Below are 46,425 nucleotides of genomic sequence, written 5' to 3' on the forward strand. Positions count from 1 at the left end.
GGCGAGGCGAGGCGAGGCGAGGCGCCCTCGACAGGATCGTGCGGCCGGGCGAGGGTAACCGCATGGACTACACCTCACTCGGCCGCACCGGCCTCTCGGTCTCCAGACTCTGCCTCGGCACGATGAACTTCGGCCCGCGCACCGAGGAGGCGCCGGCCCACGCGATCATGGACACCGCCCTGGAGCGCGGCGTCAACTTCTTCGACACCGCGAACGTCTACGGGCAGCAGGCGGGCAAGGGGCGCACCGAGGAGATCATCGGCAGCTGGTTCGCCCAGGGCGGCGGCCGCCGCGAACGGACAGTGCTGGCCACCAAGGTCTACGGGGCGATGCCGACGCCCGGGACGGACGGCAGCTGGCCCAACGACGGGCGGCTCTCCGCGCTGAACATCCGCCGCGCCTGCGACGCGAGCCTCAAGCGGCTCGGCACCGACCACATCGACCTCTACCAGATGCACCACGTCGACCGGGCCGCGCCCTGGGACGAGATCTGGCAGGCGATGGAGGTCCTGGTCCAGCAGGGCAAGATCCTCTACGTCGGCAGCAGCAACTTCGCCGGCTGGCACATCGCCACCGCCCAGGGCGCGGCCGCCCGGCGCAACAGCCTCGGCCTGGTGGCCGAGCAGTCGTACTACAACCTGATGCAGCGGACGGTCGAGCTGGAGGTGCTGCCCGCCGCGCAGCACCACGGGCTCGGCGTGATCGCGTGGTCCCCGCTCCAGGGCGGGCTGCTCGGCGGCGTGCTGCGCAAGGAGGCGACGAACGAGGGCGTCGGGCGCGGCGGCGAGCGGCTGAGGAACCTGGATCCCGACCAGGTCGCACGCCTGCAGCGGTGGGAGGAGCTGTGCGACAAGCTCGGCACCGAGCCGGGCACGGTCGCGCTCGCCTGGCTGCTGCACCCGCCCGCCGTCACCGCGCCGATCATCGGCCCGCGCACGGCGGAGCAGCTGGACACGGCGCTCGCCGCGGTCGACCTGATCCTCGACGAGGACACGCTGGCCGAGATCGACCGGATCTTCCCCGGCCACAAGCCCGCCCCCGAGGACTACGCCTGGTAGACGCGCGAGAGGGCCTCGCGACCGCGGTCCGCGGCCTACGATCGGCGCATGAGCGCTGAACAGATCCCGTACGTCGCCTTCCTGCGCGCGGTCAACGTCGGCGGACGGAAGGTGGAGATGGCCCGGCTCCGGGCCGAGCTCGACGGGCTCGGCCTTGGGCCGGTGCGGACGTACATCGCCAGCGGCAACGTCTTCTTCCGCTCGCACCGCACGGACCGGGAGAAGCTGCGCGCCGAGATCGAGCAGCGTCTGGCCGCGACCTTCGGCTTCGACGTCCCCACCGCGCTCTACACCCTGGCCGAGGTCGAGGAGGCGTACGCGGCCGCGCCGTTCGGCGCCACGAAGCCCGAGGCGCACGAGCGGTTCAGCCTGCTGTTCACCACGGGCCGCCTCGCCGAGGACGTGCTGCCGCAGGCGGGGAAGCGCGGCGACTGGGAGGTGGTGGGCGTGCACGGCACCACCGCCTACCTGCACTACCGGGTCGTCGACGGCAAGGGACCGGCGAACCCCGTGCCGCTGCTGGAGAAGGCCTTCGGCGTGCAGGGCACGGGCCGGTTCCACCACACCGTCGAGAAGATCATCGCTGCGGCCCGGAAGGATTGACCTCCTGGCTGACCGCCGCGCGCATCTTGGCGAGCAGCGCCCGCAGTTGCTCGCGCTCGGGCGCCGTCAGCGTGCCCGTGGCGACGGCCAGCGCCCGCGCGTCCTCCGCCTCCGCCTCGGTGTGGTGGCTGAAGCCCGCCTCGGTCAGGGTGAGCAGGAAGGCGCGCCGGTCCTCGGGGTGGCGCACGCGCCGCACCAGCCCGTCGCGTTCCAGTCCGTCCACGATCGCGGTCGTCGTGCGGGGGGCGACGCCGAGCATGTCGCTCAGGTCGCGCATGCGCAGCGGCACGCCCTCGCGCGCCAGGATCCGCAGCGCGCGCAGCCGCGCCACCGACGCACCGAGCGGGCGCAGCCTGCCCTCCACGTAGGCGCGCAACTCCGTGGTGGTGTCGAAGAGTTCGTCCACCAGGACGTCACTGCTGCCATGCCGTCGCTGCTTGCCCATTCGTGGCGCCCGTCCTCGTCGTCCGGCGGAAAACCGTATTGGTGAGTACTCACATAGTGAGTAAGCTCAGTATCTGTGACTGCCTTGCGCGACCAGAGGGTCGCCGTACCCGTCATGTATCTCGCTTCGGTGTTCCTCGTCATTGTCGACGGTGTCATCACGACCGTGGCCCTCCCCTCCCTGGGCCGCCACTTCCACCTCTCCCCCACCTCCCTCGACAGCGTGGTCGTGGTCTATCCCGTCTGCCTGGGCATCATGGTCCCCGCCTCCGCGTGGCTGCTGGAGCGGTTCGGGGGCCGACGGATGCTGCTGCTCGGCCTGACCCTGTTCACCCTCGCCTCCGCGCTGTGCGGCCTGTCCCGGGACCTGCCGCAGCTCGTCGCCTTCCGCGCCCTCCAGGGAACGGCCGCGGGTCTGCTCACACCCGTCAGCCAGGGTCTGCTCTTCCGCACCTTCGACCAGCGCGAACAGGTGCGCCTCGCCCGCGTCCTGATCATCCCCCAGCAGTTGGCCCCCGCCCTGGCGCCGGTGCTCGGCGGCGTGCTCGTCGACACGCTCGGCTGGCGCTGGGTCTTCCTGGTCAATCTGCCGCTCGGCGTCGCCGCCGTCGCCTTCGGAGTCGTCTTCCTCCACGAACACCGCCCGGAGGCGGCCAGGGCCCGGCGCCTCGACCTGACCGGCCTGCTGCTCAGCGGGGCCGGAGTGGGCGCACTGATGTTCGGCGTGTGCGCCGGCCCCGACCTCGGCTGGGGCACGCCGCCCGTCGTCGCCGCCTTGCTCGGCGGCGCGGCACTGCTGACCGCGGCCGTGCGCCACCAGTGGCGGGCGCGCCAACCGGCCCTGCGGGTCCGGCTGTTCGAGGACCGGATGTTCCGCCGGGCGAGCGTGCTCAACGCGCTCGGGCTGGTGCCCTTCCTCGGCGCGATGTTCCTCGTCCCCCTCGTCGTCCAGCAGTTGCAAGGGCGCAGCGCGCTCGACTCCGGCACGGCCACCTGCACCGAGGCCGTCGGCATCCTGCTGACCGTCCAGGTCGTCGGCCGCGTCTACCACCGCGTCGGCCCCGGCCCGCTGGTCGGCGCGGGCCTGCTCGGCGTGGCCGCCGTCGAACTGTGCGCCACCGGAACCGGCGCGGACACCGGGCTCTGGACCCTCCGCCTCGTCATGTTCCTGCTCGGCCTGTCCATGGGCGCGGTCTACCTGCCGCTCACGGCGGCCTCCCTCACCACCCTCGACCGGGCGGACGCGGCCCACGCGGCCACGCTCAGCACGGTCATGCGGCAGACCTCCACCGCCCTCGCGCCCGCCGTCGTCACCGCGGCCGTCGTGCTGGGCACGGCGTCGGACCGTACCGGCTCCCCGCCCGCCGGGGCCTACCGGCTGGCCTTCCTCACGCTCGGCGTGATCGCCCTGCTGTGCGCGGGCTACGGCTTCAGACTGGGACGTCCGGGCCGTCCCAGTCCAACGTCGGCGGCAGGTGGCCCTCCAGCGTCAGCAGCCAGCGCTTCACCGACATCCCGGCCTCGCCTCCCCCGAAGCCGCCCAGGCCGTCCGAGGCGACCACGCGATGACAGGGCACCAGCAGGAAGAGCGGGTTCGACCCCATGATCTGGCCGACCGCGCGGGCGGCCAGATGCTGCTCCGCCTCCTCCTCGAACGCGCCGCTGCGCGCGGCGAGCTGCCCGTACGTGATGGTGTGCCCGTAGGCCACAGTGCGCTCGAGCGTCTGCAACACCTGCCGCTGGACCCCGTCCGTCCAGCGCCAGTCGAGCGGCAGCTCGAACGCGCGCCGACGGCCCGCGAAGTACTCCCCCACGTGGGCCGCGACCCGCGCCGCCCGCTCGTCCCCCTGCGGCGCGGGCTCCCCGACGACATCGCCCCGCGTCGCGTGCAGCATGTCCCCTGGCCCGAAGGTGGCGCCTATGACGCCGTGCCCCGTCACGGCCACCCGCACAGGCCCGGTGGGCAGCGGTGTGGGCACGTCGACCCAGTGGAACTTCGTCTCCATACGCTCGACTCTAACCGTCGCCACTGACAGGCCCGGCTGCGATCGCGAACCGGTCGGATCCGGTGCGCGCCGCACGCCGTGAGCGGCCGCGGGCGCCCTGGGCGCCGTGGGCGCCCTGGGGCCCGGCCCAGCCCACGGGAACGATCGGGTGCGCCGAAACCCACGACCCAAGGTTGATCGTGGGGTCGCCCCAACCGCGTGGATACCGGCGGCCCTCGCCGGACGGGCCTTCAGCCGAGGGCTTTTCAGGCGCGGGCCGCTCCGGCGAGGTCTCTTCAGGCGCGGGCCGCCCCGGCGAAGGGACCTCAGTCGAGGGCCAGGGCCGCCGCTCCGATGAGCCCGGCGTCCGTGCCGAGCTCCGCCGCCCGCACGGTGAGGTGGCGGGTGAACGGCAGGGTCGCGTAGGACTCCAGGTGGCGGCGGAGCGGCGCCAGCAGCAACTCGCCCGCGCGCAGCACGCCGCCGCCGAGGACGGCGACGTCCAGCTCGACCAGCGTCGCCGTCGCCGCGATGCCCGCCGCGAGCGCACGGGCCGCCCGGTCGAAGGCCGCGAGCGCGATCGGGTCGCCCTCCCGCGCGGACGCGGCGACGGCCGCCGCGTCCGGAGCGGGGCCGGTCACCGCGTCACCGGTCGGACGCCAGCCCTCGCGCAGCGCCCAGGTCGCGATGGCGGTGCCGCTGGCGACCCGTTCCAGGCAGCCGCGTGACCCGCACGGGCACGGCTCGCCGTCCAGGTCCACGGTGATGTGACCGAGGTGCCCGGCGTTGCCGGTGGGTCCGGGGTAGACGCGGCCGTCCAGCACCAGACCGGCGCCGACGCCTGTGGAGACCACCAGGCAGAGCGCGTTGGCGAAGCCGCGCGCCGCGCCGCGCCAGTGCTCGGCCGCGGTCATCGCCACCGCGTCCCCGCCGAGCGCCACCGGCGCGCCGGCCACCTGCGGCAGCGCGCGGATCTCACCGACGAGCGGGAAGCCGCGCCAGGCGGAGATGTTGACCGGGCTGACCGTGCCCTTGACGATGTCCACCGGCCCCGCGCTGCCCACGCCGACGCGGTCGACCCGCGCCCAGCGCGGATCCTCGGCGAGCTCGGCGACGACCTCGGCGACGGTGAGGAACACCTCCGCGGGATCGGCGGCCCGCGCCCGGGTCGGGTGCTCCACGCGGTGGTGCAGCGTGCCGTCCGGGGCGACCAGGCCGCCTGCGATCTTGGTGCCGCCGACGTCGATCGCCGCGATCATGGCTGCGTCTCCGGATGCGCTCATGACCAGCGAGTCTGCTGCCCCGGCGGGGGCGCTGTCCAACGGGCGCGCAGCCTCGGCGCGCGCGACCCCCGCGCGGGTCGGGCGGGTCACTCGGCTCGGCGGCGGCCCACGTAGCGCAGGCCGTTGGCCCGGATCAGGCCGGCGTCGATCGCGGCGCGCTCCTCGTCCGCCGTGACGTCCGCCAGCGCCGTGTGGAAGTACGGGTCCCGCTCCAGCAGCACCGTCTCGAAGGCGGAGCGCTCCAGCGCGTCCAGCACGGCCGCGCCGCTGAGCAGGCCGTGCCCCTCCGCCCAGCCCTGGAAGTACTCCTCCCAACTGCCGCCGGACTCCTGCCAGCCCTCCCGATGACCGGCCAGCCACCACGCCGGGGTCTGCGCCGCCTCGTCCCCGTCCGCCGCCTCGGTTCCTTCGCCGCTCTCGGCTGTCTCCTCCGGGAGACGGTCGAAGCACCAGCGCGCGGTCGCCTCGTCGAACTCCTCCCGCGCCCACTCGCGCAGCACCAGCAGCCCGCCGGGCCGCACCTGGGCGGCGACGGAGGCGAGCAGCGCGTCCAGGTCGTCGACGTGGTGCAGGGACAGGCACGCGACCACGGCGTCGTAGGGCAGCTCGTCGGCGTCGGGCTTGTGGTCCTCGTAGCGGCTGCGGACGAAGCCCGGCTCCTCGGGCGCCTCGGGGTCCACGCCCACCGCCCGGTGGCCCTCGGCGCGCAGCAGCGGCACGAAGCCGCCGAGCACCCCGCAGCCGATCTCCAGCACCGAACCGGGCCCCAGCCCCGCGAGCTGCTCCCGCACGAACGGCCAGACGAGCTCGATGCGCTTCGCGTCCCCGGGCCGGGGCGCGGCGAACGACAACTCCTCGTCCTCGCCGTGCGTGTGACCGTGGGCGCCGTGCCCATGCCCGTGGCCGTGCTCGCCGTGGCCGTGCTCGCCGTGTGCCATCGCTGCTCCGTCCCTGTGGTGCGGCCGACGTGCTCAGCCTGCCACAGCGTCCCGCCGGTTCAGCGTGCCGAGCGCGCGATCCCGCGCAGGACCATGCCGCAACGGCGGGCGTAGAGGCGCTGCGCGATCGGGACCAGCCGGCCGAGCGCCCGCGTCGCCCGGCCGCCGGGGCGGCTGAACGCGACGACGTCGAGCCGGACGTCGCCGCCTCCGTCCCGGGTGAGCAGGAACGCCTCCTCCCCGCACTCCGGGTGGCCGGTGAGGGTGCCGTAGGCCCAGCCGTAGCGGTCCGGCTCGTCGACGACCCACACGATCCGGCAGGGCGCGCGCACCACACCGGCCAGCGTGACCGTCACCTCCGCGCCCGTCTCGGCGCGCGGCGCGGAGGCGGTGACGCCGACGGGGAGGCGGCGGTGCATCCGGAACGTGGCGAGCGCGTCGGCGGCCGCGCGGAACGCCGCCTCGCCGTGGCCGATCCGGACGCGGTGGCGCAGCTGGGAGTAGCCGGGCGGCAGGCCGCCGCCGAGGGGGCCGACGGTCTCGTCGAGGGTCGCGCCGACCTCGGAGTAGGTGAACCCGCCCGTCATTCCTCGCCGCCCGCGCTTCCGTCCTCCGCCGGCTCCGTCACCGCCTGCTCGGACACCGCGAGCTCCGACACCGCCGCGTCCACGCGCCGCAGCCACTGCGTCCAGAAGCGCTCCATCTCGATGCCCGCCTCCAGGACCAGGTGTTGCAGCCGCGCCTCCGCCGTCTCCCGCTTGCCCGGCGGGAACTGACGGGTCTCCATCGCGCGGTAGGCGTCGAGCTGCGCGGTGTGCAGGTCCAGGTGGCGACGCACCTCCGCGCCCACGTCCCCGAGCCCGACGACCGCGGCGGCGCGCAGGCGCAGCGCCAGCGGGTCGCGGAGCTGGCGCGGCGGGTCGCTGCGCGAGACCCACGCCGCGAGCTCGGCGCGACCCTCCGGCAGCACCTCGTACTCCTTGCGCCGCCCCTGGGCCGGCGGCCCGGGGATGGCCCGGATCAGCCCGGCCTGCTCCAGCTTGCCGAGCTCACGGTAGATCTGCTGGTGCGTCGCGGCCCAGAAGAAGCCGATGGACTTGTCGAACCGCCGCGTCAGCTCCAGCCCGGAGGACGGCTTCTCCAGCAGGGCGGTGAGGATGGCGTGGGGCAGCGACATGCCCCGATCCTAGGGGCATGTCGCCACGGGGCTCGGGCGAGCCCGGGAGCCTCAGACGTCGCGGCGGCGGACGATCCACACCGCGAGCACGACCGCGACCAGTGGCCAGACCAGGTAGTCCAGCCAGGAGCCGGTGATGGTCGCCGGGTAGAAGCCGGGCTGCTTCGGCGCCGTCCAGACCTCGGTGAGGCGGCCGAACGCCGAGACCGGGAAAAGGTGCCGGATGTCGGCGGACCACTGCTTGGTCTGCGAGAAGAACTGCGGCAGCAGCAGCACCACGAAGGCCAGGATGCCGATCGTCCCGCCCGCGTGCCGGACCAGCGCGCCGATGCCGAGGCCGACCAGCGCGCAGACCGGCGCCACCATCGCCGCCGCGACCAGCGCGCGCGGCACACCCGAGTAGTCGAGCGCGATCGTCGCGTGGCGTCCGCTGAGGATGCCCTGGGCGATCGCGTAGGAGCCGAGCGCGCACACCCAGCCGACGACCGTCCACACCCCCGCCTGCACCACGGCCTTCGCCAGCACCACCGAACCCCGCGCCGGAACCGCGACGGTGGTCGTGCGGATCAGCCCGCTGCCGTACTCCCCGGCCATGGCCAGCGCGCCGAGCGCCCCGGCCGCCAGCATGATGACGACGTAACCCTCCAACGGCCAGGAGTCGTGGACGGCGAAGAGGTGCGGGGCCGCCTTCTCCAGCGGGCCGTAGCTCGGCCAGTTGTCGTAGTCGGCCGTCGCCGCGGCGGCCGCCGCGCCCCAGGGCACGAGGATCGCGACCACCAGGGTCCACCACGTCGAACGCAGCGACCGGAACTTGATCCACTCCGCGCCGACCAGGTCCAGGAAGCGCGGGCGGACGTCGGCTGCGTCGTCGCCGGGGAGAGCCGACGCGGCCCCGACCCGCCCGGATGAGGTGACGGTGCTCATCGGCTCTGCCCTGCCAGGTACTCGACGCGGTCGGCGGTCAGTTCCATGAAGGCCTCCTCCAACGAGGCTGAGCGGGTCGCCAGTTCGTGCAACATCACGCGGTTGTCGAAGGCCAGCGCGCCGATCCGTTCGGCCGGCAGGCCGACGACCCGCAGGCCCTCGGCGCCCGCGTGGCCCTCCGGTGCGACCTCGGCCCCCGCCGCGACCAGCACAGCGGTCAGCTCGGCCGCCTGCGGCGTGCGCACCAGCACGCTGTGCCGCGTCGAGCGCGCCGCGAACTCCCGTACCGGCTCGGCGGCGACGAGTTGTCCCCGGCCGATGACGACGAGTTCGTCGGCGGTGTTCTCCATCTCCGTCATCAGATGGCTGGAGAGGAAGACCGTGCGCCCCTCCCCCGCGAGGCGGCGGAAGAGCCGCCGCACCCACAGCACGCCCTCGGGGTCCATGCCGTTGATCGGCTCGTCGAACATCAGCACCGGCGGGTCGCCGAGCAGGGCGGTGGCGATGCCGAGGCGCTGCTTCATGCCGAGCGAGAAGCCGCCGACGCGGCGTCGCGCGGCGTCCGTCAGGCCGACCTCCTCCAGCACCTCGCCGACCCGGCGGGCCGGGATGCCGTTGCTGCGGGCCAGCGCCCGCAGGTGGGCCTCGGCGCTGCGGCCCGGGTGCACGTGGTGGGCGTCGAGCAGCGCGCCGACATGGCGCAGGCCGCGCGGGTGGTCGGCGAAGCGCACCCCGTTCACCGTCGCGCCGCCGGAGGTGGGCGCGTCCAGGCCGAGGATCAGCCGCAGGGTCGTGGTCTTGCCGGCCCCGTTGGGCCCGAGGAAGCCGGTCACCTGCCCAGGACGGACGGTGAAGCTCAGTCGGTCGACGGCGTTCTTGTCCCCGTAGCGCTTGGTCAGCTCATGGACTTCGATCATGCCGTCCACGGTGCCGGGCGGACGGCGTCATCCGCATCGGACCGGCGATGGCAACGCGGGGCGGGCGGGGTAGCCCGCAGGACTAATCCCGCAGGTCGATGCCGGGCCGTGGACCCGCGGATACGCTCGACGCATGACCGCCGCGCCTCGTCCTCCGCTGCTCTCCCGCGTGCCCTCCGGCGTGTGGACGGGCCTCGCTCAGAGCATGGTGACGCTGCTGGTCATCCTCTTCGTGGTGGACCTGGCCCCCGATCCGATGAGCACCCGCGACGGCGTGGTGCACCAGGGACCGCTGACGGTGGCTCTGTGGATCTCCCTCGGCTCCCTGCTGCTGCGGCGCTTCCCGCGCACGAGCATGGGGGTGCTGCTCGCGCTGATCCTGTACACCAGCACGAGGGCGGTCTACCCCGTCGAGGTGGTCGCCCTGCAGCAGACGCTGCCCGCGCAGTTGGCCCTCTGCTACATCTGCGCCACCCAGCCCCGGAAGGTGAGCACACCGGCGGCGGTCATGGCGTACACGACGCTGGTCGGTTACGAACTCGGCCGCGTCGCGGAGGGCCTGCCCTTCGTCCGGACCTACAACGTGCTGCCGATGCTGCTGATCCTGGCGCTGGCGCAACTGATCGGCGGGTCGATCCGCACCCGGCGCATCTTCGCCGCCGCGAGCCGGGCGCAGGCCACCGAGCAGGCCATCACCGAGGAGCGGCTGCGCATCGCGCGCGAACTGCACGACATGGTGGCGCACAGCATCGGCATCATCGCCATCCAGGCGGGCGTCGGCAGCCGGGTCCTGGACAGCCAGCCGGAGGAGGCCCGCGCCGCCCTCCAGGCCATCGAGGCGACCAGCCGGGAGACCCTCTCGGGGCTGCGCCGCACGCTGGTGGCGCTGCGTCAGGCGGACCCCGCGCCCGGCAGCCTGCTGGCTCCGCTCGCCCCCGCGCCCGGTCTTGACGACGTCGACAAGCTCGCAGCGACCACGACCGAGGCCGGCATCCGCGTCGACGTCGCCTGGCACGGCGAGCGCCGCCCGCTGCCGGGCGACATAGACCTGTCGGCGTTCCGCATCGTGCAGGAGGCGGTCACCAACGTGGTCCGCCACTCCGGCGCGCGTTCCTGCCGGGTGTCGATCGACTACGGCGCGGAGCAGTTGGCGCTGGAGATCGTGGACGACGGACGTGTCGGCGGCCCGCTCGGCGGACCGCATTCCACCCACGGGTCCGGGGCCGGGTCCGGGTTCGGGATCACCGGCATGCGCGAGCGGGTCAGCCTGCTGCACGGGGAGTTCGGCGCGGGCCCGCGCCCGGAGGGCGGCTTCCGCGTCACCGCCCGCCTGCCGCTGCCGCGCGGCGGCAGGGAGGCGGAGAACAGCCCGGCCGAGGCGTCCACGTCGGCCGAGGTCGCCGAAGCGCCCGCGCCCGCCGAGGCGACGGCCGCCGCCGGATGACCGGAGCTGAGATGATCAAGATCGCCGTCGCCGTCACCGTCGCCGACCCCGGCGACGACGGCAGCGACAGCGACAGCGACAACGCCACAGCAGCAGCAAAAGACGGACGAATGAGGACGGTATGAGCGACGCCCCCGCCGAGATCCGGATCCTGCTCGCCGACGACCAGCCCCTGGTCCGCTCGGGCCTGCGGGTACTGATCAACGACAACCCCGACCTTCAGGTCGTCGCCGAGGCCGGCAGCGGCGGCGAGGCGGTCACCCTCGCCGCCAGCGTGAAGCCCGACGTCGCCGTCCTGGACATCCGCATGCCCGGCATGGACGGCATCGAGGCCGCCCGCCGCATCGTCGAGTCGCCGGACGCGCCCCGCGTCCTGATGCTCACCACCTTCGACGACGACGACTACGTCTACGGCGCGCTGCGCGCGGGCGCCTCGGGTTTCCTGGTCAAGGACATGGCCCTGGAGGAGATCCTCAGCGCGATCCGCGTCGTCGCGGCGGGCGACGCCCTCATCGCCCCGAGCGTCACCCGCCGCCTCATCGCGGAGTTCGCCAGCCGCCCGGACCACTCCCGGTCGTCCGGCACCCCGGTGCGGAAGCTGGCAGGCATCACGGACCGGGAGGTCGAGGTCCTGACCCTGGTCGGCCGCGGCCTCAGCAACAGCGAGATCGCGGAGACACTGGTCATCAGCGTGGCGACGGCGAAGTCGCACGTGGCCCGGCTGCTGACGAAGCTGGACGCGCGGGACCGGGTGCAGCTGGTGATCCTGGCGTACGAAGCGGGCCTGGTCTCCACCCGGGGATAGCCGCCGCACGCGGCCGCGCCCGCGACCTGCTAACCCTGCGGCGTGACCTCGCGCAGTCCCTTCCACACGGGCGCCCGGAAGATCCCACCCGCCGTCAACTCCTGGTACTCGACCTCCGCCGCCAGCGCGGGCGAGGCCCAGTGCACGGTGGAGTCCGGCCTGCCCAGGTCTGCCGGCGTCCCGAGGAACGGCGAGACGTCGGTCTCCAGGTGCTGGAGCAGCACCAGCAGGTCCTCCCCCTCGTGCACCCCGATGCCGGAGCCCACGGCCCCGAGATAGCGCAGGCCGTCCCGCTCCGGAAGCCCCGCCAGCACGCTGCGCAGCCGTCCCCGTTCGTCGGCCAGCCACCCGCCCAGCCGGACGTCCATGCTCTGGCGGTGCTTGTGCTTGATCCACGCGCGTGAGCGGCGGCCCGGCTCGTAGAGGGAGTCGAGCCGTTTGGCGACGATGCCCTCGATGCCGTAGGCCTCCGTCCACTCCACCGCCGAGCGGAGATCCCCGAGCCAGGCGGGCGGAGTCCGGACGGGACCGTGCTCCTGGTCGAGCGGGAGCTCGACCAGTCGGGCGCGGCGGGCGGTGTACGGGAGCCGGGTGAGGTCGTGACCGTCGAGGTTGAGCAGGTCGAAGACCATCAGCGTCACGGGGGTCTGGTGCCGCGCGGCCTGGATCTGCGACGGGCGGCGCAGGCTCATCCGCTCCTGGAGCGCGCCGAAGCTCGGCGACCCGTTCAGGCCGAGCGCCACCACCTCGCCGTCCAGGACCGCGGCACGATCGCCCAACGCCTCTGCCACCGCTTCGAGTTCGGGAAAGCGCTCAGTGGCCTCGCCGCCGGTGCGGGACCGGACGTGGACGCTGCCGTCGCCGGGGACGTAGACGAGCACGCGCATGCCGTCCCACTTCACCTCCGCCGCCCAGTGCGCCTCGTCGCGCGGCAGCGGCGCGGTCGTCGCCAGCATCGGCGCGTAGACGGGGAGCGCGATCGGGGCGCGGGCACGGGACATGACGGACCGCCGCTCAGGAGGCGCGCCGCGGCGCGGTCTTACGGGCGGCGGCTGCGGTCTTCTTCGCCGCGGCCTTCTTGGCCGTGGTCTTGGCTGCCGTGGTGTTCGCGGCCGTCGTCTTCGCGGCTGCGGTCTTCGCCGTGGATCTCGTCGACGTGGACTTCTTCGCGGCCGGTTCCCTGCCGGACTCCTTCACCGCCGTCGCCTTCGCCTTCGCTGTCACCTTCGCCGTCGCCGTCGCCTTCGTCGGCGCGGCACGTCTGGGCGCCTTCGCGTCTTCCTCTTCCGCTTCCTCCTCCTGGGGAACCTCCTCGCCGCGGCTCGCCTTCGCGGCGGCGACGCTGGAGCGGAGCGCGGCCATCAGATCGATGACCTCCGCGCCACCCTCGGCCGCCGGCGCCGGGGCCGGGGTCGCGCCGTGGGCCTTGGCGTCCAGCAACTCCTCCAGGGCGACCGCGTACTGGTCCTTCTCGGCGTCCAGGTCGAAGTCCTCCGAGAGGGTGTCCATGAGCGAGCGGGCCATCGCCAGCTCCTGCGGGCGCAAAGTCGTGTCCCCCTCGGGGGCGAGGCCCTCGCGCGACCGGATCTCGTCGGGCCAGCGCATGGTCTGCAGCACCAGCAGGTCGTCCTGGACCCGCAGCACCGCGAGCGACTCGCGGGAGCGCATGGTGACCTTGGTGACGGCCACCAGGCCGGAGTCGCGCATCGCCTCGCGGAGCAACACGTACGGCTTGGCGGGCGCCTTGTCGCCGAGGCCCACGTAGTAGGGGCTGTCCCAGCGCAGCGGATCGATCTGCTCGGCGGGCAGGAAGGCCACCACGTCGATGATCTTCTTGCTGGGCACGGGGAGGGTCGCCAGGTCGTCGTCGGTCAGCACCACGACGCCGCCGTCGGGCGCGTCCCAGCCCCGCGCGATCTCGCCGTACTCGACCTCGCGGTCCTCCGCCTCGCAGAAGCGCTTGAGCCGTACGCGTGAACCGTCCTCGCGGTGCACCTGGTGGAGCACCGGACCGGAGTGCGTCTCGGTGGCGGGATAGAGCTTGACCGGTACGGCGACCAGACCGAACGTGATGCTGCCCGTCCAGACGCTGCGGGGCATGGGCTGAACCTTTCCCGGGGTGCCGACCTTTCCTGGGGGGTATTGACACGTTATGCCCCAAAAGGTGCGCGTGCAGGTCGACGGTCGGCCCCTCCTGCTGTCCCACTTGGACAAGGTGCTGTGGCCCGCGTGGACCAAGGCCGAGATGCTCGACTACTACGCCCGGGTCGCCGAGGCGATGGTCCCGCACCTGCGCGACCGCCCGGCGTCGTTCCTGCGCGGACCGGAGGGCATGACCGGCCCCCTCTTCGTCGCCAAGAACCCGCCCCCGCAGACGCCGGACTGGGTCAGGATCGAGGTGATCGAGGCCAAGGAGGGCCCGCGCCCGCACCTCGTCCTCGACGACGCCCCGAGCCTGATCGCCGCCGCCAACCTCTACTGCCTGGAGATCCACGTCCCCCAGTGGACCCTCGCCACCGGCCGCGACGGCCACGACCGCCTCGTGGTCGACCTCGACCCCGGCGAGGGCACGACCGTCGTCGAGTGCTGCGCGGCGGCCCTCCTGGTCCGCGAGGCCCTCGCGGCCGACGGCCTGCCCTGCTGGCCCGTCACCTCCGGCAGCAAGGGCCTCCACCTCTACGCCCCGCTCCGGCCGAGCCCGGAGGACGCGGTCGTCGGCTACGCCCGCTCCGTGGCGGAACGGCTGGCCGCCGCGCATCCGCGGCTGCTGGTGGCCCGGATGTCCAAGTCCCTGCGCACCGGTCGAGTCTTCCTCGACTGGTCGCAGAACTCGACATCGAAGACGACCTCCGCCCCGTACACGCTGCGCGCGACCCGCACGCCCGTCCCGGGCGTCTCCGCACCGCTCACCTGGTCGGAGGTCGAGTCCTGCACCTCCCCCGCCGACCTCGCCTTCTCCCCTACGGACGTCGCGACCCGCGTCGCCGACCGGGGCGACCTGGCGGCGCGCCTGTGCGACCCGGCCGAGGCGCGGGCGCTCCCGGCGTAGCCGAGCTCGCGGCGACGGCGACGGCGGGAGCGACGGCTGTCGGTCGCAGTCAGGTCGCGGCGGTCGCATTCGAATCAGGAGCAACCAGCAACGGTCTTACCGTTGTTGCTCAGGGCCACCAGCGCGCACAGCGTGGTGTCGGAGACCTTCCAGGTTCCGTTCTCCAGCACGGCCGTGCCCTTCGCGTTGGGCAGGGCCACGGTGCCGCTCTGGCACAGGTTGTAGGTGACCTGGGCCATGGTCGGACTGGTGAAATCGACGGCCGTGACGGTCACGCTCGCCTTCGACGCCAACGGGTTCCCGGCGAACCCCTGCAGCACCGTCGTCAGGTGCGTGCCGTTCTGCAGCAGCGCGACCTTCTCGGTGCTCGGCGTCGAGGGGCTGAAGAACTTGGAGAAGTTCTCGGCGACGCTCTGTCCCGCCGCCGCGGTGTCACTCGGACCGGAACCGCTGACCGTGGGCGCCACCCCTGTCGCGCACGCCTGCGCGGAGGCCCCGCTGCCGCTCGCCGGCGCACTCGCCCCCGTGGTGGCGGTGGCCGTGGCGGCCGGGCTGGAGACGGCCGGGCTCGTACTCGAGCCGGAGCCGGAGCTCGAGCCCGAACTGCCGCAGGCAGCCGCGACAAGCATCAGCCCGGCCACGACCCCGGTGAGGAGCACGGGATGCCGCCGCTCAGTGGATTGGTTCGGGAGCATGGTCTCCACCACCTGATGGCTTCGTGCCGATCGACGTACATCCCCATCGTCACCCCGTCGTCGGCTTCAAGCACGCCCGAAATAAAGATTTTCTAAGGACGGCCCGTCAAGGTCACGATCTTCGAGTCCCAGTCCATGCCGTGAGGCACCAGCGCGGTCAGCACCACCTCGCTGTGATGAGTCCAGGCGTCGACGCCCGCCTGGACGTCGTCCCCGCAGACCTTGCCGACCGAGTCACCTCCGAGGTACGTGCCGAAGTGCATGTTGACGGCCTTGAGCTCGGAGCAGCCCTTCACCGACTCCACGTAGCCGCGGAGCCGGTAGCCTCCGCTCTCCCGGGTGACGGTCAGGTCGGACACCCCGTCCGCACTCCCGTCGCCGGACGTGGCGTGCAGGTAGACGCTCTGCTGCGGCAGCATGCCCCGCTGCACCCCGGGCGCCGCCACTGCACCCCCGGCCAGGGTGAGGGCGGCGACGAGGGCGTAGGCGAGATGGCGCACGACGGACTCCTGGACTCGGGCTGCTGGGGACGGCGACCAGCAGTCCTAACGCCCCCACCTGCGGGAACGGCCACCGCCCGGACGGGTGATCTTGATTCCCCGGCGCACCTCTCCACCTGCCGCCCACCGCCCGCACGGTCACCGTCCACCCGGCGGAAAGACGCAACAGGGGCGCGCGGCACTCTCGAGCCGCACGCCCCTGACCTGCTTTCCGTCCTCCGCCGAACCCGGACCCCGCCAAAGGCCCGCGCCCGGCAAGACGGTGCATCCGGCCCCTCAGCTCCCCACAGAACCCCGGGCCGGCCCCCTGCGACGATCAAGCTACCCCGCCCCCGCATCCCTCCCCGACCACCCTGACGCGCCCTTGCCGCCCGCCCCGACAACCCTGACGCCTCCTTGACGCCAACCCGCCCCCCGCCACCGCAGCGAGCCCCCGCCCGGACCAGGTACTCTTAGCCCTTGTCCCGGACCCCACCGGGACCCCCGGGCACGCCCCGAGGGCGCATAGCTCAGCGGTAGAGCGCTGCTCTTACAAAGCAGATGTCGGCGGTTCGAATCCGTCTGTGCCCACCAGCTCTGAACAGCAACGGAGCCCCACACCATGATCGGCGTGAGGCTCCGCGTGCCACTTACGTGCCAGATGGGTCCACATCCGGTGGACTGCCTTCCCTGGCTTCTTTGATCATCTGCCCGAGCTTGTCCGCGATGACGCGATCCCGGCCGGCGGTCATGTGCTGGTAGATCAACGCAGCGCGGGTGCTGCTGTGGCCCATCCGGGTCATGAGCTCCCGAGTGCTGGCGCCGGCGTTAGCTGCCAGGGTGTTTCCCGTGTGGCGCAGATCGTGGAAATGCACCTCATCGCTGATCTTCGCCTTCTTCCGAGCCCTCTCCCACACCTCGTGGAAGTTGCTGCGTCGGAGCTGGCCGCCCAGGGCGCCCGTGAACACGTGGGACGTGGGGCCAGGAGCCACGAAGTGCTCCAGGTGCACCGTCACGGCGGGCAGCAGCTCGACCGGGAAGGCGATCACCCGGACGCCGGCGCGCGTCTTGGGCGCCTTGTCGAGAAGCTGCCCGGTCGACAGCTCAGCCTGCGAGCGCCGAACCGACACCGTGAGCGCGGTTGTGTCAACGTCCGAGCGGCGGAGTGCTGCGAGCTCCCCGAAGCGGAGCGTGGTGAAGGCACCCAAGAGGACCATGAGCCTGTAGCGCGCCGGGATGGCTTCCACGACGGCGAGCACCTGTTCCACGGTCAGCACGGGACGTTCCGGTACCTCGTACTGCCCAGCGCCCTTGATCCGGCAGGGGTTCCGCTGGATCAGCTCGTCATCCAGCGCGGTGTTCATGATGGCCCGAAGTACCTGGTACGCCTTGACCACGGCTGGCTCACCAACGCCGGAGGCGAGCAGCTTCGAGCGCCAGGCCCGGACCTTCCCAGTCGTGATCTCCCCTACAGTGCTGTGTCGGAAGGTCGGTTGGATGTGGAGCCGCAGCGAGATCGCGTAGCGCTGGCGGGAGGTCTCGGCGAGCTTCCGGTCTCGGAGCCAGGCGTCGGCGTAGTCGCCGAAGTTCACCTTGCCATCGTCCGGGTCCGTCCAGCGACCGCGCGTGATGTCGGCCTCGATCAGCGTCAGTGCGATCTCGGCTTCCTTCTTGGTGGCGTAAGTCTCCTCGCCGGTCCGCATCAACCCAGTGATCGGGTCGGGGTAGCGGATCTGCCAACGTCCGGAGGGGAGCTGGCGCACGGAACCGAAGCGGCGGCGCTTGCCCTTGTGGTTGGCCATCAGGCAGCCACCCCCAGACGGCGCGAGCCCCGGGCGATGGCAGGCACGGTGTTGGCGTCGATGTACGCCTGAACCACGCTCTCCTTGATGCGCACGTTGCGGCCGACGTGGACGAACTCGATGCGACGTTCCTCGATCAGCCGGCGCGGGAAGCGCTCCTTGCTCGTGTTCCAAGTGCCGAGCATCTCGGCGACCTCACGCACGGTCAGCAGGCGGTCCACGCCTGTTCCTCCTCTCGATCCTGGAGCAGCGATAGGCGCTCCTCTCTGGCGGCGGTGCGGTTGTGCTGGATCTGTTCGGCGATGGTGGCGGCGAGCACCGATTCGCCGGGGGTGTGGCCTTGTCCGGCGAAGACCCAGTGGGCGAGGACGAGGGTTTCCCCGTCGTGCTCCAAGTCGTCCAGGTCCGGGAGGCCGGCGGCGAGGAGCCGTTCGCGCAGTTCCTCGTGGGCCTGTTGGGCGCGGTAGTCCACGCGGGCCTGACGCAGGGCGCCGAGGGTGGTGGAGTAGCGGGGCGACTTGGACGAGAAGTGGCCGCGGAAGCCGAGCATGTGGGACCAGTGCGCGAGCAGCCGTTCCGGGTAGGCGTCGTCGAGTTCCCAGCAGGTCTCGATCAGTCGGCGGGTGTGGTCGGGCAGGTCGTAGTCCGCGAGAGCGCCGAGGGAGTGCAGCCGCCGATCCACGCTGTCGGTGACCTCGGCCGCCTTGGTGGCGTACTTGGCGACGTAGGACGCAACCGCCTGCTCAGTGATCTCGGAGCCGTCGCCAAAGGCCCGGACGGGGCGCACGTCGACCTGCTCACCCCAGCGCAGGACTCGGGCGGGGTGCGGGCCGGCAGCGTCGAGCGGCACCGTGACGGCCCGTGCGGCGGAGCGGATGGCACGGTCGAGCAGGGAGACCGTGGCCCAGGCGGGTGGGGTGGTGCCGGGGGCGTCGGCGCCGTCGAGGCGGATGACGGCGTGGAAGTGCACGGCGCCGCGGCGCTGGTACTCGGCGACCTTGCCGAACGCGAGCTTCACCGTGGCGTCGAAGTCCCGGCGGGTGAGGCCGGATGCCTTGGCCAGTTCGCGGCGCAGGTAGATCGTGAAGCGGCGCCACAGCTCGGAGGCCCAGTTGTTCCAGAGAACGGCGTGCGCGTAGTCGTACCGCTCCGGGTCGAGCGGCGAGCCGAGCGCGGGGGCTCCCTTCGGGTGCTGCTTGCCGCAGCGGCAGCAGCCGGTGTCGGGGCGGTTGTGGACCGGGCCGAACGAGGGCGCGGTGAGGGTGGCGAAGACGCGGGGGCAGTCCCGCACGGTGGCGGGCACGTCCTTGGTCTGGTCGCCGACGAGGCCGGCGCGGATCAGGTGGTAGGTGTCGGCGGCGTACGTCTGGGAGCAGGTGGGGCAGCGGGTGGCGCGGCGGTTGCCGCAGGCGACCTTGAGGCGTCCGCCGGGTTCGTCGGCGGTGCTGTACTCGCTGAGGACGAGGCCGGTGGGCAGGTGGCGGATGGTCTTGGAGCCCCACAGGTTGACGGGGTTGGCGCATCCTCCGGTGCGGCGGATCTGCTCGACGAGCCGGGGCAGGTCGCCGCGGGCAGCGAGGCGGGCGAGGTCTTCGACGGGTTCGAGGTCCCGCCCAAGGACCGCGCCGGTGAGGGGGGGGTCCGTGGGTCGGGTCAGTGTGGTGGTCATCAGGCGGCGACTCCCGCAGACAGGCGCGCGGGCACGACCGTGGCCAGCACGGCGGCGGCGAGGCGTGGGGGGACGGCGTTGCCGATCTGCTCGAACTGCTTCGTCCTGGAGCCGCACCACGGGTAGTCGGTGGGGAACGTCTGGAGGACGGCGGCTTCCGCGACGGTGAGTTGCCGCATCTTCGTGCCGTCGCTGTCGAGCCAGGACACGTCCGCGGTGGCGTGCGCGAACAGCAGCGTGGGCGCAGGATCGTCCAGCCGGCGACGGGTGGCCGCGGACCGTTTGCCGACGCGCAGGGTCCAGGAGCGTGCGCGGCCGGTCAGGGCCCAGGCGGGCAGGTCGGCGGTGAACTTGTTGCCGCCCGTGGTGTGTTCGCCGCGGGTGGTGACCTCGCCGGAGGCGAGGCCGAGGGCGGTGGCCATGCTGATCCAGCCAGCGCGGCCGGGGCCGAAAAGGGTGTCCGGTTCCGGGTCGCGGGCGTGGGTCGGGGCCGGGGGTGCGACCGGCTGTGTGCGGGAGGCGAGGAGGAAGGCGCGGCGGCGGGTCTGCGGGACGCCGTAGTCGGCGGCGTTGAGCAGGCCGGTCCAGGTCGCGTATCCGGCAGCTTCGAGCAGGTGGGCGGTGTGATCGAAGAGCGGGAGCACGGCGGGGACCTGTTCCAGGGCGATCCACTCGGGGCGCAGGTCGAGGGCGTAGCGCAGCGGCTCCACGACGAGCAGGGAGCGGGGGTCCTTAAGGCCGGGGCGGATCGCGTCGCGGGTGTCGCGTCCGTGGGCGAGGTCGTGCAGGACCTGGTGGCACAGGTCGGCGTCGTCCAGGCCCTTGCGGCGACCGCCGGCGCTGAACGGCTGGCACGGCGCGGACCCGATCAGCCCGGTCACCTTTCCGGCTAGGGACGTGGTCGGGTAGCTGGCCACGTCGGTGCAGACGGTTGCGTGTCCGGCGGCGTTGCGGGTCTGGCAGGCGGCGGCGTCGAGTTCCATGCCGAAGTCCCGGTGTCCGAGGGCGCGAAGTCCCTGGGACCAGCCGCCGGGGCCGGCGAACAGGTCGAGAATCGCGTTCACGGGGTCACCGGTCCTTGTGCGTGGTCTGGTGGGCGAGGTACTCGCTGACCAGGGCCTTGACCTCGGTCGGGCCGGTGGCCTCGCCGGATGCACCGCAGTGGCACAGGTAGTCGCCGGTGGGCTCGGGGGCTCCGGGCCAGCCCGGGGCGTAGACGTGGATGCCGGGGTTGTCGGGGGTGACCCAGGTATCGGCCATCACGTCACCGGCCAGCCGGGGCGAGCATGGGGGTCTTGTCGTTGGCGGGGACGTTGCCGGTGCCGGAGCAGTGGAGGCAGATCACGGGGAGCGTCGGCAGGGAGCCGTCCAGGGCGCGGGGGCCGATCGAGATGGCGACGACGGGGAAGCCGTCGCAGGTCGGGCAGATGCGCACGGAGGAGGTGTTCGCGGGCATGATGGTGGGACTCCTGTCCTGTCGGTTGATGGCGGTTCGGGAGGCTCGGGGCGACCGTGATTCCTTGGCCGGGATCGGTCGCCCCGAGGTGGAGCTATCGGCGGGTGCGGTGGTCCTGGGTGCTGTTCAGGAGGCTCTTGAGGACGGCGGCGACGACCGCGAGGGCGAGGGCGCTGACGGCGAAGGCGAGCAGGAGCCCGATGGCGATGGCGCCGACGGTGACGATCGCGACGACGGCTCCGATGCCGCCGGCGACGTACGGGGCGACCGACGGGCGCGGGGCCTGGACGACGATCGGCGCGGGCGGGGCGTAGTACGGCTGGGCCTGCTGGTAGTTGGTGGGCAGCGGCGCTGGCGGGTGGACCGGCACGGGGGCCGGGGGCGGGGTCTGGGCGATGGTGTAGATGCGGTTGGAGCCGGGGGCGAAGGTCGGGCGGATACCCATGGCGGATCAGTCCTTTCGCAGGTCAGTGGTGCTGGTTGACGACGTCGACGCCGGTCTTGGTGGTGGAGTTGATCGCGGGGGCGAACATGGTGTGGGCGAGGTAGAAGCCGAAGAGGAGGACCACGGCGACGATCCACAGCCGCAGGCGAATGAACTTGATGAGCAGCCAGACGATCAGGCCGAGGACGACGACGAGCGGGAGCTGGACGGTCATGCCGGGACTCCTTCGAGCTGGGCGTGGATCGCGGTGGCAACGTCGGCCGGGAGGTTGAGGCGGGAGCGCAGGGTGTCCGGGTCGATGGGGGTACCGGTGCGGGTCTGGTGGGCGTCGGCGAGCTTGCGGGCGTGGTCGAGCAGCGCGGCCGGGACGCTCACCGGCGGGACGGCGGCCGGGACTGGGGGCAGGGCCGGGGCCGGTTCCGGCTCTGGCAGCACGGGCGCGGTGTCCTCGACCGGGGCGGGCGGGGTGTCGCGTTCCACGTCGAGCACCGGGGCCGGTGCGGGCGCGACCCCCGGGGCGTCGCTATCGGAGGGGCGCGGGGTGCGGTCGTGGGCGAGGAGGGTGCCGCCGAGGAACGCGGCGGCGGGCCAGCCGGCGACGAGCATGCGCAGCCAGGCGGGGGCGTTGTGCATGTCGAGGAATCCGGCGGTGGCGACGTTCGCGCCGAGCGACGCGGTGAGGGCGATGGTGAACCAGGCCCAGGCGAGGCGGGCGGATCGGTCGGTTCGGAGGCGGCGCCAGGCGGCGACCAACAGCAGGTCGACGCTGATCGGGTAGGCCCACGCCTTCCAGCCGGTCTGCCCGGCGGAGCCGGCGACGTCGTGGAGGTGGGCGAAGGACAGGGCGGCGGCGATGACGGCCTGGACGAGGACCGCGTCCACGCGGGGCAGGAGACGGCGGTTCATCGGGGGTCTCCGTTCGGAGGGTTGAGACCGGAGGCGGGCGGGGCGCTCGGCCGACCGCCCGTCTCGGTATTGGGCATGGCTCGGTAGGGACTTGGCGCGTGGGTGCACCGACCAGGGGCTTTCGGTGCCGCTACGGGGCGGCTGGCGCCGGGATGTAGACCGAGTCCTCAGGGATCGCGTCGACCGGGACCGGTCGGAAGCCGTTCAGGGCTGGGACGTTGGGCACGAGGTGCGCGGTCTGGGCGCACAGGACGGCGGTCTCGTTGAGCGAGCGGTACGGGGTTCGGATGCGCTGCCAGTGCCCGGAGGTGTCGCCCGCTATGGCGACGCCGGCCAGGTCGGGGCTGATGTTGACGGCGGCGTGGACGGCAGACTCGGCGACGTCCCCGAGGCCCATCTTGGCGGTGTCGGTGTCGTTGACGCGGTGGACGACGCGGTTGGAGAGCTGGGAGCGCAGCAAGGTGGCGCCCTTGCCGAGTTCGGAGCCGAAGCGCTGGCCGTTGACTTCGAGGTACATGCCGGCGGATCGGGCGAGCTGGGCGAAGCGGACCATGAGCGTGACGGTCTCCTGGATGCGCTTCTTGTCCCGGTCGGAGGAGCCGAGGAACAGTTCCGCGATCTCGTCCACGATCACCACGATCGGGACCGGGCGAATGCGCTCGGGCAGGCCCCAGATGTCGGCGGTGATGTCGCCGTTCGTCACGCTGCCTGGAATGCCGAGGTAGTCGCGGATCAGGTCGTAGCGCTCGACCATGACGGTCTTGACCAGGACCCGGAACAGGTCCAGTGCCGCATCCGGATCGGGTGCGAGGGCGGAAAGGCGGGGGGCGAAGGGCATCTGCTCGACGCCCATCTTGCAGTCGACCCCGCAGATGGCGACGTGCCGCGGGGCGAGGCCGTGGATCAGGTTGCGGGTGAGCATGGACTTGCCGGACCCGGTGGCCCCGAGGTTCAGCGCGTGGGGCTTGGCCTGGTAGTCGCGCTCGTAGACGGTGCCGTCCTCGGCGAGCGCCACCGGAACCCGTAGCGGACTGCCGGGCTTGGCGTTGAGCTTGCCAGGCATGACCACGTTGCGCAGCACGTCGAAGCCGGTGATCCGGATGTCCACGATGCCGGGGCGGACCTCGACCACGTGGACCGAGTGGACCTGCCATGCGTGCCGTAAGGCTTCCGCCGCATCCGCCACGGTGGCGGTGGTCATGCCCTTCGCGAGCCGGACCCGCAGCCGGACACCCCGGGTGGAGGGGCGGACCCCGCGCACCTTCGGCGGGACCGGGCGGGCGAGCTGCTGACCCTCGCGGCGAGTCAGGAAGACCTTCCACAGCGGCGGCTCGGTCGACAGACCGCACACCTCCATCGTGGAAGCCCAGTCCCGACCGATCCGGAACAGCGCGGCCGGCAGACCGACCGTGGACCAGTAGCCGCGCGGGGCGTGCTCACGGGCGTAGAGCGCACCGGCTGTGCCGGACAGGGCTATCGGTCCGCCCGCCTCGATGAGCGCCAACAGGTCGTTCACGACGCTCAGCCCTTCACCGGCGCGAGCGGGGTGACGGCCACGGCGCGGAACGCGATCCCGTGCTTCATCTTGCCGTTGATCTCGTTCTCCCAGTCGCGGGCCTTGAGGCCGGTCACGGCCACCTGGGTACCCACGGCGATGCCCTCCGTTGGCAGGCCCGGCTCAGGCACGCTCACGGTCAGCAGGTTCCCGTCACCCTCGTCCGAGACGATCAGGCCCACCGTGTACAGGGGCTTGTCGGTGGCCGCGTCGATCGCGAGCTCACCCGTCTTCAGGTTCTTGAGCTTGGGCGCCGGCGCGACGGCGACGAAAACGACGGCGGTCGAAAGGTCGATCTTGAAGGCAGGCATGAGCCAACTCCCACAGTCGGTACCCGGCTTCTGACGCCGAGTAGCAGCTTCACTACGAAGCTACTCACAGAAAAACTGTGAGTCAAGCAATTCTGCGAGTAGCAGGCCGGCTGTGGATCTGAGAGTCTGTCTGTGACTGAGAGGGAGGCTCCATGAGCAGCGGCTTTGGCCTGGTGGTCCGGTTCGAACTGCGCGACGCCGAGGCAGCAGCAGAGTTCGACGCGCTGGTTGCACAGACCGCCGAAGGCATCAAGAAGCACGAGCCCGGCACCCTGGCATATGTGGTGCACACCGTTCCCGACGAGCCGAACGTCCGGGTCTTCTACGAGCTGTACGCCGACCGGACCGCTTTCGAGGCCCATGAGGAGCAGCCGCACACCCGGTACTTCCTCACCGAGCGGGAGCAGTACCTCACTGGCCTTGACGTGACCTTCCTCGAAGCGCAGGCAGGCAAGGGGCCGATGCCAGCATGAGCGCAGAAGACCGCGCGTTCGGCGCCAGAGTTGCAGGGTTCCGCAAGGAACGCGGCATGAGCCAGGCTGAGTTGGCAGCCGCAATCGGACGCACGGCGAGCTGGCTCTCCCAAGTGGAACGCGGCATCCAGCCGGTGAACCGGCTCCCCGTGCTGCGGATGCTGGCGGATGCTCTTGGCGTATCGCAGGCTTCACTGCGCCCCGACCTGCCAGAGCTTGAAGCGATCGCCCCCGCAGACGCGGAGGAGAGCAAGCCCAACGACCTTGACCAGGCCCGGTTGCTGCTGTCGGGCCACCCGGTCCCCGAGGTGCTGCTTGCTGATGAGAGCTCTGCGAACCGTGCGGGTCTGCCAGAGTTGCGTGCCGCCGTCGATCGCATCTGGGAACTCACGCACGCGGACAAGTTCGCCGAGCTGAGCACCAACCTTGGCCCGCTGATCCCCAGGCTGGAGCGTGCCGTCCGGACCGCCCCAGCCAAGGACCGTCCCGAGCTCTGGCAGTTGCTCGGTCGGACCTACCAGGCTCTTGCCGCCGCCTTCGTCCGCCAGGACGAGCCAGATGCCGCATGGGTCGCCGCGGACCGGTCTATCCGGGCCGCCGAGCAGTCTGGCCAACCACTCCAGGTCTGCGCTGGCATCTACCGACTGGCGCAGGCATTCGTCCGACTCAAGAGGCTCGACCAGGCGGAGCACGCTGCAACGACTGCAGCCAACGCCCTTGCTCAGTACGCCGCGACGCACGAGGAGCCCGAGGCCCTTTCCGTCCTCGGAGCACTTCACCTACAGCTCGCGACCGTCCATGCCAAGGCCGGCGACCGCACACGGGCTCGGGAAGAGATCCAGCAAGCGCGCGAGGTAGCGCGACGCATGGGCGAAGACCGGAACGACTTCAACCTGGAGTTCGGGCCGACGAACGTCGAGATCCAGGCCGTCTCCAGTGCCGTGGAGCTCGGAGACGCCGGCGAGGCCATCGACCTCGGCGAGGGAATCAACGCCGCCAATCTCTCGGTAGAGCGCCAGGCCCGGTTGCTGATGGACCTCGGACGCGCCTACGCGCAGCGCAGGCAGCCTGGGGAAGCGCTGGACTTCCTCCTCAGAGCAGAGGAGTTGGCTCCCGAGATGATCAGCACCCACGTGGCAGCCCGTGACACGATCCGCGAACTCATGCTCGTTGCAGGACGATCAGCCTCCCCAGAGCTTCGAGGACTCGCGGAGCGCGCCGACGCGAAGCCATGAGCAACCCTCTCCACTCCGTTTCCGTGGCCGGCGTAGTCGTCCGAGACGACGGCCGTGTCCTGGCGGTCCAGCGCGCTGACAACGGGGCGTGGGAGCCTCCAGGCGGCGTGCTCGAACTCTCGGAGACCGTGGAAGAGGGCGCCAAGCGCGAGGTCTACGAGGAGACCGGCGTCAGGGTGACCGTCGACCGGCTCACCGGCATCTACAAGAACGTTCCGCGAGGGATCGTGGCCCTCGTGTTCCTCTGCCGCCCGGAGCACGGGCAAGCGCGCCCCTCAGACGAGACCACAGCCGTCGATTGGCTCACGCCAGCGGAGGTCTCAGTGCGGATGAGCGAGGTCTTTGCTGTGCGGGTCTTGGATGCGTTGGGCGGAGGCGAGCGCGCCGCGATTCGGGCGCATGACGGGCGTGTGATTCTCGATTGAGCAGGTGGGAGGAGGTAGGGAGAGGTGTGGTGATGACTTTCTCTACTGAATCAAGGGACCACGCCGCTTACGCGGCGCGGCCCGCCCGCCCGCTCCGGCCGGCGCTCGTCTTGAGCTCGCGCCTGGCCGGGCGGCCGGCGGGCCCGCGTGGGCGGAGGAGGTAACCGGACTGACCGTCCGGACAAGCGGGGGATCAGCCGGCACCGGGATGACCGGGGCTGTGCCGAATGTGCAGGTCGTGGAGGGCTGATGTGGGGACTGCCATTCCGCCCACCATCGACCCAGGCAAAGCCGAGCAGACTTGCCCCCTGGGGTCCAGGTCGTTCGGACAGTAGGGCGCTCCACCTGGACCCCAGGGGGCAAGCCCGCTCCACGTACGTGTGGGTCGACGGCAGACGGGATGGCAGCGGCACCGTCGTTTACTGAGGCCCGTGCCCCCTCAGCCGGGCGGTGTCGAAGATCCCGAGCCGCGAGCTGGGCAGATCTCCGGTGGCGACTCTCCGGAGGGTGGTTGACGATGAAGACGCGGGCTTCGAGCTAGCAACGCCCTGAGTGACGAAGGTCACAATCGATCCTGGGCCTGGTCGATTGGGACAGGGAGGTGTAACGATGGCCGGACAGAGGCGCTTGCTTGCGCAGCTGAAGTCCCCAAACCCGCAAAAGGCGCCATCTATGCACTCCCGCCCAACATCTCGCCAGTCCGACACTCAGATTATTCTGGGAACGTGGACCGACGAAGAAATCGAGCGGTACGAGGCGGCTCGTGGCGCGCTGGAAGCGCTGATAATCCAATGTGACGCTCGCGCAAATAATGCAGCCGGCGACGCAGAGCATGCACAGTGGAGCGCAAAGCACGCGGCCTACGTTGACCTCTTGCAGAATTTTGAAACGCTGAGCGAGCCGCAGCTCCAAGAGATCATGGATGAAGCGCAAATTTTGCGGGGCGATGGCCATGGACAAGCCGGAGAGAATAGCAGCTTCACAGCCTGAGGAAGACATCGATAGCATCTTCGATGAAAAGGTGAAGCCCAGCCTTCAGGGCCGGAAACCCACAGGCAGGAAACCCCGTGTAATTTTTCTCGCAGGGCAGCCCGCTTCCCTTAAAAGCACCACCGAGCGAGACCTAAAGCGCAGCGCGGAATACCAAGACGCTGTAATTATCGACGGCGACAAGTGGCGTGTTCATCACCCCAGCCACACGCCTTGGAATATCACCGACGACACCTCTGCTGCTTCGAAGGAGCAGCCGGTGATCGGGGCGTGGGTAGACCGGGCGGTAAGGTACGTGGCCGAATGCGGCTTCGATGCGATTGTCAGCGCAACGCTGAAGGACCCCGCGCAGGCAGCGAAGAAAATTAAGCCATTCGCCGCGCACAACTACGAGATCGTCGTTGCATTCACGGCAGTCCATGGTGCATACAGCAAGCTCTCGGTGATTCTCCGCTATATCAATGATAAGGCTCAAACCGGCTTTGGCCGCTATGTCCCAGCAACGGTCCATGATCAGGCCTATAGTGGCGTCCTGGATACCGCCCGCACACTGGATGACGGCATCGACGTTGATTTGGAGGTCCGCGTCTACCGCCGAGAGCGCGGGCTTACCAAACTCGTATACGACGACACTATTCGAGATTCCCACTGGAGAAAGGGCGGGCATCATGTCGCCGTCTGGAGGGCAATCCAAGAGCAGCAAGAGATTCATTGGAACGATAGTCTTGGTGATTTCAGATCCTGCGCAACACGCGTAATGCAAGCCCAAGGGACCCTGAGCGAGGACCTCCAGAAACATACGAAGGAGTCCTTTGCTGACCTCGCCACCAAGTATCAAAGCATTTGCCTCGGTCTCCATTGATGCGCGGCACGTAGCAAATTGCATGGATGGTCTCCAGTCTTCGCCAGGGGTCAAGAGCCCCGTGACTATCAGGTCCGGCGCCCTACATTGGGCGAGGGTCCCCCGAGGACTCGTAGGGGCAGCGCCGATCGAGGTGGACGCCTGACCTGGGGACCACACAGCCTGCACGCCTCCGAACAACACAAGCTCATCGAGACCTCGCGACACGTCCCTCGTGCCCGTTGAGCTGTGGGAACCCTTAACTCGCCGAACTGGGGGTCCAGTGATCTGAGTGGCGCTCCCCATCTGGCCCGACGGTGATGACCTGCCGCCCCGGCTGCTGTGAGTGCGTCGACTTGGACTTGAATCACGTCGGCGCACATCCGAGTGGTCAGGTTCCAGACCTACACGGAGAAGTCGTCGCCGGCCGTGACGACGACAGGACGCCCATTCATCGCCGTACCCGCCACTGCCCTGACCCGGTGCGGTGTGGCCGGTCAGCGGCTCGCCCGCCGAGGCGCCGGCGGTCAAGTCCCTGCGCATGTGTTCGCACCGCGGGCCAGTCCCCCCGCCAAGCTGCCGTAGCAAGGCCACCGCCAGCGCACGAGGCAGCACCTCAACGGCAGAAGACTCGATTAGGCAGAAATGTCCCAGGCGTAGCTTCGGCAATGCCATCATGTCTCGCATGCTTCGGTCTTCTAGCCCTTCTGCAACGAGTCCCGTTCCGAAAGACGCCCATCGGACACTGGGGCTCTGGTCGATTCGTCGTGCGCTCTCCATCTCCGTCTTGGCTTCCGTCGCCCTGCTGGCTGGTAGCTGGTTCGCAATTTCGTGGCTCCTCGGCACTCCACTTCGAATACATGCCAAGGCCACAACCGCGTCAGATGAGCTTGACATCCTAAAACTCGTCCTGGCTATCGTTGCGGGAGCTGGCGCCTTGGTCGCACTTGTGACCGCATATCGCCGACAGAGACTAGAGGAAATTGCCAGCGAGCGCGCCGAGCGCATTCAGGCACACGCCCAGCTCATCGCCCAGGAAAATATTCACGACGCGACCGAACGAAGGATCACAGAGCTCTACAGCAAAGCCGTTGAACAACTTGGGCACAGCAAAGCAGCCGTGCGACTCGGAGGCCTGTATTCGCTCGAGCGACTGGGGCAGCAGAATGAAACGCATCGGCAAGTAATCGTCGAGGTAATATGCGCATACTTGCGCATGCCCTACACGCCGCCGAAGAGTTTTCTGGATCCAGATTCACCCGACCAAGAGAATTCACTTGAGTCGGAGGCATCTCAGGAGCGAGAGGTTCGCCGAGCAGCCCAGGATATCCTGGCGAAGCACTTGCGCAAGTACACCCTTGGCTACAGGATCCGGCGGAGTAGCGACGAGCCGCCGGCATCGGAACAGTACTGGCCTGGAGTCGAATTGAACCTCCAATCAGCCGTTCTCATTGATGCAGATTTCACCGAATGCCATTTCGGCGATTCTTCCTTTGATGGCTGCAAATTCCTTGGCCAGACAAGGTTCTCCGGAGCGACGTTCAATGGAGCTACGACATTTGGTGGCGCAAAATTCAGTGGCTGGGCAGGGTTCGACGGAACAGAGTTCTATGACTACGTCGCCCTGCATGATCTAACGTTCGCAAGCGTAGCCGACTTCAGGAATTCTGCCTTTCATCGTCAATTCAGCCTAGTGCGAGCACGATTCCAGGGGAACACTTGGTTCTCCAATGCACTATTCTACGCAGACATCAGGTTCATTGACCGCAGATTCCCGCAAAGCAATTCTGAATTCTCGCATTCCATAGACCTCAGCGGGGCTCAAATGCTGGACGCATCGGAAGACTGCATGCTGCCCAGCGCTTGGCGAATGCAACCCAATGGCACTGGAGGGGAAATGGTTACTGACATGAAAACGTCCAGGTATGCGCCCGCAAAAAACGTTCGTCCGCCCTATCCAAGGGAAGGCTGTACTCCAGATCCCCAATGGGTCAGATGAGACATCGATTCGAAGGCGTTGTCAGCGGTGCCTGCCGACAACGCTGAGGGGTTAGTCGACTGGGACCACACGCGGTGCACGCGACCACACACAAGGCGGCTCACCGATCGCAGCGCTCCGAGAGCTCGTGGGCGGACGCGCCTTCGGCGGGGCGAATCAGACACCGCCGGTGCGTCTGGCGGAGACGCCAGCGATGAAGTGACCTCCAGGTGGGTCGGTCCCCTGTGCCAGGCGAGCGCCGTGATTGAGGTGTGCGCCTGGTGGCACTGGCGACCGGGGCGGACCCCATTGCCGGTCGACTGATCTACGGGCCGGCGCCTATCGAGAGGCGCACCCCAGGGACCACTTGGGGACCACATCTCCGACACGCGGCCGAACGTAACAAGCTCACCGGACTCCGTGATACTCCATCGTGCCTGCTGAGCTGCGGAAACCTTCAACTCGGCAAAGTGGGAGGCAAGTCGGGCGCAGTCACACACGGACCGAGGAACCGCCGGCACGGCGCCATGCCCAAGCCGAGCGTCAGTCATCGCTCGTAAGATCCCAGCATGAATGGGGTGGGCATAGAGACTCTGACCGCTGGGACGAGCGGCCAAGCCTGGTCGTTTCTCGTCACAGGCGAGGAACGGCAGTTCATGGGGAACGCTGGCTACGACGACGTGGTGGAGAAGTCCTACAGCTACGACTCCACCGTCGCGAATCACCGTCGAGTCGCGCAGGGCGATCTGATCGTTGTTCGCAACGGCCGGGAAGCCCTGGGGGCGGGCCACATCGAGGAGTTGGAGGTACTGCCCAACCAGTCCAAGATCCGTAGCCGCTGTCCGCACTGTGGCAGCACGAGCTTCAAGGAGCGGACGACCGAGCTGCCTCGGTACAAGTGCAGCCCCTGCAAGACCGCGTTTGACGTGGCCAATGTTGAGACCATCGAAGTCACCGGTTACCGAGCGCACTACGGCGGAAGTTGGCAGGCTCTGGAAGGCTGCCTGGACAAGGTACAGCTGGCTGAATTGAGCCTCAGCAAGTCCGACCAGCACTCGATCAAGGCCATGGACCACGAGGAGCTGATGGCTGCTCTGGCCATTCGCGGCGTCCGCCTTCCTGACGATGGGCGAGAGACACCGCGCGAGCGGCGGCACCCCAGAGAGCTACCCGGCGGCCGGCGGCGATCCATGGCCGCGGCGCGGAGGGGCCAGGACGCGTTTCGGCGCGCGCTCGTGGGTCAGTACGGAATGGTCTGTGCCGTCACAGGTCCAGCCCCGGCCGAGGTGCTTGAAGCCGCCCACCTCCGTCCATTCGCTGTGACCGAGCAGCACCGGGTCGAGGAAGGCCTCATGCTGCGGGCGGACATTCACCGGCTCCTGGACAACGGCCTGCTGACCATCAGCCCCGAACTTGTGGTCAGCGTCGCCCCCAGCCTCCGCGGATATGCCGAGTACATTGCGCTCCACGGTACGAGGCTGCTCATTCCCGAGGAGGCCGTCGTGGACCGCTCGGCGCTCCGGGAGCACTTCGAGGCGACCACAGCCACTTGGTAGCCGTCCACCGCGTGCCATTAGCGTGCCAGGACGGCGGGCGTCCAGCAGGGACCGGCGGGTAGTCACGGGGACACGGGCGGCTTCCGTGCAGGTCAGAGATTCGCAGGTCAGCCCAGATCCGACCCGGGAAGGCTTACAAAGCAGATGTCGGCGGTTCGAATCCGTCTGTGCCCACCAGCTCTGAACAGCAACGGAGCCCCACACCATGATCGGCGTGAGGCTCCGCGTGCCACCTACGTGCTACTTGGGGGCGGCTGACCGGCCTCCGTGGCTTCTTTGATCATCTGCCCCAGCTTGTCCGCGATGACGCGATCCCGGCCGGCGGTCATGTGCTGATAGATCAACAGCCCGGGTGCTGCTGTGACCCATCCGGGTCATGAGCTCCCGAGTGCTGGCGCCGGCGTTCGACGCGGGGGTGTTCCCCGTCTGGCGGAGATCGTGGAAGTGCACCTCTTCGCTGATCTTCGCCTTCTTCCGATCCCGTTCCCACACCTCGTGGAAGTTGCTCCGCCGAAACTGCCCGCCCAGGGCGCCCGTGAAAACGTGGGACACGGGGCCGGGAGCCACGAAGTGCTCCAGGCGCGCGGTCATGCTCGGCAGCAGTTCCACCGTCTCCGCCGCCGTGCGCCCGGCGGCAGGCGGCAGGTGGCCCGCCGCAACGACGAGCCACCCAAGTACGAACCCCCGCAAGGGGGCGGTCGCTGACGCGATCAACAGCCCTTCTGCTCCGGTTGGCCACAGACCGGGCAGTCGTATTCGTCGACTGAGTCCACGCCGACCTGGTGACCGCAGTAATCGCATGGCCGTACGCACTGCTCGTCAGACGTGCCGACGACTGGCTCATCGTTCATGCTGGCCAGAGCGAGGCGCTGGCCGATGTACAGCACAGAAGAACAGCAACTGTGTCGACCGCAGCCGACCGGCCCTGACCCTGACTGCATGGATGACCTGGACGGGAGACCTCAGCGACCGAACTGCCGGTAGTCCTCAGCGAGGGGGGTCAGAGTGCGCGGCCGGCACAGACAGGCTGCACTCTTGGCCATCGACGAAGCCTGGTCGTCGGTTAGGTCCCGAGCATGACTATCGGGCCGCCCCCGGACAGAACCAGGGATGCAGCTGCACTACAGAGCTGGATGCCTCGTTGCCGACCGCGCACCTGGACGGTATCGAGTACGACTGACACCCAGGAGCCGCAGGCATGCCCCTGTGCGCCCGTAGGGGCTGGGAACGCGGACAGCAGGCGATGGGCTGGCTAAAGCTCCTCTACCGACAGCGGGAACTCCCACTCGGGCAGCCACTGGACGTTCTGCTCCGGCGATAGCGCGTGGGAGATCCACGCCGGCAGGCTGAGCTCCGTCTCGTACCACTCGACCCATTGCCGGCACCACGCAGCCACGCGCCACCCTCCCGAGCGCTGCACCAGGAAAAGCTGGTCCGCATCCACGGTGTTCCCCCAGATCAGCATGCCTCCTGGGGAGGGCAGCAGGGGGTCCGGGATTCGCCTGTTGCGTATGATCTGCGGCCCGAAGTCTTGGTGCACATCCAGGAGTGCCCCGGGGTGGTGGATGGCCAAGAAGCCCTCGATCATGAGCCCGCCGTAAGCGTTCAGGAAGTCTCGGGCATCGTCCGGAACGGTGGCTGACAGGTCGGCTTCGATCTCGCTCCAGATGGAGTCCGAGTCCGGGTCGAGTGCAAGCGGATCTCCCAGGATCGAACGAAGGTCGTCGAGCGATGACATGAAGCCCTCCGAAGCATCTGCGCGTCGCCGAGCGTACAGCGCCAGAACCGCGCCAGACGGGGCGGGACGGGAGGGAGAGCCCGGGGGAGCCACCGGGACCCAGGTTGCCGGCCTGCGCTGACTCGGGCCGAGTTGGGGGGGCGTTCCTGGTGTCTCATTCGCTGAGGCTGTGCTGCCGTGGGGCTCGGGAATGAACGCCAATGAGATGGCGTGGCTCATGACGGATGAGGATCCGGACATGTGGCCTGTCGTCGCGTGCAGACGGCACGTGAGCTACGGCGAATCACACTGGGCTATGTTCGACTGCGGCATGGTCCAGTTCATCACTCGCATGATGCTCGGCCAGTTCGACGATTGCCCCCTCGGGAATGCCTCGCTGTGGAAGCGAACGGCACCGTTCGTCAGCTGGCGCGAACAGCGGCGACGCATGGTCGCGGGACTGGATCCGATGACAGGCGAGCCGGACCCTTACGCAGACATGTTCCCCATCACCGACGATTGATCGCAGGCCCGTCCAAACAGTCATGACATGCAGCCGGTTCAGTGTGAGCAGCGCACGGCAGATGTACCGCACGGAGGTACAGCAACCGTGTCGACCGCAGCCGACCGATCCCAACCCCGGAAACGTCATTGACCAGGACGGGAGACCTCAGCGACCGAACTGCCGGTACTTCGCATCGAGGGGGTCAGCGTTGCTGCTCCCCAACCGGAGCGGTCCTGCGGATATCCCGTGGACGCTCACTCAGGGGCCTGTCTAACTTCGCAGCATGGAGCAGGAGCACCCCCTAGTACGCGACGTCTTCCCGGAACTCATCAGTGAGCTGATGGCACTCTTGGAGGACGAAGGGGAACGCGAACTGTCAATCTGCGCATGGGATCTGCGCTTGTTCGGCGAGTGCGGCTGCCGTGACGACTTCTGTCAGAGCATCCGGACTTCGGACCATCCACAGGGACAGCCGTACGGAGCTGGCCACCGGTGTGTTCCCCTGTCCCCCTCCACGGGCATGCTGATCCTGGATGTCGTGGATCATCGCATCGTGTACGTGGAGGTTCTCCAGCGGCCCACCATGTGTCGGCAAGACCTCAAGTCCTGAGGTTGCCCCGGGCGCGTGCCAGAACCGTGCCAGGACGGCGGGCGCCCAGCGGGTAATCGCGGGAACCCGCACTGTGAGAGCGCAGCTCAGAGGGTCGCAGGTCAGACGGGAAGCAGATGTCGGCGGTTCAAATCCGTCTGTGCCCACCATCCCTTGAGTACGGCGGAGCGTGAGGCGCCGAGTCCCACTCGCGTGCCGGAGGGACCTGTCCGGAGCTCAGCCCTGGTCCGCGGGCGCGGCGTGGCGTTCGTGGAGTTGACGGCCGAACAGGGCGCCTGCGTAGAAGACGAATCCGACGCCGATGAGCCAGGTTTCCACGACCAGGACGATGCCGACGCCGCCGTAGGACTCGGCGTTGCTGACGATCATCGGGTCGAAGACGTAGGCCGAGAAGATCCGCAGGCCGCCCAGCCCCACGAGGGTGGCCAGGGCGCCGGGGAGGAGGGCGCGCCAGGTGATGCGGCCGCCGAGGAGGAAGCGTTGGCCCCACCAGAAGAACAGCGTGCCTGAGGCTCCGAGCAGGGCGATCCGTTCGAGGGCTTCCAGGTAGCCGTGGCGGAGCCACACGCCGCTCTCCACCTCGGCGGAGAGGTAGAGGGTGAGGACGACCAGCCAGATGGCCTGGCGCCAGATCCGGCGCCAAGTGGATGGTCGGAGCTGCCAGACGTTCTCGTAGACCGCCTGGACCTCGGCCGCGAAGGCGATGCCGAAGAGGGCGAGGAGGGCCAGGCCCAGGGCGCCCGTGGTGGTCGCCACCTGGTGTTGACCCGCGAACAGTTGCTCGAGAGGCGTGGCGCTGTGGGCGCTCAGGTCCATGCCGTCGGCGAGCCAGTCGGAGAAGCCGCGCTCCCGGAAGGGGTCGATGGCGGCGACCACGAGCAGCAGCGGGAGGAGGGTGACCAATCCCTGGGCTGCGAAGATCATGGACCGCCGCATCAGGTCCAGTTCGCTGACCGCTCGCAGGAAGCGGCCCAGCATGCCGCCGCGGAGGCGGGTGAGCCGCCTGCGTGTCCAGCTCTGCCCGCCAGGCGGCTCGTCACCGGAGTTCTGGGGCACGTCAGAGTCATCAGCCATGCGGCACGCCTCCGGGGACTGTCCTGCTGCCCCGGCAACCCTTTCAGTTGAGCGCCCGGCAGCGGGGAATGCCACGCCGGTGTCTGCCCCGGACCGCGCCCGTCAGCGGCGGGAGCGGAAGGGTTCGCCGCGGGCGAGGCGGCGGAGGCGGGCGAGGGCGGTGGCGCGGCGGTGGCGCAGGGTGCTGCCGCGGTCCAGTTCCTCCATCAGGCGGGTGGTGCGGTGTTCCAGGTCGAGCTCGTCGAGGATGCGGTCGACCTCGGCCAGGAGCGCGCCGTGGAGCTGCCAGGCGAGGGGGTGGTCCTGGACCTGCCGCAGCAGGAGTGCGGCCACGTGGTCGCGGCTGGCCCAAGCGGCGTGCAGTTCGGCGGCGAGGCGTTCCTCCGCGCCCTCCGCGTCGCGGCTGACCTGCGTGGTCACCAGGACGCCGAAGCTGACGAGCGCGCCGCCGAGGTGTCCCAGCACGTCGCGCAGGCCCGCGGCGATCTCGGTGTCGAAGAGGGGTTCGTCGTGGCTGCGCCGCTTGGCGAGGTCCGTCAGCGAACGGGCGATGACCCGCACGACCACGACGCAGATCTCCAGCGTGTCGAGCCCGGTGCGGAGCACTACGCGGGAGAGCAGCGGTTCGCTGATGCGCGGGTTCAGACGGAGGCTGTCCTCCGCCTGGCGGAGGGCGGCGTCGACCTCGGCGATGTACTGGTCCAGGCGTCGCGCCTCGTGCAGCCGCTCCGCCGCGCGGGCGACGGGGATCGGGCTGTCCAGCTCCTCCCCCAGCCGCAGCAGCAGCTGACGGACCCGGCGTGCGAGGTCCTCGAGCGACTCCCCCGCGCTCTCCACCCACACCGGCGGGGCGAGGAACAGGTTGAAGGCCAGCCCGACGCCGGCTCCGATCAGGGTCTCCAGCACACGGTCCCACGCCTGGGAGGTGAGCTGGGTGACCCCGAGTACGAGCATCGCGCTGATCGCGACTTCCTGGACGAACTCGCCCACCCGGATGAACTGGCCCAACGTCAGCGCGGCCAGGATGATCAGGCCGAGGCTCCACCAGGAGAGCCCCACGACGGAGCTGAAGCCGATGGCGAGGACCACCCCGGCGACCACGGAGACGACCCGTCGGACGCTCGTCGTCAGCGTCGAGTAGAGGGTCACCTGGACGACGAGGAGCGTCGTGAGCGGGGCGGTGAGCGGCGCCGGCTGATTGCTCAGCTGCTCCGCGACCGCGTAGGACAGCGTCGCCGCGACGGTGGCCCGCAGCGTCTGGACTACGACGGGGTCACGACGGGCTCGGCTCAGCGCACTCGGGATGCCGGACACCCCCTACGTATGCCCCGGACGTGCGGACCGATCCCGCCGACGACCCGTCCGGAGGCGTGGGCGGCCCCGGGCAGGATGAGGGAGAGCAGGGAACGGGAAGGGACGGGCCCCGCCGGGAAGAGGCGAGTCGAACCGGCGGGGCCCCACGGAAGCCCGCGCGGACATCCCTGGAGCGCGGACCTCGGAATGACATCGTGCCCGCACGGCCGGGCGGATACGACGCGACGCGGCACGGTTCACGCGTCCGCCACAACATCCACTCCACTCCCTGAGGGACGGCTGGGACTGGGGTGTGTCGAGCGCGTGTCGAGCGCGAGAGGGGGCAGGCGCGGCTCGAAGTGCCCGAGAAGTCGAGGACCGAGTGCCGAGTGCCGAGGCCCGGGGCCCGGAGCGCGAGCAACCGCGAGCGTGCGGGCCGTGCGGGCGACCGCGGTCTCGCGAAGCGAAGGGAGCGCGCCATGACGTGCGCCATGACCTCCGTCCCCACCCTTGCCGAGCCCGGCGAAGCGCCGCTGCCACCACGGCCGAACGAGCCCGTTCCGCCGCCCGCTCCCGAGGAGCCGACGACGCCGGACCCGCCCAGGCCGCCAGGCTCCCCGGACTCGCCCGTGCCTGATCAGCCCCCTGGCCGGTCCGAGCCGTCCGCACCCCGGCCCCGCGAGCCCGGCGTGCCGAACCCGGAGGAACCACCCGACTGAGGCTGACTCGCCCGCGGGCGGGACGGTTTGCGGTCGGGGGTCGCCGGTTAGACGCGCCGACATCCGATGCCGAGCGGCGGCACCGGCAGGCGGGTCGCAGCCCCGGAACGCGGCCGCCTTGGAGGGAGGGATGGTGTCGATGGGACACCAGAAGCCGAAACTTCCCGGCTCAGTGAGCTGGGCCTGGTCGTGGCAGGACCGTGCGGCGTGCGCCCGCTTCGATCCGCGCTTGTTCTTCCACCCGACCGGCGAACGAGGCGAGGGCTCCCGGGCGAGGGAGCAGGCCGCGAAGCAGGTCTGCTCCACGTGCCCGGTGCTCGAAGCATGCCGGGCGTACGCGCTGGCCGTTCGGGAGCCCTACGGGGTCTGGGGCGGTCTCACCGAGGAAGAACGCGCCGATCTGCTGCGCCACCGCAGGCGCGCGGCGCGGGCGGCCTGAGGAAGGGCAGGCCAGGGATTGGCGAGGGGTTGGCGAAGGGCCGACCGACTGAACCGACTGAGAGGCTGAACCGACTGACAGGCTGAACGGACGGAGAGGCCGGGTCGACAGGGCTGTAAGTCGACAACGCAAGGCGGTCGGCCACCAGGGCTCGTCACGGCTCGCGCCCCCAGCGGCGTTGTTCGTTCATCCTTCGCCGGATGACCGTCAGATCCACCAGCGCCACCAGCGCGAACACCGCGCAGACAGCGGCCGTGGCGATGTCGAACCCCACGTCGGCGGCGGGATTCACCACGGCGAGGAAGCCGAAGAGGCCCGCGCCAGCGACGAAGAGGACCGCGAACACCCGGGCGAGGAGGCGGCGTGCGCGGAGGTCGCTGCGCGCCCAGCGAGCCTCCTCGCCGGTGTGCCGCCAGCGACGCGCCGCCGCCTGCGAGCGGCGGTCGGCCATGCGCAGCCGCCACGCCCGCACGGGGTGGGGGTGGTGGACGACGGCGGGCGGCATGAGCGGGGCCTCCGAGCGGGGGACGAGTGCGGGGGACGCGTGCGGGGCGAGGACGAGTGACCCGTGAGGGAGGGTCGTTCGGGGCAGGTTCGGCGGGTGTGTGCGTTATTCCCCCGCTTCGCCCGTTTCCACCACCGGGACCCCGCGTCAACCGTCGATGTGGCGGTCCGGCTGAAGGTCGAGGTAGCGGGCCCAGCAGGCTTGGCAGACCTCCTCCGGCGGCACCTCGTCCAGGTCCGCGAGGGAGAGCGCCTGGCCGTCTTCCGGCCCGAGCGCCCGACCGCACAGCGCGCTGCGCGGATCCCGGTCCCGCCACACCACGTGCCAGGGGTCCACGCCGCTGCGCGGTTCGCCGACGGCGCTGTGCGGTCCGGCGCCGGGCGTCGAGCGGAGGTCCGGGCGGGCATTCACGTGTGCATCCGTGCTGGCGTCGAGGCGCACACCCGAACGGGCATCCGCCCGGGTGTCGCGGTGGCGGCGTACGAAGAGGGGCAGCGCCACCCAGCACAGCCCGAACCACGTCAGTACCAGGCCGGCGACGAGCCACGCGCCCCAGCCGAGTCCGGCGACCCGCATGAGCAGCAGCAGGGCGCAGCCGATCGCCAGCGCGAGCAGAGTCACGCCCAGGCCGACGAGGCGGCTGACGGCGCGCACCATCCGGGGCTTGACGTGCTGCCCGGCGAGGATGCGGTGGTAGGTGACCGGGGCGATCAGCGTGCCGGTGGCGACCGCGCCGAGGACGACGACCGTCTCGTAGAGGGACCGGTCGAAGCCGTGGAGCCGGGCGAAGCGGTCCGTGAAGGCGACGGACAGCAGGAACCCGAACATGATCTGGGCGCCGGTCTGGGCGATGCGGACCTCCTGGACGAGGTCCGTCCAGCGGCGGTCCGCCGACTCCTCGACGCTCTCGTGTCGGCCTCCTGGCCGCCTGGTCATCGCCGCTCTCCGCTCTCTGCACTCGGCACTCGGCACTCGGCACTCCGCTCGGCCCCTGCTCGCGCATAACCGGCCGGGGTGCCTGCAAACCCGTGGCCCACCCGAGTGGCAGCCCCGACTGGCAGCCCGGTGGATTCGGATGATTCGGTTTCATCGGACTTGGATGATTTCTGCTGCTTCCTATGCGTTCGCGTCGGTTTCGCCAGGTTGCTGCGGGTAGACGACGGTTATGGTGACCATCGGTGTCGAGGAGGAGTACCTGCTGCTCGACTCCGTGACCGGCCTGCCGACGGCGGAGTGCCCGCGCGTGCGGCCCGTCGCCTCGGCGCTGCCCGGCGTGGCCGCCGGGGAGGTCGGTCCGGAGCTGCTGAAGGCTCAGATCGAGATCTCCACGCCCGTGTGCGACACCGTCGACGAGGTCGGCTCGCAGCTGTGCCGGCTGCGGGCGGCGGTACGGACCGCGGCGCGGAAGGTGGGGTGCGATGTCGCGGCGACCGGTGCCGCGCCCACGCGCGGCGACGCCGTCGTACCGGTGTCGGACGGCGCCCGCTACGCCGCGATGCGTTCCCGGGCGCGGGTGCTCGTCGACGAGCAGCTGATCACCGGCATGCACGTGCACGTCGGGGTGCCCGACCGCGAGTGCGCGGTGGCCGTCGTGACGCGGCTGCGGCCCTGGCTGCCGGTGCTGGCGGCGATGGGTGCCAACTCCCCGCTGTGGGACGGCCGGGACACCGGGTACGCGAGCTGGCGCACGCTGCATTTCGGCCGGTGGCCGGTGAGCGGGCCTCCGCCCGCCTTCGCGGACGCCGCGGCGTACGAACGGCGGGTCCGGAGCCTCCTGCGCGCGGGCGTCATCGCCGACCGGCGGCAGCTCTACTGGCACGCACGGCCGTCGGAGCGCTATCCGACCGTCGAGGTCCGGGTCCTCGACGTGCAGCCGAGTCCGTGCGACGCGGTGCTGTACGTGGGCTTGATCCGCGCGCTCGTCGTCCGGGCCCTGCACGACGCACGCGACGGCGTGCCGCCGCCCGTGGACGCCCCCGAGCTGCTGGCCGCCAACACCTGGTGGGCGGCCCGGTACGGGCTCACCGGGACGCTGTACGACCCGCGCGGCGGGCGGCAGCGCGAGGCCGGGGCCGTGGTGGGCGAGCTCGTGGAGCGCGTCGCCCCCGCCCTCGCCGAAGCCGGCGACCGCGCGACGGTCGAGCGGGGTGTCGAACGGCTGCTGCGCATCGGCACCCCTGCCGAACGGCAGCGCGCCGTCTTCGAGGACCACGGCATGCCCGGCGTCCTCAAGATGATCACGTGTGACTGGTGAGCGGGCCGACCGGAACCCACCCGGACCGGAACTCCACCCGAACCCGAAGCACCCCACCAGCCGAGGGACCAGCCGAACCGAAGCACCAGCCGAGGGCGAGAGCCCCGGGCGTGGTCGACACCATGCCGGAGGCGACGCTGGAGGCGGTCGACGACCACGGGAGCGTGCCGGTGTCCGACCTGCGCCAGGGCTACGACGAGGCGCACAGGGTCCTGCGCGACCTGGCCGCCGTCGGAGTGTCGTACGACGACGTCGTCCGGGTGCTCGAGGAGGAGGGCGTCGCGAAGTTCGAAGCCGGCCGGGACGAACTGAGCCGTGCGCTCGCCCTGCGCTCGCCGTGCGCCCCGACGCCCCGGGGCTGGAGGGGGTGGAGGGGGTCCGGCGCGACCGCGCCGCCTGATCCCCGTTCGTTCCCTCATCCGCTCGGCACCGAGGAGATGGACGAGGCCCCGGCCGTCCCCCCACGGTCGGGGCCTCCATCGCTCGCTCATGTCGAGTGATCGGCTCATCCTGCCGAGTCGGGCGCGCGACGGAGTACCGCTGTCTGGAGGGAGTCCCCCCGCCAACCAGGGGCTTCGCTGCCGCCCGGGCCGGTCGCGCGCTACCGGTGGTCGGGGTCGGGTGAGAGGATGTGCGACATGCCTCGCTATGACTACCGCTGCCGCACCTGCGGCGCCACGTTCGAGCTGAACCGGCCGATGTCGCAGGCCAACGCGCCCACGGTGTGCCCGACCGGCCACGACGACGTCGTGAAGCTGATGTCGATGGTCGCGGTGACCGGCACCGCGGGCGCGGGCGGCGGCGCGCCGCAGGCCGCCGGTGGCGGCGGCGGTTGCTGCGGAGGCGGTTGCTGCGGCTGACCGGGGGTAGCCGCCGCGTGGAACGAGCCCGACGGGCGGGTTTCCACGCGGCCTCCCGGGTGTTGCACGGGGTCGGGACGGGTCGGACGATGGAAGCCGGAACGCCGTCACCGCCCACGCGCACCCCAGGGAGGCGGCCATGAAACTCCAGGATCACTTGCCGGTGGACCACCGGCTGGGCCAGGTCTACCGGTACAGCGCCGGGGCCATCGGCCTGTTCCTGATCGTCTTCGGCATCCTCGGCTTCACCAACAACGTCGGGTTCTTCTCCACGACCGGCGACCACGTCGCGGGTATGACCAGCAACGGCGCGCTGAGTCTGCTCTCGGTGCTGTTCGGCGCCCTGCTGGTGGGCGGCGCGGCGGTCGGCGGGAACTTCGCGTCGACGCTCAACATCGCCGTGGGCATCCTCTTCATCATCAGCGGCTGGGTGAACCTCGGGCTGATCGACGGTCCGAACAACATCCTGAACTTCCGCATGCGGAACATCATCTTCAGCTTCGCGGTCGGGTTGGCCCTACTGCTCTTCGGCATGTACGGGCGGGTGACGCTGCACCTGCCGAGCGACAACCCCTACTGGCGCAACCGGCACCCCGAGGCCGCCAAGGCGAACCCGCTCCCGCCGCGTGCGCTGCCGCACGGCTGACGGGTCGCCCGAAGGTCGACGGCCGGTTCCGCCGCCGCGCGTGGGTACGGCAGGATGAGGGGCATGACCGAGGTCATGCCCAAGGGCTCCAACGCGCAGCTCCCCGCCGAAGCGGCGGCGGTTCGGGTGGTGCTGCGCTGGCAGCTGCTGCCCGGCACGCCGGACGTGGACGTGTCGGCCCTGCTGCTGACCGCTTCGGGCCGCGTCCGCGAGGACGCCGACTTCGTCTTCTACAACCAGCCGCGGCACCCCAGCGGGCTGGTCCGCCACCGGGCCAAGGCGCGACGGCCCGGCGAGGCCAGCGACACCCTCGACGTGGACCTGGACCGGCTGCCGGGCTGGGTGGACCGCGTCGTGCTCGGCGCCAGCGTCGGCGACGGCCAGGACTTCGCCGCCGTCGGCGGCCTGCAACTGCTGCTCTTCGACATCGCGGGCGGCCCCGGAGCGGCCGCGCTGACCCGGTTCGACCTCTTCGAGGTGCGCGGATGCGCCGCGCTGCTCTGCGGCGAGCTCTACCGGCGCTCGGGCGGGTGGAAGTTCCGCGCCATCGGCCACGGCTACCCGTCGGGTCTGGGCGGTCTGGCGCAGGACTTCGGCGTCACCGTCGAGGAGGAGGACGAGGAGCCGGAGGCTCCCGTCGAGCAACCGGTCCCGCCGACGCCTCCGGCGTTGCCGCCGGTAGCCTCGGTGCCGCCGGTGCCGCCGGTGCAGCAGGAGCCCTCGCTGGAGCAGCTGCTGCCGGAGCCGGACGGGTTCCAGTTGCCCCCGCAGGGTCCGCAGTTCCTGCACCCGTGACGCGCGGGTGCCACGTCAGGCCACGGCGGCGCCACGCGGCGCGGCGACAAGCCGGCGCGCCTCACGCTCCCGCCGGCTTGAATCCGCGCTGCCACTGCAGGCCCCACCCGTAGAGCCGGTCCAGCTCCGCCTGGAAGCCGTAGACGTAGCGGACCTCACGGGTGATCAGGAACTCTCCCCCGCCCTTGTTCTCCATCAGCATCACCGCGCACGAGCGGGCCTGCGCCGCCCGCTCGTCCAGGCGGACCTCGATGCGCGGGCCGGACGTCGGGAAGAGCGTCACGACGGCGTGGGTGCGGTCGAAGGCGGGGGTGTCGTCGTAGATGTAGACGAAGATGAGCAGCCGCTTGAACTGCTCGCGCTTGTCCATATCGATGTACATCATCTCGCCGGTCGGCGCGCCCGAGCGGTCGTCGCGGCTGAGCCGGATGAACGGGGCGTGCTGCAGGTCGCCCATGTACGGGCCGAGCGGCTGGATCACACCCTTGCTGCCGTCCGTCATCTCGTACAGGCAGCCCAGGTCGAGGTCGACGGCCAGTGGTTCGGTCCCGGACTGACCGAGAGTCACCGGTCGGAACGGGTTCGGGTTCAGCAGGGCCCGCACCTGCTCCCGGGCGCTCTTGCGGGGGGCCTCGAACTCGCGGGCGGTCCAGTGCAGATTGACCTGCATCGTGCCGGAAAGCGCACCTTGTTCGGTGAGGGAGTAGGTGCGGCGCTTGCGGTCCAGAGTGATCCGCTCGATGCCGGCATCCAGACCACGGTCGGCCCTGCGCAGCAGGTCCAACAGTCCGGCCATTCCAACCGCCCCCTCAATCCACCCGGTTCACCTGCGGGTATACCCGCAGGACCGCACCGCATGCGGGGCAGGGTAGGCGGTCGGCGGGTAATTGACGGGTCTTGACACGACCCGGTCGATAACACAGCTTGCTCACGCGTACGATACGGAGTCTCCTGCCACACACCCAAGCCGAGGCGTCCCCGTATGAACCTCTCCTCCATACAACTGGTCTGGCTGGTCGTCGGATGCGCTCTAGCGCTCGTCGTCCTCGTCGTCATGAGCCTGCTGCGCACGAAGAAGCCCAAGCACGCCGCCACCGAGGACTCCTGGGAGCGCAGCGAGGAGCGTCGCCGCCGCAAGGAGGCCGTCTACGGGGCCGCGTCCTATGTACTGCTGTTCGTCTGCGCCGCCGTGGCCGCCGCGCTCTCCTTCCACGGCCTGGTCGGCTTCGGCCGCCAGAACCTGGGCCTGAGCGGCGGTTGGGAGTACCTGGTTCCGTTCGGCCTGGACGGCGCGGCCATGTTCTGTTCCGTCCTCGCGGTGCGCGAGGCCAGCCACGGTGACGCCGCGACCGGTTCGCGTCTGCTGGTGTGGCTCTTCGCCGGCGCGTCCGCCTGGTTCAACTTCGTGCACGCGCCGCGCGGCGGCGACCACAACGGCGCGCCGCAGTTCTTCGCGGGCATGTCCCTCTCCGCCGCCGTCCTCTTCGACCGCGCCCTGAAGCAGACGCGTCGCGCCGCGCTGCGCGAGCAGGGCCTGGTCCCGCGTCCGCTGCCGCAGATCCGCATGGTCCGCTGGCTGCGCGCGCCCGTCGAGACCTACAAGGCGTGGTCGCTGATGCTGCTGGAGAACGTGCGCAGCCTGGACGAGGCGGTCGACGAGGTCCGTGAGGACAAGCGCCAGCGCGAGGCGGCAGCCGCCGCCCAGCGCAGCGCGGACCGGCGCGAGCGGGCGGAGCTGAAGGCGATAGCGCGTTCGGCGCCGATCAAGGAGCTGACGACGCTGGACGCCTCGGCCACCGCCGAGGGCTCGGCGGCCTCCGCGTTGGAGCCGGCCGCGCCGCGCGGCGTCCTGCCGCGCCGCCGCAGCGCGAGCGCCCTGACGGGTGCCGCGCAGGCGTCGGGCGGCCGCGAGGAGGACGAGGACTCGACGATGTCGCGGCTCGACTCGCTGGACCGCAAGCTGAAGGACCTCGAGCAGCAGTTCGGCTGAGCCTTCGGGCGGCCACCTCGACGGGATCCGGGGCCGGGTCCGCGGTCGGACTGGGACGATTGCGCCCGGTTCGCCCCGGACCCGGCCCTGAGCCGTCTGTGCAGGTCCCGGGCTCCCCGGCTGACGTGCCTGGCCAGACCGTACAGTGTTGACCATGCTCGCCACCCCGTCCGGCCCCTCGGGGCCCGCCGTGCCGTCCGGCCCGTCCAAGCCGGCGACCTCCGCAACACTGCGCGAGATCAATCTCCGCACGGTCTTCGACATGATCCGCGCGCAGGCGCCCATCTCCCGCGCCGAGGTGGCCCGGCAGACCGGGATCTCCAAACCCACGGTCTCCGCGCTGCTCCAGGACCTGCTGGACCTGGGCCTGGTCACCGAGACGGAACGCGACGAGCAGAACTCCGGCCCCACCTACGGCGCGCTCTTCTTCGCCCCGCGCCCCCAGGCGGCGCACGTGCTGGCGCTCGACGTCGGCGCGCGCCGCCTGCGCGGCGCGGTCGCCGATCTGGAGGGCCGCCAACTCGCCCGCGAGGACGCCGACGTGGCCGGGCTGGACGCTCCGCGCATCGTCGAGGCCGCGGCGACACTGGCCCGGCGGCTCCGCGAGAGCGCCGGAATCCGGCCCGACCTGATCCAGCACGCCGCGATCGGCGTGCCCGGCGTGGTGGACCTGCGCGAGGGCCGCATCTGGCAGGCGCTCAACATCCCCGCGCTGGACGGCTTCCCGGCCCGCGAGCGGTTCGGCGAGGCGCTCGGCTGCCCGGTCACGCTCGAGAACGACATCCACCTGGCCGCCCTGGGCGAGCAGCGGTCCGGACGGGGCCGGGACGCGGCGAGCTTCTGCTTCCTCTCCGTCGGCACCGGCGTGGGCGCGGGACTGGTCCTGCGCGGCGAACTGCACCGCGGCTTCGCGGGGGCGGCCGGGGAGTTGGACAACGTCTTCGCCGAGGACGAGATCGAGCGCAAGGACCCCTGCGCGGGGGCGCTGCTGCGGTGCGCGGCACGGCTCTTCCCGTCCGGCTCGGCGCCGGCCTCCACGGAGGAGCTGTTCGCGCTGGCACGCTCGGGCGACGAGGCCGCGGTCGCCGCGGTCGACGAGGAGGCCCGGCGCATCGCCGGCTACCTCGCCCCGGTGGCGGCGGTGGTCGACGTCGAACTCGCCATCCTGGGCGGCGGCATCGGCCTCAACGCGGACCTGCTGCTGGACCGTGTCACGGAGCGCCTCGCCTCCCGGGTCCCCTACCCGCCGCGGGTCGAGGTCTCCACGCTGGGCGAGGCGGCGGTCCTCACGGGCGCGATCGCGGTGGCGACGCGCGAGGCGCTGGAGCAGATCCTCGCGCCCCGCTTCACCGCAGGCCACCGCCGCCCCTGAGGCTGCCGCCTCAGGAGTGCTCACCCCGGGCGAGCCCTGCCCGCTGCTCGGTTCTCGGCCCGCGCCCAAGGGACGGCCCCGCGGGGCGCCCCGGCCTGGCGCGGCTTCGCGGACACCCGGCAGGCACTCCGACCGCCCCGGGCGGTCGTTGCTCCCCCGCAGGAAGCGGCGGTGCCTGAGACGCGGCAACGCCCGACCTCGGG

52 protein-coding genes, 1 tRNA gene and 1 pseudogene are annotated in these 46,425 nt (G+C 70.6%); 24 read left to right on the forward strand and 30 right to left on the reverse strand.

Annotation, left to right across the window (positions count from 1 at the left end):
* The first annotated feature begins 62 nt into the window (after positions 1-62).
* Both TR50_RS11640 and TR50_RS11645 read left to right on the forward strand, forming a co-directional pair.
* Entirely contained in the window at positions 63-1,058 is a 996-nt protein-coding gene (locus TR50_RS11640; RefSeq protein WP_042418983.1) for an aldo/keto reductase, read from the forward strand.
* Between the two features lie 48 nt (positions 1,059-1,106).
* The gene (locus tag TR50_RS11645) at positions 1,107-1,661 is read left to right on the forward strand and encodes a DUF1697 domain-containing protein (RefSeq protein WP_052440925.1); all 555 of its coding nucleotides are present in this window, start codon (positions 1,107-1,109) and stop codon (positions 1,659-1,661) included.
* Here TR50_RS11645 and TR50_RS11650 read toward each other — a convergent pair.
* Positions 1,636-2,106, reverse strand: a complete 471-nt coding sequence (locus TR50_RS11650) for a MarR family winged helix-turn-helix transcriptional regulator (protein WP_042418986.1) — start codon at positions 2,104-2,106, stop codon at positions 1,636-1,638. The two genes, TR50_RS11645 and TR50_RS11650, sit on opposite strands and share 26 nt — an antisense overlap.
* 114 nt (positions 2,107-2,220) lie before the next feature.
* Here TR50_RS11650 and TR50_RS11655 point away from each other — a divergent pair, with 114 nt between their 5' ends.
* On the forward strand, positions 2,221-3,711 hold the full coding sequence (locus tag TR50_RS11655; protein WP_042418989.1) for a DHA2 family efflux MFS transporter permease subunit: 1,491 nt from the start codon (positions 2,221-2,223) through the stop codon (positions 3,709-3,711).
* Here TR50_RS11655 and TR50_RS44080 read toward each other — a convergent pair.
* From TR50_RS44080 to TR50_RS11685, 7 genes and pseudogenes are all read right to left on the reverse strand, one after another.
* Positions 3,644-4,111, reverse strand: a pseudogene (locus TR50_RS44080) (methylated-DNA--[protein]-cysteine S-methyltransferase); the annotation flags it as partial. The gene TR50_RS11655 and the pseudogene TR50_RS44080 overlap by 68 nt on opposite strands.
* A gap of 305 nt (positions 4,112-4,416) precedes the next feature.
* Positions 4,417-5,373 carry an ROK family protein gene (locus tag TR50_RS11660; protein ID WP_174514827.1) on the reverse strand — a complete coding sequence of 319 codons (957 nt, stop codon included), beginning with the start codon at positions 5,371-5,373 and terminating at the stop codon, positions 4,417-4,419.
* An 86-nt stretch (positions 5,374-5,459) separates the two neighbouring features.
* The gene (locus TR50_RS11665) at positions 5,460-6,311 is read right to left on the reverse strand and encodes a class I SAM-dependent methyltransferase (protein ID WP_042418999.1); all 852 of its coding nucleotides are present in this window, start codon (positions 6,309-6,311) and stop codon (positions 5,460-5,462) included.
* A 59-nt stretch (positions 6,312-6,370) separates the two neighbouring features.
* Complete coding sequence (locus TR50_RS11670; protein WP_042419001.1) at positions 6,371-6,898, reverse strand: DUF1990 domain-containing protein; 528 nt, start codon at positions 6,896-6,898, stop codon at positions 6,371-6,373.
* On the reverse strand, positions 6,895-7,488 hold the full coding sequence (locus TR50_RS11675; protein WP_042419004.1) for a PadR family transcriptional regulator: 594 nt from the start codon (positions 7,486-7,488) through the stop codon (positions 6,895-6,897). Before TR50_RS11675 ends, TR50_RS11670 begins: the two co-directional genes overlap by 4 nt.
* 51 nt (positions 7,489-7,539) lie before the next feature.
* On the reverse strand, positions 7,540-8,412 hold the full coding sequence (locus TR50_RS11680) for an ABC transporter permease subunit (protein WP_042419007.1): 873 nt from the start codon (positions 8,410-8,412) through the stop codon (positions 7,540-7,542).
* A complete protein-coding gene (locus TR50_RS11685) occupies positions 8,409-9,329 on the reverse strand; it encodes an ABC transporter ATP-binding protein (protein WP_042419411.1) in 921 nt (306 codons plus the stop codon). Before TR50_RS11685 ends, TR50_RS11680 begins: the two co-directional genes overlap by 4 nt.
* Positions 9,330-9,462: 133 nt before the next feature.
* On the opposite strand from TR50_RS11685, the gene TR50_RS11690 reads away from it, so the two are divergent.
* Together TR50_RS11690 and TR50_RS11695 are read left to right on the forward strand one after the other, a co-directional pair.
* Entirely contained in the window at positions 9,463-10,773 is a 1,311-nt protein-coding gene (locus TR50_RS11690) for a sensor histidine kinase (RefSeq protein WP_052440926.1), read from the forward strand.
* 121 nt (positions 10,774-10,894) lie between these two features.
* The gene (locus TR50_RS11695; RefSeq protein WP_042419010.1) at positions 10,895-11,578 is read left to right on the forward strand and encodes a response regulator; all 684 of its coding nucleotides are present in this window, start codon (positions 10,895-10,897) and stop codon (positions 11,576-11,578) included.
* 29 nt (positions 11,579-11,607) lie between these two features.
* Here the strand turns inward: TR50_RS11695 and ligD (TR50_RS11700) are convergent, their stop codons facing one another.
* Both ligD (TR50_RS11700) and ku read right to left on the reverse strand, forming a co-directional pair.
* Positions 11,608-12,579 carry a non-homologous end-joining DNA ligase gene (gene ligD, locus TR50_RS11700; protein ID WP_042419012.1) on the reverse strand — a complete coding sequence of 324 codons (972 nt, stop codon included), beginning with the start codon at positions 12,577-12,579 and terminating at the stop codon, positions 11,608-11,610.
* A gap of 13 nt (positions 12,580-12,592) precedes the next feature.
* Complete coding sequence (gene ku, locus TR50_RS11705) at positions 12,593-13,678, reverse strand: non-homologous end joining protein Ku (RefSeq protein ID WP_042419015.1); 1,086 nt, start codon at positions 13,676-13,678, stop codon at positions 12,593-12,595.
* Positions 13,679-13,730: 52 nt separating this feature from the next.
* Here ku and ligD (TR50_RS11710) point away from each other — a divergent pair, with 52 nt between their 5' ends.
* The gene (ligD, locus tag TR50_RS11710) at positions 13,731-14,627 is read left to right on the forward strand and encodes a non-homologous end-joining DNA ligase (RefSeq protein ID WP_042419019.1); all 897 of its coding nucleotides are present in this window, start codon (positions 13,731-13,733) and stop codon (positions 14,625-14,627) included.
* Between the two features lie 74 nt (positions 14,628-14,701).
* Here ligD (TR50_RS11710) and TR50_RS45425 read toward each other — a convergent pair whose 3' ends face one another.
* Together TR50_RS45425 and TR50_RS11720 are read right to left on the reverse strand one after the other, a co-directional pair.
* Positions 14,702-15,322 carry an MTB12 C-terminal domain-containing protein gene (locus TR50_RS45425; protein ID WP_152648358.1) on the reverse strand — a complete coding sequence of 207 codons (621 nt, stop codon included), beginning with the start codon at positions 15,320-15,322 and terminating at the stop codon, positions 14,702-14,704.
* Positions 15,323-15,414: 92 nt separating this feature from the next.
* Positions 15,415-15,822, reverse strand: a complete 408-nt coding sequence (locus TR50_RS11720; protein ID WP_042419022.1) for a hypothetical protein — start codon at positions 15,820-15,822, stop codon at positions 15,415-15,417.
* 498 nt (positions 15,823-16,320) lie between these two features.
* Here TR50_RS11720 and TR50_RS11725 point away from each other — a divergent pair.
* Positions 16,321-16,395 (forward strand) — tRNA-Val (locus TR50_RS11725).
* A 56-nt stretch (positions 16,396-16,451) separates the two neighbouring features.
* Here TR50_RS11725 and TR50_RS11730 read toward each other — a convergent pair.
* The 11 genes from TR50_RS11730 to TR50_RS11780 all read right to left on the reverse strand — a co-directional run bounded on the left by TR50_RS11730 (position 16,452) and on the right by TR50_RS11780 (position 23,945).
* Positions 16,452-17,603, reverse strand: coding sequence for a tyrosine-type recombinase/integrase (locus TR50_RS11730; RefSeq protein WP_042419025.1), 1,152 nt, complete (start codon positions 17,601-17,603; stop codon positions 16,452-16,454).
* Positions 17,603-17,788 carry an excisionase family DNA-binding protein gene (locus tag TR50_RS11735; protein ID WP_042419419.1) on the reverse strand — a complete coding sequence of 62 codons (186 nt, stop codon included), beginning with the start codon at positions 17,786-17,788 and terminating at the stop codon, positions 17,603-17,605. The genes TR50_RS11730 and TR50_RS11735 overlap by 1 nt, the downstream gene beginning before the upstream one ends.
* Before the next feature lie 20 nt (positions 17,789-17,808).
* A complete protein-coding gene (repSA, locus tag TR50_RS11740) occupies positions 17,809-19,272 on the reverse strand; it encodes a replication initiator protein RepSA (RefSeq protein ID WP_152648359.1) in 1,464 nt (487 codons plus the stop codon).
* Positions 19,272-20,336, reverse strand: coding sequence for a DNA cytosine methyltransferase (locus tag TR50_RS11745; RefSeq protein ID WP_152648360.1), 1,065 nt, complete (start codon positions 20,334-20,336; stop codon positions 19,272-19,274). The genes repSA and TR50_RS11745 overlap by 1 nt, the downstream gene beginning before the upstream one ends.
* 4 nt (positions 20,337-20,340) lie before the next feature.
* Complete coding sequence (locus TR50_RS11750) at positions 20,341-20,532, reverse strand: hypothetical protein (RefSeq protein WP_042419428.1); 192 nt, start codon at positions 20,530-20,532, stop codon at positions 20,341-20,343.
* Between the two features lie 4 nt (positions 20,533-20,536).
* Positions 20,537-20,728, reverse strand: a complete 192-nt coding sequence (locus TR50_RS11755; protein WP_042419027.1) for a hypothetical protein — start codon at positions 20,726-20,728, stop codon at positions 20,537-20,539.
* A 94-nt stretch (positions 20,729-20,822) separates the two neighbouring features.
* Positions 20,823-21,173: a hypothetical protein gene (locus TR50_RS49720; protein WP_152648361.1), complete on the reverse strand. Its 351-nt coding sequence runs from the start codon at positions 21,171-21,173 to the stop codon at positions 20,823-20,825.
* Between the two features lie 22 nt (positions 21,174-21,195).
* Positions 21,196-21,387, reverse strand: a complete 192-nt coding sequence (locus tag TR50_RS11765) for a hypothetical protein (protein ID WP_042419030.1) — start codon at positions 21,385-21,387, stop codon at positions 21,196-21,198.
* Positions 21,384-22,079 (reverse strand): DUF2637 domain-containing protein, encoded by a 696-nt coding sequence (locus TR50_RS11770; RefSeq protein ID WP_042419033.1) that lies wholly within the window; start codon positions 22,077-22,079, stop codon positions 21,384-21,386. Before TR50_RS11770 ends, TR50_RS11765 begins: the two co-directional genes overlap by 4 nt.
* Positions 22,080-22,209: 130 nt before the next feature.
* Positions 22,210-23,595 (reverse strand): FtsK/SpoIIIE domain-containing protein, encoded by a 1,386-nt coding sequence (locus tag TR50_RS11775; RefSeq protein ID WP_042419037.1) that lies wholly within the window; start codon positions 23,593-23,595, stop codon positions 22,210-22,212.
* Between the two features lie 5 nt (positions 23,596-23,600).
* Positions 23,601-23,945 carry an SCO3933 family regulatory protein gene (locus tag TR50_RS11780; RefSeq protein ID WP_042419040.1) on the reverse strand — a complete coding sequence of 115 codons (345 nt, stop codon included), beginning with the start codon at positions 23,943-23,945 and terminating at the stop codon, positions 23,601-23,603.
* Positions 23,946-24,097: 152 nt separating this feature from the next.
* Between TR50_RS11780 and TR50_RS11785 the strand changes: the two genes are divergently transcribed.
* The 7 genes from TR50_RS11785 to TR50_RS11810 all read left to right on the forward strand — a co-directional run bounded on the left by TR50_RS11785 (position 24,098) and on the right by TR50_RS11810 (position 31,443).
* Positions 24,098-24,418 (forward strand): putative quinol monooxygenase, encoded by a 321-nt coding sequence (locus tag TR50_RS11785; protein WP_042419043.1) that lies wholly within the window; start codon positions 24,098-24,100, stop codon positions 24,416-24,418.
* Positions 24,415-25,653 carry a helix-turn-helix domain-containing protein gene (locus tag TR50_RS11790; protein ID WP_042419045.1) on the forward strand — a complete coding sequence of 413 codons (1,239 nt, stop codon included), beginning with the start codon at positions 24,415-24,417 and terminating at the stop codon, positions 25,651-25,653. Before TR50_RS11785 ends, TR50_RS11790 begins: the two co-directional genes overlap by 4 nt.
* Positions 25,650-26,078, forward strand: coding sequence for an NUDIX hydrolase (locus TR50_RS11795; RefSeq protein ID WP_042419048.1), 429 nt, complete (start codon positions 25,650-25,652; stop codon positions 26,076-26,078). The genes TR50_RS11790 and TR50_RS11795 overlap by 4 nt, the downstream gene beginning before the upstream one ends.
* Before the next feature lie 609 nt (positions 26,079-26,687).
* On the forward strand, positions 26,688-27,068 hold the full coding sequence (locus TR50_RS45430) for a hypothetical protein (protein ID WP_152648362.1): 381 nt from the start codon (positions 26,688-26,690) through the stop codon (positions 27,066-27,068).
* Entirely contained in the window at positions 27,031-27,930 is a 900-nt protein-coding gene (locus tag TR50_RS44085; protein ID WP_160311105.1) for a zeta toxin family protein, read from the forward strand. The genes TR50_RS45430 and TR50_RS44085 overlap by 38 nt, the downstream gene beginning before the upstream one ends.
* Before the next feature lie 766 nt (positions 27,931-28,696).
* A complete protein-coding gene (locus TR50_RS44090) occupies positions 28,697-29,908 on the forward strand; it encodes a pentapeptide repeat-containing protein (protein WP_160311106.1) in 1,212 nt (403 codons plus the stop codon).
* Positions 29,909-30,456: 548 nt separating this feature from the next.
* Entirely contained in the window at positions 30,457-31,443 is a 987-nt protein-coding gene (locus TR50_RS11810) for an HNH endonuclease (RefSeq protein ID WP_042419052.1), read from the forward strand.
* Positions 31,444-31,683: 240 nt separating this feature from the next.
* On the opposite strand, the gene TR50_RS50080 is transcribed toward TR50_RS11810, so the two are convergent.
* Together TR50_RS50080 and TR50_RS11815 are read right to left on the reverse strand one after the other, a co-directional pair.
* Positions 31,684-32,244 (reverse strand): tyrosine-type recombinase/integrase, encoded by a 561-nt coding sequence (locus tag TR50_RS50080; RefSeq protein WP_084700147.1) that lies wholly within the window; start codon positions 32,242-32,244, stop codon positions 31,684-31,686.
* Between the two features lie 451 nt (positions 32,245-32,695).
* Positions 32,696-33,181 (reverse strand): hypothetical protein, encoded by a 486-nt coding sequence (locus TR50_RS11815; RefSeq protein WP_042419062.1) that lies wholly within the window; start codon positions 33,179-33,181, stop codon positions 32,696-32,698.
* Between the two features lie 190 nt (positions 33,182-33,371).
* On the opposite strand from TR50_RS11815, the gene TR50_RS11820 reads away from it, so the two are divergent.
* Together TR50_RS11820 and TR50_RS11825 are read left to right on the forward strand one after the other, a co-directional pair.
* Complete coding sequence (locus TR50_RS11820; protein WP_174514828.1) at positions 33,372-33,683, forward strand: hypothetical protein; 312 nt, start codon at positions 33,372-33,374, stop codon at positions 33,681-33,683.
* A 265-nt stretch (positions 33,684-33,948) separates the two neighbouring features.
* A complete protein-coding gene (locus TR50_RS11825) occupies positions 33,949-34,275 on the forward strand; it encodes a hypothetical protein (RefSeq protein ID WP_042419065.1) in 327 nt (108 codons plus the stop codon).
* A 216-nt stretch (positions 34,276-34,491) separates the two neighbouring features.
* Here TR50_RS11825 and TR50_RS11830 read toward each other — a convergent pair whose 3' ends face one another.
* Both TR50_RS11830 and TR50_RS11835 read right to left on the reverse strand, forming a co-directional pair.
* On the reverse strand, positions 34,492-35,349 hold the full coding sequence (locus TR50_RS11830) for a YhjD/YihY/BrkB family envelope integrity protein (RefSeq protein ID WP_236654383.1): 858 nt from the start codon (positions 35,347-35,349) through the stop codon (positions 34,492-34,494).
* 102 nt (positions 35,350-35,451) lie between these two features.
* The gene (locus TR50_RS11835; RefSeq protein WP_042419071.1) at positions 35,452-36,663 is read right to left on the reverse strand and encodes an FUSC family protein; all 1,212 of its coding nucleotides are present in this window, start codon (positions 36,661-36,663) and stop codon (positions 35,452-35,454) included.
* A gap of 837 nt (positions 36,664-37,500) precedes the next feature.
* On the opposite strand from TR50_RS11835, the gene TR50_RS11845 reads away from it, so the two are divergent.
* Positions 37,501-37,800, forward strand: coding sequence for a WhiB family transcriptional regulator (locus TR50_RS11845; RefSeq protein ID WP_042419437.1), 300 nt, complete (start codon positions 37,501-37,503; stop codon positions 37,798-37,800).
* A gap of 154 nt (positions 37,801-37,954) precedes the next feature.
* Here the strand turns inward: TR50_RS11845 and TR50_RS11850 are convergent, their stop codons facing one another.
* Both TR50_RS11850 and TR50_RS47890 read right to left on the reverse strand, forming a co-directional pair.
* A complete protein-coding gene (locus TR50_RS11850) occupies positions 37,955-38,305 on the reverse strand; it encodes a DUF6343 family protein (RefSeq protein WP_042419076.1) in 351 nt (116 codons plus the stop codon).
* Between the two features lie 147 nt (positions 38,306-38,452).
* A complete protein-coding gene (locus TR50_RS47890; protein ID WP_052440932.1) occupies positions 38,453-39,241 on the reverse strand; it encodes a DUF6328 family protein in 789 nt (262 codons plus the stop codon).
* 229 nt (positions 39,242-39,470) lie between these two features.
* On the opposite strand from TR50_RS47890, the gene TR50_RS11860 reads away from it, so the two are divergent.
* From TR50_RS11860 to TR50_RS11880, 5 genes are all read left to right on the forward strand, one after another.
* Entirely contained in the window at positions 39,471-40,559 is a 1,089-nt protein-coding gene (locus TR50_RS11860) for a carboxylate-amine ligase (protein WP_042419079.1), read from the forward strand.
* Positions 40,560-40,669: 110 nt separating this feature from the next.
* A complete protein-coding gene (locus TR50_RS11865; protein WP_042419083.1) occupies positions 40,670-41,059 on the forward strand; it encodes a transaldolase family protein in 390 nt (129 codons plus the stop codon).
* A gap of 138 nt (positions 41,060-41,197) precedes the next feature.
* On the forward strand, positions 41,198-41,419 hold the full coding sequence (locus TR50_RS11870) for an FmdB family zinc ribbon protein (protein WP_042419086.1): 222 nt from the start codon (positions 41,198-41,200) through the stop codon (positions 41,417-41,419).
* 139 nt (positions 41,420-41,558) lie between these two features.
* A complete protein-coding gene (locus TR50_RS11875) occupies positions 41,559-42,065 on the forward strand; it encodes a DUF4383 domain-containing protein (protein WP_042419089.1) in 507 nt (168 codons plus the stop codon).
* A gap of 63 nt (positions 42,066-42,128) precedes the next feature.
* Positions 42,129-42,860 carry a TerD family protein gene (locus tag TR50_RS11880; RefSeq protein ID WP_042419092.1) on the forward strand — a complete coding sequence of 244 codons (732 nt, stop codon included), beginning with the start codon at positions 42,129-42,131 and terminating at the stop codon, positions 42,858-42,860.
* Positions 42,861-42,921: 61 nt separating this feature from the next.
* Here the strand turns inward: TR50_RS11880 and TR50_RS11885 are convergent, their stop codons facing one another.
* The gene (locus TR50_RS11885) at positions 42,922-43,656 is read right to left on the reverse strand and encodes a Tellurium resistance (RefSeq protein WP_052440933.1); all 735 of its coding nucleotides are present in this window, start codon (positions 43,654-43,656) and stop codon (positions 42,922-42,924) included.
* Positions 43,657-43,842: 186 nt separating this feature from the next.
* Between TR50_RS11885 and TR50_RS11890 the strand changes: the two genes are divergently transcribed.
* Together TR50_RS11890 and TR50_RS11895 are read left to right on the forward strand one after the other, a co-directional pair.
* The gene (locus tag TR50_RS11890; RefSeq protein ID WP_042419095.1) at positions 43,843-44,850 is read left to right on the forward strand and encodes a DUF2637 domain-containing protein; all 1,008 of its coding nucleotides are present in this window, start codon (positions 43,843-43,845) and stop codon (positions 44,848-44,850) included.
* Between the two features lie 154 nt (positions 44,851-45,004).
* Entirely contained in the window at positions 45,005-46,222 is a 1,218-nt protein-coding gene (locus TR50_RS11895) for an ROK family protein (protein WP_052440934.1), read from the forward strand.
* The last annotated feature ends 203 nt before the right edge of the window (positions 46,223-46,425 follow it).

This window comes from Streptacidiphilus anmyonensis (assembly GCF_000787855.1).
GTDB classification, from domain to species: domain Bacteria; phylum Actinomycetota; class Actinomycetes; order Streptomycetales; family Streptomycetaceae; genus Streptacidiphilus; species Streptacidiphilus anmyonensis.

Bases quoted from the DNA above. Each gene is read 5' to 3' on its own strand.
- TR50_RS11640 (WP_042418983.1), top strand. From the start codon at position 63: ATGGACTACACCTCACTCGGCCGCACCGGCCTCTCGGTCTCCAGACTC.
- TR50_RS11645 (WP_052440925.1), top strand. From the start codon at position 1,107: ATGAGCGCTGAACAGATCCCGTACGTCGCCTTCCTGCGCGCGGTCAAC.
- TR50_RS11650 (WP_042418986.1), bottom strand. From the start codon at position 2,106: ATGGGCAAGCAGCGACGGCATGGCAGCAGTGACGTCCTGGTGGACGAA.
- TR50_RS11655 (WP_042418989.1), top strand. From the start codon at position 2,221: ATGTATCTCGCTTCGGTGTTCCTCGTCATTGTCGACGGTGTCATCACG.
- TR50_RS11660 (WP_174514827.1), bottom strand. From the start codon at position 5,373: ATGAGCGCATCCGGAGACGCAGCCATGATCGCGGCGATCGACGTCGGC.
- TR50_RS11665 (WP_042418999.1), bottom strand. From the start codon at position 6,311: ATGGCACACGGCGAGCACGGCCACGGCGAGCACGGCCACGGGCATGGG.
- TR50_RS11670 (WP_042419001.1), bottom strand. From the start codon at position 6,898: ATGACGGGCGGGTTCACCTACTCCGAGGTCGGCGCGACCCTCGACGAG.
- TR50_RS11675 (WP_042419004.1), bottom strand. From the start codon at position 7,488: ATGTCGCTGCCCCACGCCATCCTCACCGCCCTGCTGGAGAAGCCGTCC.
- TR50_RS11680 (WP_042419007.1), bottom strand. From the start codon at position 8,412: ATGAGCACCGTCACCTCATCCGGGCGGGTCGGGGCCGCGTCGGCTCTC.
- TR50_RS11685 (WP_042419411.1), bottom strand. From the start codon at position 9,329: ATGATCGAAGTCCATGAGCTGACCAAGCGCTACGGGGACAAGAACGCC.
- TR50_RS11690 (WP_052440926.1), top strand. From the start codon at position 9,463: ATGACCGCCGCGCCTCGTCCTCCGCTGCTCTCCCGCGTGCCCTCCGGC.
- TR50_RS11695 (WP_042419010.1), top strand. From the start codon at position 10,895: ATGAGCGACGCCCCCGCCGAGATCCGGATCCTGCTCGCCGACGACCAG.
- ligD (WP_042419012.1), bottom strand. From the start codon at position 12,579: ATGTCCCGTGCCCGCGCCCCGATCGCGCTCCCCGTCTACGCGCCGATG.
- ku (WP_042419015.1), bottom strand. From the start codon at position 13,678: ATGCCCCGCAGCGTCTGGACGGGCAGCATCACGTTCGGTCTGGTCGCC.
- ligD (WP_042419019.1), top strand. From the start codon at position 13,731: ATGCCCCAAAAGGTGCGCGTGCAGGTCGACGGTCGGCCCCTCCTGCTG.
- TR50_RS45425 (WP_152648358.1), bottom strand. From the start codon at position 15,322: ATGCTCCCGAACCAATCCACTGAGCGGCGGCATCCCGTGCTCCTCACC.
- TR50_RS11730 (WP_042419025.1), bottom strand. From the start codon at position 17,603: ATGGCCAACCACAAGGGCAAGCGCCGCCGCTTCGGTTCCGTGCGCCAG.
- TR50_RS11735 (WP_042419419.1), bottom strand. From the start codon at position 17,788: ATGCTCGGCACTTGGAACACGAGCAAGGAGCGCTTCCCGCGCCGGCTG.
- repSA (WP_152648359.1), bottom strand. From the start codon at position 19,272: ATGACCACCACACTGACCCGACCCACGGACCCCCCCCTCACCGGCGCG.
- TR50_RS11750 (WP_042419428.1), bottom strand. From the start codon at position 20,532: ATGGCCGATACCTGGGTCACCCCCGACAACCCCGGCATCCACGTCTAC.
- TR50_RS11755 (WP_042419027.1), bottom strand. From the start codon at position 20,728: ATGCCCGCGAACACCTCCTCCGTGCGCATCTGCCCGACCTGCGACGGC.
- TR50_RS49720 (WP_152648361.1), bottom strand. From the start codon at position 21,173: ATGGGTATCCGCCCGACCTTCGCCCCCGGCTCCAACCGCATCTACACC.
- TR50_RS11765 (WP_042419030.1), bottom strand. From the start codon at position 21,387: ATGACCGTCCAGCTCCCGCTCGTCGTCGTCCTCGGCCTGATCGTCTGG.
- TR50_RS11770 (WP_042419033.1), bottom strand. From the start codon at position 22,079: ATGAACCGCCGTCTCCTGCCCCGCGTGGACGCGGTCCTCGTCCAGGCC.
- TR50_RS11780 (WP_042419040.1), bottom strand. From the start codon at position 23,945: ATGCCTGCCTTCAAGATCGACCTTTCGACCGCCGTCGTTTTCGTCGCC.
- TR50_RS11785 (WP_042419043.1), top strand. From the start codon at position 24,098: ATGAGCAGCGGCTTTGGCCTGGTGGTCCGGTTCGAACTGCGCGACGCC.
- TR50_RS11790 (WP_042419045.1), top strand. From the start codon at position 24,415: ATGAGCGCAGAAGACCGCGCGTTCGGCGCCAGAGTTGCAGGGTTCCGC.
- TR50_RS11795 (WP_042419048.1), top strand. From the start codon at position 25,650: ATGAGCAACCCTCTCCACTCCGTTTCCGTGGCCGGCGTAGTCGTCCGA.
- TR50_RS45430 (WP_152648362.1), top strand. From the start codon at position 26,688: ATGGCCGGACAGAGGCGCTTGCTTGCGCAGCTGAAGTCCCCAAACCCG.
- TR50_RS44085 (WP_160311105.1), top strand. From the start codon at position 27,031: ATGGACAAGCCGGAGAGAATAGCAGCTTCACAGCCTGAGGAAGACATC.
- TR50_RS11810 (WP_042419052.1), top strand. From the start codon at position 30,457: ATGAATGGGGTGGGCATAGAGACTCTGACCGCTGGGACGAGCGGCCAA.
- TR50_RS50080 (WP_084700147.1), bottom strand. From the start codon at position 32,244: ATGCGATTACTGCGGTCACCAGGTCGGCGTGGACTCAGTCGACGAATA.
- TR50_RS11815 (WP_042419062.1), bottom strand. From the start codon at position 33,181: ATGTCATCGCTCGACGACCTTCGTTCGATCCTGGGAGATCCGCTTGCA.
- TR50_RS11820 (WP_174514828.1), top strand. From the start codon at position 33,372: ATGAACGCCAATGAGATGGCGTGGCTCATGACGGATGAGGATCCGGAC.
- TR50_RS11825 (WP_042419065.1), top strand. From the start codon at position 33,949: ATGGAGCAGGAGCACCCCCTAGTACGCGACGTCTTCCCGGAACTCATC.
- TR50_RS11830 (WP_236654383.1), bottom strand. From the start codon at position 35,349: ATGGCTGATGACTCTGACGTGCCCCAGAACTCCGGTGACGAGCCGCCT.
- TR50_RS11845 (WP_042419437.1), top strand. From the start codon at position 37,501: ATGGGACACCAGAAGCCGAAACTTCCCGGCTCAGTGAGCTGGGCCTGG.
- TR50_RS11850 (WP_042419076.1), bottom strand. From the start codon at position 38,305: ATGCCGCCCGCCGTCGTCCACCACCCCCACCCCGTGCGGGCGTGGCGG.
- TR50_RS47890 (WP_052440932.1), bottom strand. From the start codon at position 39,241: ATGACCAGGCGGCCAGGAGGCCGACACGAGAGCGTCGAGGAGTCGGCG.
- TR50_RS11860 (WP_042419079.1), top strand. From the start codon at position 39,471: ATGGTGACCATCGGTGTCGAGGAGGAGTACCTGCTGCTCGACTCCGTG.
- TR50_RS11870 (WP_042419086.1), top strand. From the start codon at position 41,198: ATGCCTCGCTATGACTACCGCTGCCGCACCTGCGGCGCCACGTTCGAG.
- TR50_RS11875 (WP_042419089.1), top strand. From the start codon at position 41,559: ATGAAACTCCAGGATCACTTGCCGGTGGACCACCGGCTGGGCCAGGTC.
- TR50_RS11880 (WP_042419092.1), top strand. From the start codon at position 42,129: ATGACCGAGGTCATGCCCAAGGGCTCCAACGCGCAGCTCCCCGCCGAA.
- TR50_RS11885 (WP_052440933.1), bottom strand. From the start codon at position 43,656: ATGGCCGGACTGTTGGACCTGCTGCGCAGGGCCGACCGTGGTCTGGAT.
- TR50_RS11890 (WP_042419095.1), top strand. From the start codon at position 43,843: ATGAACCTCTCCTCCATACAACTGGTCTGGCTGGTCGTCGGATGCGCT.
- TR50_RS11895 (WP_052440934.1), top strand. From the start codon at position 45,005: ATGCTCGCCACCCCGTCCGGCCCCTCGGGGCCCGCCGTGCCGTCCGGC.